Consider the following 57,671-nt stretch of genomic DNA (forward strand, 5'->3'; position numbering starts at 1 on the left):
GATACTGGAGCAGCAATTAGTTTCCCTTTAGGACAAACAACTGTGGCTTCAAAGGTTTTTGATACTGAAAATGCAATCGAAAATGGTGCTAACGAAATTGATTACGTAGTAAATTTAACTAAAGTACGTGACCATGATTGGGACTACATTGAAGACGAAATGAAGCAAATTGTTGCTGCATGCCATGAAAAGAATATTCCGTGCAAAGTAATTTTTGAAACCTGCTTTCTCACCAAAGATGAAATTAAGCAATTAGCTTTAATTGCCAAAAAAGTTGAACCTGACTTTGTTAAGACTTCTACTGGCTTTGGGACTGCTGGTGCTAAAGTTGAAGATGTTAAGTTAATGAAGGAAAATGTTGGCCCTAATGTTAAAGTTAAGGCAGCTGGTGGTATTCGTAACACCGATGACTTTTTAGCGATGATTGCCGCAGGTGCACAGCGAATCGGGACTAGCTCTGGTGTCAAAATCATTGAAACTTTGAAAAAACGCTTTGAAGATGACAACATTACTTCGCTAGATATTTAAAATAAAAATTTTAAGATAAAAAAATCAATGCAAAATACCAACTGGAATTGGTAAGCATTGATTTTTTTGTGTTATAGTAACTTGTAATTACATAAAAAAGGTGGCAATAGTGTGACAAAAGCAGGACAACCTAAATATAAATTAATTGAAGACGATCTACTAAAGAAAATACAAACTGGTGTCTACAAACAAAACACACTGATTCCGCGGGAAGTAGAACTTGCAGAAAACTATCATGTTAGTCGACCGACCGTGCGGCAAGCAATTTCTAAGCTAGTCAACAAAGGCTATTTAGAACGCCGACGCAAGCGCGGAACGATCGTTAGGCAAGCAAAAATCGAGCAGGAATTTACGCACGTAATTGAAAGTTACAGCACAGAAATGAATACAAAAGGTATTTACCCTAAGACAAACCTGCTTTACTTTCAAGTCCAACAAGCTAACTCCGAAGTAAGTGAGAACCTAAGAATCCCATTGAATGCACCAGTTTTTAAGCTGACACGATTACGTTATGCTGATCAGAAGCCAATCGTTTTAGTTACTACTTATGTTCCGGAAGAAAGAGTGCCTGAGTTAATCAACTACGACTTTGTTAAGGATTCTCTTTACAGTACTTTGGAAAAGTACCAATTAAAAGTAACGCATGTTATCAGGAAGTTGGAAGTTTTAGAAGCTGACGAAACTACGGCCAATCTACTTAATATTCCAAATAACAAGCCAATTTTTTATTTTCACACCCAAGGCCTTACTAGTGACGAAAAGCCAATCGAATATTCAATTGCCAAGTATCGCGGCGACCTTAATTCATTCATTATTGATGTTCGCAGATAAGCTGGACTCAAATAAAAATCATGTTCATTAGAAGTTTTAACTGACATTTATTCCTAGCTGATTTTTAAAATAATCATTAATATTATCAAGTGGCTATGCTTTTATTTCCTAGAAAAAACGGCGTAACTGTGCTAATTTAGATAAAGTATAAATTAATCAAAGGAAGGCAAATTATGTCTGAAAAAATTACCGGCTTAAGTCAAGCCGAAGCAGATAAACTTCTTAAAGAAAAAGGGTTAAATGAGGTTCCAGAACCACAATTTAACTTTTTTAAAGAATTTTTATCTAAATTATGGAACCTATCCGCCTGGATTTTGGAAGCAGCCCTGCTTTTGGAATGTATTTTAGGAAAATGGATTCAATCATTATTTGTACTGTTAATGTTACTATTTGCGGCATGGAATGGTGCGACACAAAAGAAGCGTTCGCGGCGGGTGTTAAATAATATTTCCCACAAATTAACGCCAACTGTTTCCGTTCAACGCGACAATAAGTGGCAAAATATCGATTCCAAGTATCTTGTACCTGGCGACCTGATTAATTTGCAGCCGGGAGACGTTCTTGCGGCTGATGTCAAACTTGTTGATGGCCAACTTTCAACTGATGAAAGCTCAATCACCGGTGAAGCAAAAACAGTTCATAAGAAAATTAACGACGCAGCCTTTGCTGGGACAACTGTTGTTGAAGGGTCTGGCTTAGCCATTGTAACTGCAACTGGATCAGACTCTCGTTCAGGTAAGACCATTAACCTAATTAATAATTCTGCAGCTCCGGGACATTTACAACAGCTGTTAACCAAGATTATTTATTATCTTTGCTTACTAGACGGTTTCTTAACTCTAATTATCATCGTTGCTTCCTTCTTTAAGGGTGGCGATATTAAAAATTTGGTCAACATGCTACCGTTTTTAGCTATGATGTTCATTGCTTCAATTCCAGTGGCAATGCCATCAACTTTTGCTTTATCTAACTCATTTGAAGCAACTAGATTGAGCAAGGAAGGTGTTCTGACCGCCGATTTAACTGGTATTCAAGATGCAGCCAATCTGAACTTGATTTTACTGGATAAAACAGGAACAATCACTGAAAACAAGACTGCAGTTGCTCAATGGACTAATTTCAGCCAACTTGACAACAAGTTAGTGCTTGAACTGGCTACTGCTGCAACTGACCAACGAAATAAAAAAATCATCGATGCTGCAATCGATGAGTATGCTGTTGAACAAGGATTAACGGTTAAAACAAGTGATGACTTTACCCCCTTCACTTCTGGTACTGGGTATTCAATGGCTAACGTTGATGGTTATAACGTTAAGTTAGGTTCATTTAAGCAGCTTTCTCTAATTGATAAAACCGCTAATGACAAGGTAAAAGAAATTGACTTTGGTGCGGGACGTTCCTGTGCTCTACTAATCAATGACCAACTTGCTGGTGTCTTCATTTTGCAAGATAAGGTTCGGTCAGATTCTAAGGCTGCCTTAGCCGAATTGAAAAAGCGCGGCGTTCGCCCAATCATGTTAACCGGTGATAATCAAAAGACAGCTTTAGCAGTTGCTAAACAAGTTGATTTAACTGGTGACGTAATTTCAATTCATGATTTTAACGAAAATACCGATATTAATCAGCTAGCCGGCATTGCGGATGTCTTACCAGAAGATAAATTGCGCATGGTTAAGTTCTTCCAAAAGAAGGGCTATATCGTGGGTATGACCGGTGATGGCGTTAATGACTCACCCGCTCTAAAGCAAGCAGAAGTCGGCATTGCTGTATCTAACGCAGCAGACGTTGCTAAACGGTCTGGAAAGATGGTTTTACTAACTGATGGTTTGAGTTCAATTGTTAAGATTTTAGATGCTGGTCACCGTGTTTACCAAAGAATGACCACGTGGTCTTTAACTAAACTAGCAAGAACGGCTCAATTGACAATGCTACTAACATTTGGTTACCTCTTCTTCAATTATATTCCGATGGCGTTAAACGCAATGGTTATCTATACTATTATGAATAACATGGTAACCATGATGATCGGAACCGACCGCACTCATATTACTTATAAGCCAGAAAACTGGAATATCGCTAAGTTAGCTAAAATCGCCTTTTCACTTGCTTTTGGCTGGACAGTAATTGGGATTATCGCAGTTGGCTACCTAAATACCCACGGTTTTAGCCACGGTACAGTTTCAACGATGGTTTATGTTTACCTTGTATTGAGTGCAATGTTCATCCTGCTGATTACCAGAACCAAGCGTTTCTTCTGGCAGGATTATCCATCAAAAGCTGTTGGTTTAACCCAAATAGCGGATGTGATTTTAACAATTATCCTTGCCCTCTTTGGTATTGCAATGACTAAGATTAGTTGGACTAACCTGTTAATCACCTTTGCTATCGCAATCGTGGCAGCTGTGATAGTTGATTTATTCTATCAGCCAATTATGAAAAATAAATAATGACTTTAAAATAGAGCTTTTTAGTTAAAAAGCTCTATTTTTTTGCAAAAAAATACTCCTAAAATTTAGAGATTCTCGAAATTTAAACTCGCAACTTAATTCAATGCATCTTTAATACTCGAATCAGAAGATTTTTCATATTTCAACCCATGAATTGCTACTAAAGGAATATTTGTCCCTCTTTGTCCCATTACTAGTCCTGCCGCACTTGCCAGCAAATCGCATAAGGTTTCAACGGTCTTATTTTCCTTATCAATTCTTAAGCCATTTATACCATATAAACCCACAGCAACTTGGTTAGCTCCCTTTTTATCAATTCTGCCGTCACTGTCTGTAATAATTACGCTAACTCTCACTCCTAGTTGTAAATAAAAAGTATCACTTATATTTTTTGCGGTTTTATCACAATCATTAGGTAGTACAATCGCATATCCATCTTTTCCTTTATCAACCCCTGCACTTGTAAGATATAAACCATTGGGCAGCCAAGCACCAATATAATTATCTTCTACTTCCAAACATCTACCATCAGGACTTTGAGTTTGATTAATAATTACTTGGATTAATCTTGAATCCTTTCTAGGTATCTTCTCATGTATTTTTTTAGCAACTATTGAAGGGGTTATTTCATCCAATTTAACTATATTTCCTTCGGCAATGGAACAAATTTTGGACGCCACGCATATAACATCACCATCATAAATTTCAAACTTTTGTTTTTTTATTGTTTCAACAAAAATTTCTCCTATATTACACGTGTTTTCGATCATCGGGACACCCTGCAAACCATTTATTTCAATCATTGTTATCTTTCTCTCCCCCTGATTTATTACTTAGTCTATCTATTATTTATTTTAAGTCTTCACAATTTAATTAAAATACTTTTGCAAATTAAAAAGAATTACAACCTAATAACAATTGTAATTCTTATAGAAAAATATTTAATTTTTTGCTGCTGTATAGAATGACTGAATCTTTAACGAACTAGTTCATAAACGTACGAGGTTTCATCAGCACGGTAAACACCGTGTAAAGTTCCCACTTGCTTAAAGCCCATTTTATCAATCAAATGTTGCATTGCCTTATTGTCTTCATGCGTATCAATTCTAATTGAATCAACCTCAGGATGATTATCCCGAATATTTTCAATGACAGCTTGCAACAGCTTAGTCGCATAACCATTACCAGCGTGTTTAGAATGAATTGCGACCCGATGAATAACCACATAATTATCTGTTTGTATTAACCAGTCACCATTCAATTTATCGTATGAATGATCGGGCGGTGTAACGATCGAAATTGCACCAACGGTTTCCTCATCATCAGAAACAGCTAGGTATGCCCAACCATTTTCAATATCTTCCTTAATTTGATCAGGTGATGGATACTCACCCTGCCATTGATTGACGCCACTTTCTGCCAATTGGTTAGCGCCATCTTTTAAAATCGCCATAATTTGATCAAAGTCGGTCATTGTTGCTCTTCTTAATTGCAAATCTTTCACTTCTCCTTTTAAAACATACGATCTATTATACCGACGCTAATCAGGTATGTAAAAAGATCTGTTTTTGCAACATTAATAAAAAAACAGTTTTCTTTAATTACAAAAGAAAACTGCTTTGTTATTAAGCACCATGATATTGGACAAGTGAATAAATATCAAGTCCTGGTAACTTTTCCTTACCCTTTAAATCAGGCAATTCAATATAAAATGCGGCACCAACTACGATACCACCTAAATTTTCAATTAACTGCTTGCAGGCACGCAAGGTTCCAGCTGTTGCAAGTAAGTCATCACAGATAACTACTCGTTGACCTGGCTTAATTGCATCCTTATGCATTTCCAAGCTGTTAGAACCATATTCCAAATCATATGAAGCTCTCTCGACTTCTCTTGGCAACTTATGAGGCTTTCTTGCAGGAACAAAGCCTAAACCTAATTCAGTTGCAACAGGACAGCCCACAATAAACCCACGAGCTTCAGGACCGACAATGACATCTGCTTTTCTACTCTTAGCGTATTCTGCAAGCTTATGCGTAGCTGCTCTAAACAATTCGCCATCCTGCAAAATTGGGGTAATATCCCGAAAGACAATCCCTTTATTCGGAAAGTCATTAACACTGGCAATCCGTTCTTCAAAAATGTTTTCCATAAGAAGAAAAACCTCCAAAACTTCATTTGCTTTTCAAAGCACAATTTAACTTACATATTCTAACAGATTTAACCATAAAAAGCACTAAAAATCGTGTATTAGTGCTGTTTTAGCTGCTGATTGACATACATTAATAATTTATTAGTCGGCATTTGTCTTAACTCACTTGCAAAAGTGATTTGAGAAGTTACCGCAGTAAAATATTTAGATGCTGAAAGTGGTTGTTTGGTAGGGTTAGGTACCCCAACAATCTGGTTATTCTGCAACTGAACAAAGTTAAGCTCAAAGAAAACCCGTAAAATAAACAGCAAACTATTATAATCTAATCCTAGAAATGGTGCAACCTGCCGATAATCTGCTGGCGATAAATCTGAATGAGCATAAACATATTTTAAAACGCGCGCAAAATCTGTCTTGGCCGGAATACTTTCAACTGGTAATTGGTCGAGCAAAAAACGCAAATATAACTGCTGATAGTTATTATTAAGGGCCTGATTTAATTCCGTTAAATTATGGGGCACATCAATTAATGCGGCAACCTCGCCATTACCTTCATAATCACGCACTAGCGCAATTTTAGCAGGATTTATTCCTAAGCTATTGATAGCAACCGTCTGGTTTTTTTCATCAAATAACAAATAGCGGTCGGCAAAACCCATCACGTATTTTTCTTGTCGCAAGTCAATTACTGGTGCTGGGACTGCTAACTGTGGAGCTTTAAAGACAATGCCCTCGATGATACCCTGCAGCTTGGTTTGATTACGAAAAGTATTTAGCCCTAACTGGACAAAGATTTGGTCAACAAAGGGTAAAAGATTACGCGTGACGTATTCCTTATTAAAGCCAACAACATCTAATTTGCCCGCATTTTTAACCGCCTGAAAACGGATATGCGTCTTGTCCTTGCCCATAAAATCAAAATTGTTAATCGTTGCGTGCGTAATACTAAAAGTGGGTTTAACATTGTCAGTACCAAACGGCCCAGCAAGATTAATCTCGTTCACCGTATCTGGCGACAACTTAGCCAGTGGCAATTCAAAATCATACTGCTTCACTGCTAAATTTGGCGTGTCCTTAAAGCTGGCTTCAAAAGCATCCCGCAATTCGTCAATTTTATCAACCGTCATCGATAAGCCACAAGCAAAATCATGCCCACCAAATTTGGTCAATAATTTTTCTTTTAAAGGAGACAACGCATCAAATAAGTTAAACCCTGGAATCGAGCGACCTGAACCCTTAATGATTCCAGCTTCGTTTTTAGTCAAAACAATCGTTGGTTTATGAAATTTTTCAACAACTTTATTGGCTACTAGACCAAGCACACCCTCGTGAAATTCAGGATCATAAATTACCAGAGTATTCTTAGTCTGCCAACCATTAACCTTAACTTGCTCAATGCATGATTGATAAACTGCAGCTGTCAATTCCTTGCGCTCATCATTAAGTTCTTCAATTTGGCTCGCTAATTTTTGGGCTTGCTCTTCATCATCAGAAAGCAGCAGCTCCACAGCAAGACTAGCATTATCCAGTCGGCCAACAGCATTTAGTCGTGGTGCAATATTGAAGCCAACGTCAGTTTCATCAATTGCGCCCAGCTTCAAGCCCGCGTTTTTAATTAATGCTCGCAAACCTGGGCGCTGCGTTTGGTTAAGCATTGCTAGACCACGCTTAACAATAATATGACCTTCGCTAGACACCTTGACCATATCGCCAATGGTACCAATCATGGCAAGCTCTAATAGTTCAGACATTGGGTCTTGCATTAATTCACGGCAAATTGTGTACGCAACTCCAGCACCACAATAATCATCAAACGGGTATTGCTGGCCCGGATAATTGCAGTGCACAATTGCATACGCATCAGGCACTTCTTCTTGAAAAGTATGATGATCCGTAATAATTGTATCAACGCCATGTTCTTTTGCATAAGCAACTTCTTTAACGCCAGTTACCCCATTATCAACCGTGATAATGAGCTGAGTGCCATCTTCCACAAGCTTTTGATAAGCCTTTTGATTGGGGCCATAACCATCACGAAAGCGATCAGGAATAAAGTAATGCACATCTGCACCTAGTATTTCCAGTGTCTCCATCATGATTGTTGTTGCCGTAATCCCATCAGCGTCATAATCGCCATAAATGGTTATTTTTTCACCCTGATCGATTGCCTTAGTAATGCGATCAATTGCCTTATCCATGTCATGCATTAAATTAGGCTCAGCCAAGTCTTCCTCGGTCGCATTAAACCAAAAGGCTAACTGTTCATCAGTATTAACTCCACGCAAAGAAAACAACTTAGCCGTTATTGGGCTAAGTTGATATTTTTCAATTAACTCAGAAGGTAACTCCTTAGCGGAACGTTGTTTCCACTCGATCATTCTATTCTAAACCTTTTCTATTAAACCCTGATTCTAATTTTGAATTAGCTTTGGTTGCTTTTCCCAATTCTTAGGAAAACCAATTGAAGATAAAATTTCATTAGAATCTATACTATTTATTTTACTTCCTAAATATTTACATCTTTTTCGAACAGTATTGTTCAAAATACAAAATTCTGTTCTACTTAAAAAACATTGTAAATTTAGAAACACAGAATACACTGACCGTCTTTGATCCTTAACTGCTATATTATAATGGCAACATAATTGTTCAAAGTATTTGCTATCTGCTCTGCATTCATATCCTAATAATCGATTATTATGGGCACAAATATTTCTAATTTCATGAATATTTTTGATAAATGAAACCATTACCTCAGGCTCAAACATATTAACATCCTGATTCAAGTTTTCAGAAATAAAGCTATTCAGATCTTTAGCAATCTTATTTTGCATACTAGTGGGTACTATTTCAATTAATTCACATAAAGTACCAAAATCGATAAAATCAATTAATACCCAAATAGGAACATCATTGTGCCGCTTAACATAAAAATCAATAGCATTATTAGCTGTACTTTTTCTTCTATTTGTTTTTCTCTTGATTAACTGTGAAAGACGTAAAATTATTTTACTTACTTGTACTGAGTTTTTCTCATCATAACTCGTAAAATTTAAATAAGCATATTTTTCATTTTTATGTTTTTCAGCAAACCGATAAGCAAAAATTGATTTCAAATGGTGCTCAGCATTAAGAATTGCATTTAAAAGCGTAATTTTTAATTCTCGATCAAAAAAATACAAGGTAGCTATTTCATCAAATGTTACATCTTTACGATATAAATTACTTTTTTCTTCTTGAAAGAACTTACTGTAACCATTAATAATATTATAGTAATTATTGGTTAACAAATAACGCTTTATGCGTTCTTCATCTCCAAAAGTTAATCCTCTTTGTTGTAATATCACTAATTGTTCAGTAACGGTTTTAAAATCCTTTGTTTTTGCCACAAAAAAACTCCTTCATCACTGATGAAGGAGTTTTCTCGCACTAGTCCCCGTAGAGATACTAGCACTCTCTCTACTTCATCATTCTACTTAAACTTCAAATAATAGTCAAGTGTAACATTACTTCGAATTTAAATCATCATCGTTCATCTTCAAGACGGCCATAAATGCATCTTGTGGCACTTCGACACGGCCAACAGCCTTCATTCGCTTCTTACCGCGCTTCTGCTTTTCCAGCAATTTAGCCCGACGATCGGGATCACCCGTGTGAATTTTCCAGGTAACATCTTTACGATATGGCTTAACAGTTGCTCGCGAAATGATTTTAGCGCCAATTGCTCCTTGAATATCAACCTCAAAGTTTTGCCGTGGAATCAGCTTTTTAAGCATTGATGTCATTTGCCGTGCCCGCTTTTGTGCTTCATCCCTGTGCGCAATAAAGCTCAAGGCATCAATTGCTTGTTTATTGAGTAAAATATCAATTTTAACTAAGTCAGTTGCCCGATAACCCGTAATTTCATAGTCTAGTGAAGCATAGCCTTTAGTTGAGGATTTCAAATCATCGAAAAAGTCATAAATAATTTCAGCCAGTGGCATATCATAAATCACGTTAACGCGATACTTATCCAGATAATCCATCGTGACAAATTCACCACGCTTGCGTTGACATAATTCCATTACTGGACCGACAAAATCGTTCGGCACCATAACTTCGGCTTTAACGTAAGGCTCCTGAACTTCTTTATATTCACCAGCACTTGGCAAATCGGATGGATTATCAATCACCTTCGTTGAGCCATCATTCATAATTGCGTGGTAGTCAACTGATGGTGCGGTCATAATTAAATCAAGGTCAAATTCTTGTTCCAACCGTTCCTGAACAACATCCATGTGAAGCAAGCCCAAAAAGCCACAACGAAAACCAAATCCTAGTGCAGTTGAAGTCTCAGGTTCAAATTCTAAGGCAGCATCATTTAACTGCAACTTTTGCAATGCTTCTTTTAAGTCGTTATATTTGGCGTTTTCAACGGGATACATCCCTGAATAAACCATCGGCGGAATTTGCCGATAACCAGGCAGTGGCTCTGCCGTTGGGTGTTCTGCAGAGGTAATCGTATCACCCACTCGGGTTTCACGAACTGACTTGATATTAGCTGTTAAGTAGCCAACATCCCCAGCAATCAAAATATCTTTCTTAACTGGCTGCGGACTAGTCACACCAACTTCTGTTACCTCATACTTTTTACCAGTATTCATAATTTCAATTTGATCACCAGGCTTGACTGTCCCTTCTTCAACGCGAATGGACAACACAACCCCGCGATAATCGTCATATTTTGAATCAAAAATCAACGCCTTTAGTGGTGCTGTTAAGTCGCCTGCTGGTGCCGGTATCTCCTTAACCACCTTTTCAAGCATATCGGCAATCCCTTGGCCAGTTTTACCAGAAACTTCAGCGGCATCGGAAGCATCAAGACCAAGCATTTCTTCAATTTCTTCCTTAGCTTGCTCTGGATTAGCTGATGGCAAGTCAATCTTATTGATTACTGGCAGAATTTCTAAGTCATCATCAATTGCTAGGTAAGTATTAGCCAAAGTCTGTGCTTGCACACCTTGTGATGCGTCAACAACTAGCAGCGCACCTTCACAAGCAGCAAGTGACCGTGAAACTTCATAAGAAAAGTCGACGTGTCCCGGGGTATCAATCAAGTGGAAAATATAATCTTCGCCATCTTGTGCATGATACTTGATTTCTACTGAGTTCATCTTGATTGTGATTCCACGTTGGCGTTCAAGCGGCATATCATCAAGCATTTGATTCTTTAATTGCCTCTGCGAAACTGTGTCTGTCAATTCCAAAATCCGATCAGCAATAGTCGATTTACCGTGATCAATATGGGCAACAATTGAAAAGTTGCGAATGTGTTTTTGATAATCTTGTAATTTTTTAATATCCATAAATTATTTGCACCCTTTGTTTCTATCTCTCTAATTATAGCAAATTCGCAAGTGCAGTTAAAATTAATTAGAAGTTCTGTAAATTTTTAAAAGAAAAAGAATCCTAACTTTTAGGATTCTTAATCAGATTTTTTACTTCAACTTTTCTTTTAAACGTTCAAAAAAGCCTTTTTCTTGTGGTGTAATTGAACCACCACCTGCTTTAACAAAGTCAACTAATGCTTCTTTTTGCTTTTCATTAATTGACTCTGGGATTTGCACTTGAACAGTTGTTACCTGATCGCCATTACCATTACCGCGCAAATATGGCACACCCTCGCCGCGCAAAGTAAATTTCTTGTTTGGCTGAGTACCAGCAGGAATTTTTAATTTACTCTTGCCGTGAACCGTTTTAATGTCAATTTCGTCCCCTAAAGTTGCTTGAGCAAACGAAATTGGCACTGTGGTATAGATTGTATTGCCATTACGTTCAAAGTCCTTAGATGGCTTAATACGGTAACTAATGTATAAATCACCATAAGGGCCACCGTTTTTACCAGCTTCACCCTGGCCTTCGTAGCGTAATTGTTGACCATTGTCAATTCCGGCAGGAATGTTGATTTCAATGTTATTTTTACCATCAACAGTTCCCTTACCATGACAAGTTTTACATGGGTGCTCAATGATTACACCGCGGCCTTGACACTTATCACAAACTGTCTGGCGGCGAATCATACCCAGCATTGACTTTTGCGTTACAGTCATGTAACCCGAGCCATGACACTTATCACAGGTAATTGGATGCGTGCCCTTTTCGGCACCAGTTCCTTGACAAGTCGAACAAGTTTCACTGCGAGTATAAGAAACCTGCGTCTTTTTACCCGTAATCGCGTCCATAAAATCAATCGTCAATGTATAATCGAGATCTTGACCACGTTGTGGGGCGGTTGGGTTAGCTTGACGTTGACCGCCACCAGCACCACCGCCGAAGAAATCATTGAAAATATCGCTGAAATCACCAAAGCCGCTGAAGTCGCCATAACCTTGGCCACCGCCAAAGCCGCCCTGACCATTGACACCGGCAGAACCAAATTGGTCATATTGAGCCCGCTTTTGCTTATCGTGCAAAACCTCGTAAGCCTCGTTGACTTCCTTGTACTTTTCTTCAGCTCCCGGTTCATGATTCAAATCTGGGTGATATTTCTTAGCTAATTTACGGTAAGCAGAGTTAATTTCTTTATCACTGGCATTGCGATCAACACCTAGCACATTATAATAGTCTTCTTGTGCCATCTATTAAAAGCTCCTCACTTTCCAAAAGAAAAGAACTACTTTTGCGGCAGTTCTTTTCTAATTTATTCAATTATAAACCCTTTATTTGTTCGGGTCTACTTTGTGGAATTCACCGTCAGTTGCAGAACCATCACTTGTATTGCCGCCTTGTGAACCCGGATTCTGTGGACCGGCTTGCGGGCCAGCTTGACCAGCTGCTCCTTGAGCACCACCATTAGCCTGGTACAATTTAACAGCCAAATCTTGAGCAACCTTAGTTAATTCATCCTTCTTGGACTTCATTTCATCTAAGTTATTGTCCTTTTGCGCTTTCTTTAACGCATCAAGAGCATCTTGGACCTTCTTGGTATCATCTGCAGAAACCTTATCGTTATCCTTAACTTCCTTTAGAGTCTTTTCGGTTGAGAAGATTAATTGGTCAACTTCATTACGTAAGTCAACTTCTTCCTTCTTCTTCTTATCCTCTTCAGCGTGTTCTTCGGCTTCTTTTTGCATCTTTTGAATTTCTTCATCAGAAAGACCGGATGAACTCTTAATTGTAATCTTTTGTTCCTTACCAGTACCCATATCCTTAGCAGAAACATTAACGATACCGTTCTTATCAATATCAAATGTAACTTGGATTTGTGGTACACCACGAGGTGCTGCAGGAATGTCAGTTAATTCAAAGCGTCCCAAAGTCTTATCATCTTGAGCCATTGGACGTTCACCTTGTAAAACATGAACGTCAACGGCTGGTTGGTTATCAGCAGCCGTTGAGAAGATTTGACTCTTAGAAGTTGGAATTGTTGTGTTCTTTTCAATTAACTTAGTGAAGACACCACCCATGGTTTCAATACCAAGTGATAATGGTGTAACATCAAGCAAAACAACATCCTTAACGTCACCTGAGATAACCCCACCTTGAATGGCAGCACCCAAAGCAACAGCTTCGTCAGGGTTAATTGAGTGGTCAGGTTCCTTACCAGCCCACTTCTTAACAGCTTCCTGAACGGCAGGAATACGAGTTGAACCACCGTTTAAGATAACCTTGTCAATGTCACTAACTGTCAAGTCAGCATCGTTTAAGGCATTGTCAAAAGCAACCTTAGTGCGATCAACTAAGTCACTAGTTAATTCATCAAATTTAGCACGAGTTAAGTCAGCTTCAAGGTGCAAAGGACCAGATTCACCAGCAGAAATGAACGGTAATGAAATGTGAGTTGAAGATACACCAGACAAGTCCTTCTTAGCTTTTTCTGCGGCATCCTTTAACCGTTGCAAAGCCATCTTGTCTTTAGATAAATCAACGCCATTTTCATCCTTAAAGTTTTGGATGAGCCAATCCATGATCTTGTTGTCAAAGTCGTCACCACCAAGGTGAGTATCACCGTTAGTTGATAATACTTGGAAGACGCCGTCACCTAATTGCAATACGGAAACATCAAAAGTACCACCACCAAGGTCGTAAACTAAGACTTTTTCATCTTCGGCATCTTTATCAAGGCCATATGCCAATGAAGAAGCAGTTGGTTCGTTAATGATCCGCTTAATGTCTAAACCAGCAATCTTACCGGCATCCTTAGTAGCTTGACGTTGAGCATCGTTGAAGTATGCAGGAACAGTGACAACAGCATCAGTAACCTTTTCACCTAGGTAATCTTCAGAGAATTTCTTGATATATTGCAAAATCATTGCGGAAATTTCTTGAGGAGTATAGGACTTATCTCCAACTTTAACTTTATAATCTGCTTCACCCATGTGACGCTTAATTGAAATAACAGTATTCGGGTTAGTGATTGCTTGACGTTTTGCAACCTCACCAACTTGAATTTCACCATCTTTGAAAGCAACTACTGATGGTGTAGTCCGGTTACCTTCAGGGTTAGTAATAATCTTTGGTTCTTTACCTTCAAGAACAGCAACTGCTGAGTTAGTTGTTCCGAGGTCGATTCCGATAACTTTTGACATTGATTAACATCCTTTCATTACTGTGCAACAACAACCATTGCTGGTCTTAATGTACGGTCTTTGTATTGATATCCTTTTTGTAAAACTTGGACAACGTGGTCCTTTTGATCATCGCTGCTGGCTGCAACTGTTTGAACAGCTTGATGCAGTGTCGGATCAAATTTAACACCTTCGGCCTCAATTTCACTAATTCCGTGATCTTTCATGGCCTTAACTAAAGAATCAAGTGTCATTTGCACACCCTTCTTTAGCTGTTGAGATGCTTCATCATCAACCTTTGTACCTAAGGCACGCTCTAAATTATCCATTGCTGGTAGTACGTCCTTAGCTAAAGATTGCGACTCATACTTTATTAGTTGTGCCCGTTCTTTATTATAGCGGTTTTGCATATTCTGCATTTCTGCTTGACTACGCAAATACTTATCTTCAAAATCTTTGCTGGCTGCTTGAGCTTTAGCTAATTCTTCTTGAAGCTTTTGCTCTGGCGTTTTTTCTTTTTTATCAGCTTTTACAGCTTGCTTCTTCGCTTCAGATTTTGTTTCTTTTTCTGACTTTGCGGTAGTCGCTTCTGTTTGATCTAAATCTTTTTCACTAGGAAAATCTTTTTTACTCACGGCTAACCTCCTTATTTAAATCGACCATAATATTCAAGTAATTTCTTTGCCAGCTCATTTCTGAAATATTCAAGTAGGCCAATTACTTGTGAATACGGCATATTCGTTGGTCCTAGCAAGGCAATTACACCTTTGCCGTGGGAGCCAACACTATATTCTGCAGTTAACAAACTGTAATCCTTTAATAATTCGTTTGGTAATTCTGAGCCTAAACTAACCCTAACAGGAAAGCGACCCGAATTAGAAGTTGGCCGGTAGGCCACAAGATTGGCAATCAAATCATCTTGATCAACCAACTCATACAGCGAACGAATGCTTGAAACATCATTTGTTGAAGTATTATTTAACAAATTAATTTGACCATCAACGTATAGCTGCTCGCTAGCAGCATCGTTAATGACATCTTCAACCAAATCAATCAGTTCGCTAGCATGCTTACCACTGATATTTTGACCAACAGCCTTATTAAGCAGTTCCGGCGTGATTTCAGTTAAACTTTTACCGACTAGTTCATCGTTAATCATACGGACGGCTTTTTCAATTTCGTCGCCATGAACATTGTGCGGTAAATTATAAACCTGATTCTGAACACTGCCATCACTAGTAACCAGAATTGCCATCACCTGGCGACCAACTAGCGGTACAATCCGAAATCCCGTTACAGTTACATCCCGGTTCTCTGGTCCTTCCGCAAATGCCGTATAATTAGTTAAATCGGATAAAATTTTAGCAGCTTCCTGAACAATTTCGTTAACTTGATGAAACGGTCGGTCAAGCTGACTAATAATTTTGGTATAAACAGATTCCGGTATTTGCAGTGGCTCGACTAAATTATCAAGATAATAGCGGTAGCCCTCACTGGAAGGCACGCGACCACTAGAAGAATGAGTCTTTTCAATTAAGCCCTTATCTTCTAGGACAACCATCTCATTTCTGATGGTTGCACTCGACACCTTAATCGGCAACTGATTCATCACTGTCTTCGAACCTACTGGATCATGAGTCTGTGTAAAGTCATTAATGATTGTTTTTAAAATAAGTTCTTGACGTTCGGTCAACATAAATATCGCCCTCACTTTTAGCACTCTCATATCTTTTGTGCTAACAATTATTATGATACTAGCATTTAGCAGAATGTCAAGCCGAGTGCTAAAAATATTTACATTTTCTAACAGCAAAAAATTTCCACCTACCGTTTAAGTAGATGGAAGTCTTTATTTGTCAGCAAAGTAAGCCTTGATTTCTGCTTCATCATGCGTCATTTGCTTTTTTAATCCTGCAAGATCAGCAAATTTTATTTCACCTCGGGTATATTTATACCACTTGATAACCATCTTTTCCCCGTATGCTTCTTGGTCGAAGCCAAACAGGTTAGATTCAATAAAAATCTGTTTGCCTTCATTAATCGTCACGTTGTAGCCAACACTAGTCATAGAATCATACCATTTGTCGCCGATGTTTGTTCTGGTTGCATAGACACCAACTTTAGGCAAAACCTTGTTTTCCGACCAAACCAAATTAGCCGTAGGAAAGCCTAACTTATGCCCATTACGTAGACCGTGGCCGACAATGCCAGACATGACATATGGCGAGCCTAACAGCTTGGTTGCTAGCTCCATATTGCCGTCACTAACTGCTTTTCTGATTTCAGTTGAGCCAATTTTCTGACCCTCATAAGTTTGCTTGGGAACATCAATAATATCAAATCTTCCTTTAGCAAATTTAGGGAAGTTTTTCATATTGGCAATGTCTTTTGGCCCGTAAGTATAATCAAAACCGGCAACAACGGTATCTGCTTTTAGTCGCACGATAATCTGGTCGACAAATTCTTGCGCTGTTAATTTGCTAAATTCGTCATTAAAATGAATGACAATCAAGTAATCGACACCCAATTGCGCCATTTTATAAGCCTTCTCATCCAGACTATCAATGTAAACAACCTTAGCATTTTGATAAACTTCTTTTGGATGACGGTCAAACGTCATGACAACAAGTGGCAAGTGCTTTTTAGTTGCTGCTTCACGCGCTAATTCAATCAAGTTCTGATGTCCGCGGTGAACACCATCAAAAAAACCTAACGCTAATACGATTTTACTTGGTATTAAATTTTCTTTAACTGGATAAGTTAAATGGATAATTTGCACAATAAGACCTTCATTTCACCTATTCATTTTGCAAGAGCATCAAATTAGGACGATAGTTTTCCGTATCCTTTTGATAAATTGCCTTAACCTTATTATTGTATCGTAATGCAACCTGATTTGCATCAGTTTCTAAAGCAATCGCTGCCCCATTTTTCACTTTTAGCCATTGACCCATAGTTAAGTCAACTTGCGTGTAATCTTTAAAAAAGGCATCGATTGGCTGAATCAGTTGCTCGGCTTTACTTGGGTCAGCCACAATTTCATGCAAGCTGACTGCCTGACTAATATCAAAGCCAGAGCTAGCTGTTCTGCGCAAATTACTCATTACAGCTGGCACACCTAGCTTATCACCCAAATCATTGACTAATGAACGCACATAAGTCCCCTTACTGCATTCAATTGCAAACGCAAATTCTTCTTGACCTTTTTCTTCGTCAAAAGCTGGTTGTGCAGTTAAGTCATAAGCTAAGACATTAACCTGCCGCTTAGGCCGTTCAACCTCAATCCCTGCACGGGCATATTCGTATAAGTGCTTACCATTAACGCGCACGGCTGAATAAATTGGTGGCACCTGCTCAATCTTGCCGACAAACGACTGCATCCCCTGAGTAATTATATTAGCTGCAAGCGGTTCTGTCATTTTTTTAGTTGCCAAAGTTGTGCCACTAATATCGTAACTATCAGTAGCGTAGCCAAAAATCCCCTTGCCAACATATTTTTTGTTTTGCGTGTGCATTAATTCAATCAGCTTAGTTGCCTGACCAATCGCAATCGGCAAGACACCAGTAACATCGGGATCAAGCGTTCCAGCATGACCGATTTTTTTGATATGTAAGGCTTTGCGGAGATGGTACACAACATCGGCGCTAGTCATCCCCTTAGCCTTATCAACTACTAAAATTCCGTTTAACATTTTTAACCCGTTCCCACTAAAAAAGCGCCACAATGGCGCCTTTTTTAATTGTTACGATCTGCTTCTTGCTTTTTTAAATCAGCAATTAACTTATCGATTTTACTACCATATTTAACAGAGTTGTCCCGCTTAAAAATTAATTCGGGAACTTTATAGACTGTCAAAACTTGCCCAAGCAAGTGACGCATCATCCCCTTGGCTTTTTCTAAGCCAGTAGCAACCTCTTCTTCCTTTTTTGGATCTTCAGAAAGAATACTGTAATAAACAGTTGCATATGATAAATCATTAGTACATTCAACCGCAGTAATCGTAACATCATTGACACGCGGATCACGAATATTTTTCCGCAAAATTTTGGTTAATTCACGGAGGATTTCTCCTTCAACACGACCAATTCTGTGCTTCATACTTTCCTCCTAGCAAAATTACTAATTAGGCTTAACCTCTTGCTTTTCAGTTGCTTCAAGTTGATCGCCAATCTTAATATCGTTGTAGCCTTCAATTGTTAAACCACAATCGAATCCCTGCTTAACCACTTTAGCATCGTCCTTGAACCGCTTAAGTGAAGCAACTTTACCAGTGTAGATTACCACACCATCACGAATTAAGTTAATGGTTGAATCACGAGTAACATAACCAGAATCAACAAAGGAACCAGCAATTGTACCAACCTTCGAAACCTTCCAAGTTTCACGAACAGTTAAGCTACCAACAACTTTATCTTCATAAGTTGGCTCAAGCATCCCTTGCATCGCAGCCTTCACATCATCAATTGCCTTGTAAATAATGCTGTAAAGACGAATATCAACGCCATCAGCTTCAGCTTGTGACTTAGCAGTTGCAGTTGGCCGAACGTTGAATCCAATGATGAAACCGTTAGAAGCACCAGCTAAAGTAACATCTGATTCATTAACGGCACCAACACCCGCGTGAATAATGTTAACGCGAACACCTTCAACTTCAATCTTTTCAAGTGATTGTTGCAGAGCTTCGGCAGAACCTTGAACATCAGCCTTTAAGACAATGTCAACTTCCTTCATGTTTTCTCTCTTCATTGTATCAAAGAGGTTATCTAAAGTAATATGTTGAACATTTTCTCTTGATTGTTGCAAAGCTTGTTGTGCTCTTTGTTCACCAACGCTGCGGGCAGTCTTTTCGTCATCAAAGACAACCAACTTGTCGGCAGATTCAGGCACATCATTCAACCCAGTAATTTCAACTGGCATTGATGGTGTTGCCTTGTCAATTTGCCGACCACGATCGTTAGTCATTACACGTACGCGACCGAAGCGGTTACCGACAACGATTGGATCACCGGTATGCAAAGTACCTTGTTGAACAAGTAAATCGGCAACTGGACCACGTCCACGAGACAGCCGAGCTTCAACAACTGTACCAATTGCTTGCTGCTTAGGATCAGCTTTCAATTCCATCACGTCAGCTTGCAGTAAAATCATTTGTAACAAGTCGTCAACATTTTCACCGGTTTTAGCAGAAATGTTAACAAAGATTGTGTCGCCACCGTAATCTTCTGGAATCAAGTTGTACTTCATCAACTGCTCAGTAACGTGTTGCGGGTTTGCTCCCGGAGCATCCATCTTGTTGATTGCTACGATAATTGGCACCTTGGCACTCTTAGCGTGATCAATGGCTTCAATTGTCTGTGGCATGACACCGTCATCAGCAGCAACAACCAAGACAACAATATCAGTTATTTCAGCACCACGCTCACGCATGTTTGAAAAGGCCGCATGTCCTGGAGTATCCAAGAAGGTAATTAAATGATCACCAACGTGAACTTGGTAAGCACCAATCTTCTGGGTGATACCACCAGCTTCATGAGCAGAAACATGTGTATGACGTAAACGGTCAAGCAAAGTGGTCTTACCGTGATCAACGTGACCCATGATTGTAACAACTGGTGGACGCTTAATCTGATTCTTCGATTCTTTAGATGCTTCCATGCGCTTACTGTAAAGCGTATCAATATCAGAAATATCCTCATGAACCTTTTCTTCTGCATTAATGCCATATTCAGCTGCAATCAATTCAATCGTATCTTTATCCAAAGATTGGTTTTGGTTAGTCATTACGCCCAGCATAAATAACTTCTTAACGATTTCTGCTGGTTCACGGTGTAAAATCTTACCCAAATCTTGAGCATTCATCCCAACTTCGTAAACCAAAGTCTCTGGTAATGGACGCTCTTTTCTTTGAGTTGGTTGCTTCTTAGGTGTTTGGTCAATTTGACGACGCTTGTTCTTACGCTTACGACGTTCTTGACGGTCAGAATGATTGTTACCACCATTATTGCCAAAAGTTTGGTTTCTGCCCTTACGACCAGGTTTACCAGAATTACGTGAGGTATAGCCATTGCCACGGCGCTTTTCTTCCTTAACGGGCTCTGGACCAGCATTATTAACTTCTGGTTGTTGTCTAGCAGCTGGTTCGTTTTGCTTCATTCTTGCTGGCGAAGGCTTAATAATCTTTGGACCAATAACCTTTGTCTCAGTTGTCTTTTCTTTTGCAGGTGCCTTAGGTGCTGCAGCAGTATCTTTAGCTTCTTCAGCTGCCTTAGGATTTTGCAAATGCTCATGATAAGCCTTACGTGCCTTGTCAGCTTGCTTATTCAAGCTGCTTTGTTCAACACGTTGCTTTTGCTTTAATTGCTTAAGCAAATCTTGAGCTGCTGGCTTAGAAGTACGCGCAGTGGAATTAGTATTATTACTTGAACGACGGTCTTGGTTACGCTCTTGCGAGTTATGGTTATTAGGCCGGCGATTGTTTCTGCGGCGATTATTATTTCTATTGCCAGTTTCTTCATCATGCTTCTTCTCATTCTTACGAATAGAAGTAACAGAAACCTTGATTTTGCTGCTCTTTTTAGCAGTCTTCTCTTGCTTTTTAGCGGGAGCGGAGCTATGGAAACTACCCTTTAATTGACTTACTTGTGAATCTTCTAGTGATGACATATGGTTTTTAACATCAAAGCCGAGGTCCTTTGCTTTTTTAACCACAACTTTATTATCGATGCCTAATTCTTTTGCAATTTCGTAAATTCTTTTTTTAGCCATCCAATCACACTCCTTCATTAATCTTTTGTACTAATGCTTTGCAAAAACCAGCGTCAGTTAAGCCCAACACCTTACGTTCTTTACCAATTGCATGCGACATCTCATCGCTGCTAAATTCAGTAATAACCTTAACGTCATTCTGCTTAGCTGCTCTAGTGATCTTCTCACTTGTATCGGCATGGCTGTCATTAGCCAAAATAACTATCTTGATTTGCTTTGCTTTAAGGCCAACTAATACAATTTCAAGCCCAGAAACTAGTTTCCCAGCTCGTTGCGCAAGCCCCAGCAAATTTAATGCTTTTTGTCTATTTTGCAAATTTATTTATCACCAAACAATTCTTTTCTTGCCTTTTGATGATCTACATAAGAGTAAAGATCTTCATAAAACGAGTCCGGCACTTTGGCACCTAAGCTTCGTTCTAAGACACCTTTTTCTTGTGCAAATTTGATCTTACTTGGATCTAGTGATACATATGCACCGCGCCCTGGTTTTTTACCACTAGGATCAACAGCAACATTCTTGTCCTTGTCAATCACAATCCGCACTAATTCCTTTTTGGGCTGCATGGTATCAGTTAATAGATCTTTCCGCATTGGAATTTTTCTTTTTTTCAAAAGAACTCACCCCTAGACTTATTCTTCGTCTGCTTCTTCTTCAGATTCAGCTAGCTCTTCTTGCTCTTCTGCATCATCAGCTTGGGCTTCTAAATCATCATCAGTAGCTTCGACTTCTTCAGCAGCAGTTTCATTTTCAGTGTCAGCAACAGTTTCATCAGTTGTATTTTCCGCTGCTTCTGCAGCTTCTTCATTATCTTCGTTGGCAGCCTTGCTACTTTCATCAACAAATTCAACTTCTGATTCTGGTCTAATATCAATCTTGTAACCAGTTAAGCGAGCAGCTAAACGAACATTTTGACCCTTTTTACCAATTGCTAGCGATAATTGATAATCAGGAACAATTACAAGAGCACTCTTTTCATCTTCATCATCGCCAAATTGAACGGCAATAACTTCAGCTGGATTCAGCGCATTTGCAATAAAGTCTGATGGGTCTTCTTCGTACTTAACAACGTCGATGTTTTCGCCATCAAGTTCATTAACCACATTTTGCACCCGGGCACCACGTTGACCAACACAAGTACCAACAGGATCGATGTTAGGATCATTTGACTTCACCGCAATCTTGGTCCGATCGCCAGCTTCACGGGCAATTGAAACAATTTCAACAGTACCATCAAAGATTTCTGGGACTTCTTGCTCAAACAAGCGCTTGACCATATTTGGTGCAGTCCGAGAAACAGTGATTTGCGCACCCTTAGAATCAGAACCAACATGAGTTACAAGAACACGAATTTGGTCTTGTGGGTTGTAAGTTTCGTTAGGCATTTGGTCATTGTGTGGCATAACGGCTTCAACATTACCAATTTTAACATAAACGAAGCGATTATCACGTCTTTCAACTGTACCAGTAATCAGTTCATCCTCATATTGTGAATACTCGTCAATGATGTGATTACGTTCTGCTTCACGCAAATGCTGCATGATAACTTGTTTAGCAGTTTGCGCAGCAATCCGACCGAAGTCCTTTGGCGCAACTTCAAAACGAATTTCGTCGCCAACTTCATAAGCTTTATTGATGTTTAAGGCATCTTTTAAACTATATTCAAGTCGTTCGTCATGAACCTCATCAACAACAGTCTTAACTGCTAGTAATTTAAAATTACCTTTGCGTTCATCAAATTCAACTTCTACATTTTGTGCTTGATTATAGTTCTTTTTGTAAGCAGCAACAAGAGCTGCCTTAATTGCTTCGACAATAACGTCTTGCTTGATACCTTTTGTCTTCTCTAAAGTAGCAAACGCCTCTAGCATTTCTTTAGACATAAGTTTAATCAGCCTTTCTAAAATTCAATTGCAAAACGGATATTTGCAATCAACTTGCGAGGAATAGTTAATCGTTTCCGTCTCGTCTTAATCTTTATTTCTAACTCGATTTCATCATCATTAAATGACTTGAGCGTACCCTCATAATTTTTTTCACCGTCAAGCTTTTGATAAAGGCCAACATGAATGTAATTATCAAGGGCTTTTTGCCAATCTTTCTTCGTTTTAATTGGTCGCTCAACACCGGGTGAAGATACTTCTAAAACGTAAGGTTCAGGGAACGGATCAGGCTCAATCTCGTCAAGTTTAGTTGAAACCAGTTCACTAAGCCCGACGATTTCATCCATATCAATTCCGTTTTCACGGTCAACATATATTCTTAAATAATTTTGGCCTTTTTCTTTTACGTATTCAATGTCCACCAACTCGTCATTGCGCTCTGCAACTATTGGTTTGATTTCTGTAAGAACAAGATCTGTAACTTTCGCCAAATATTTTCCTCCGTAATAAAAAGAGTGAGCAAAAAATACTGCTCACTCGAATTAATTATCCGAACTTCTTATTTACTATATCATATTTTGACAATAATCACAACGAATAGAACAAAATAGTTAGTGTTACTTCATTAGCTCACTTGACAGATTGAAAATTGCTGTAAAGAAATTTAGAGTAAAAAAATAGAATATCCAAATTCAAAAACGATCAATTAAGCTCACATCAAGCGTTAAGTTTTGATAAAAATCTTATCAATTTATTGTATTAAAATAATATTATAGCAGATTTAGCAATTAACTTTTGCTATAATTAATCTAACATGAGTAGAAGCTAGAAATGCGGTGACTAATTTCTCGACTGGGAGATAATGCGTATGGTGTAAAAAGCTATACCTGCAAAATTTTAAGGAAAGGTTTTAGTCCAGTATCTTTTGGATACTGTTATTGCAATCTTTGCTGGACTTGCGGTGCTTTTATGGCTAGCTAATCGGATTATTAAGCTATTTAATAGTTTGTTAGATAATGCTGCAAAGACACCAAAAAAGTTGAGGCATTGTATTGCGGCTTGGAAAAAATCTAAGCACGAAAAAAACCGCTCTAGTTTGACCGACTAGCGGTTTTCTGTTGAAAATTATTAGTTAAGTCACCGCTTTTAAGCGGAAACTCATGTTAAGAAGCTCTACTACCAATAGGGCTTCTTTTTATTTACAGCATTATTATAGCATGAGCACCAGCGGTATGCAATTTTGTTAGCGTCAGTCTTTTGCAAACAACAGTCTGCACCTGTTGCTATTTGTAATTCTACTTGAAAATATTCATCAATTTAACCCTTAATTAATCTACTCATTGCAGTTTCAACTTCCGCGTACGGCAGATAATTATCCCGAAACTTCTTGGCCTCGCTCATCATTGGCAATTGCTGCTGCCCAATTTCTACTTCTGCCTTATCAGTCGCAATCCCTAATTGGTTAGCGAGATAAAATTGCAGCGGTGCTGAATGAATGTGGTTGTACACGATCTTAAAATCATGGTCAGCTCCATACTTTTCTTGAGCAACCGTCAGCTCATGCAGTAAATGCTCCCGCTGGTTAGGGTACCCCGACTGATTAGCAATATTCTTGCTAGAATAAAGTGAACGCTTAGTGTTTAAACTTACATCGGCATTATTGGGATCAGTAAAATTACTGATAATATCTTGTGCTTGTTTAATAGTTACCATTTCTTGCCTTCAATCAACTAAATAAAATCTTTTACTTATATTATATCTAGATAGGTTGGTAAAAGTGAAACAAAGAATAATTTCTTTTCCTTAAAATTAATCACACAAAAAATCGCTAGTCCAATAACTAACGATTTTCTTATATTAAATATCAAATAATGACAATTGATTTTGGTCGGGCATCCCTTCCAAAACGCCATTATCTTCTAAATAGTCCATAATTGTTTGCGAAACTTTGCCACGCTTAGACAAATCTTCTTTTGACAAGAATTTTTGTTCAGCACGAGCCGCAACAATTTGTTTAGCCGCATTATTACCAAGTCCGGGTACGGCGTTGAATGGCGCTAAAATCGTGTGTTGGTTAAGAATCTTAAAATTAGTTGCTTCTGACTGGTTGATGTCAACCATCTTAATCTTAATTCCTCGCTCCAGACACTCATTAGCAATCTCAAGCACCGTCAATAAACTTTTATCTTTAGCAGAAGCATCGTTACCCTTGTCTTGAATGTCAGCCATTGCCTTTTTGACCGTATTTTTTCCATGACTCATCGCAACTAAGTCGAATAAGTCAGCCCGCACGGAAAAGTAAGCCGTGTAATAAATCTCGGGATAGTAAACCTTGAACCACGCAATTCGCAGCGCCATTAAAATGTAGGCAGTAGCATGCGCCTTCGGGAACATATACTTGATTTTAAGACATGACGGGATATACCAATTTGGAATTTTGTCATTTTTCTTCAAAACAGCCATGTCGTCATCGCTAATTCCGCGACCATGACGCACAGATTCCATTGTCGAAAAGGCGACTTCTGGCTTAACACCCCAGTGAATCAAGTCCATCATGATGTTGTCCCGACAACCAATTACGTTCTTCAGCTTGCAAGTACCGTCATTAATCAGTTCCTCGGCGTTTCCTAGCCACACATCAGTACCGTGTGACAGTCCAGAAATCTGCAATAATTCTGAAAAAGTTGTTGGCTTAGTCTCCTCAAGCATCCCCCGAACAAATCTGGTACCAAATTCTGGTACGCCTAAGGTACCAGTTTCTGATTGAATTTGTTCTGGCTTCACACCCAAAATTTTCGGACTAGAGAACAGCGACATGACACCAGGATCATCAGGTGGAATTGTCAATGGGTCAATTCCTGATAAATCCTGCAACATTCTGATCATCGTCGGGTCATCATGCCCCAGAATATCAAACTTTAAGATATTATCATGAATGGAATGGAAGTCAAAGTGCGTCGTCAACCACGCCGCATTGACATCATCGGCAGGATATTGCACAGGCGTGAAATCATAAATGTCCATATCATCAGGCACAACAACAATTCCCGCGGGGTGCTGTCCAGTTGTTCGTTTAACACCACTGACACCAGCAGCTAATCTGTCAAGCTCGGCACCACGCAAGTTCAGCTCTTGTTCTTCGTCATAATGCTTAGCATAACCATATGCGGTCTTGTCTGCCACCGTGGCAATTGTCCCAGCCCGATAAGAATTATCTGGCCCAAACATAACCCGAATAAAGTTATGTGCTACTGGCTGATAGTCACCCGAAAAGTTCAAATCAATATCGGGAACCTTATCACCGTGGAAGCCCAAGAAAGTGGCAAACGGAATATCTTGCCCATCTTTGACTAGTTCAGCACCACATTTTGGACACTTTTCATCAGGCAAGTCATAGCCTGAACCATATTCACCATTCTCAAAGAACTTAGAATACTTACACTTTGGACAGCGATAATGTGGTGCCAACGGATTAACTTCCGTAATCCCAGACATGGTTGCAACCAAACTTGAACCAACAGATCCCCGCGAGCCAACTAAGTAGCCATCCTTGTTGGACTTGGCAACTAACCGCTGTGAAATCAAGTAAATAACCGCATAACCATTGGAAATGATCGAGTTTAATTCCATTTCTAAACGGTCTTGGACGATTTTTGGCAATGGCTTGCCATAAAGCTCGTAAGCCTTATCGTAAGTCAGCCGCTTCATTTCTTCATCGGCATTATCAATGTGCGGTGGGAACAGGCCATCCTTGATTGGTGCGATTTCTTCAGTTGACGCCGCAATTTTATTCGGATTGGTAATGACAATCTCTTTAGCAGCTTCTTCGCCAAGAAAACTAAAGGCATTAAGCATTTCCTGCGTGGTATAAAAGTGTAAGTCGGGCTGCGTTTTGTTGCGATCAGGATTACTTCGCTGCGCAGAAATTAAAATTGTGCGGTAAATGGCATCATGCTTTTCAACATAATGGGCATCCCCCGTAGCCACAACCGGCTTATTCAATTCCTTACCCAGCTTATAAATATTGGTTAAAATTTCTTCTAACTCTGCCTCATCACTAATCAAATGGTCCACAATCATTTGCGCATAATTTGCAGGTGGTTGGACCTCAAGATAATCATAAAACTTAGCCTTTTTACGAGCCTCGTCATAACCCTTTTGCATCATGGCTACAAAGACGTCGCCTTGCAAACAGCCAGAGCCATACAATAAGCCCTCATGATATTGCGCTAAGTCTGACTTAGGTGTTCGCGGTATCCGATAAAAGTCTTTGGTGCTGGCTATTGAAATTAAACGGTACATGTTTTTAAGTCCCGCCTGATTTTTAGCTAAAATTGTCATGTGCGACGGCCGCGCTCGCTTAAAGACCTGACCATGCGCGGCATAATCATTCATCTTGCCTAGGTCATCTTCATCAAACTTGGCGTTAAACGCATCAAGCAGCTTAAACATCAGATAACCTGTCGCTTCGGCATCCTGATTGGCACGGTGGTGATGTTCCAAGACAACATTGTACTTTTTAGCTAGCGAATCCAGTGTATGCCGTGTTTGCTCTGGGTGCAACAAGCGCGATACTTCCAGTGTATCGACAACTGGTTGCGTAATCTCTTGAAGACCAGCTCTTCTTAGTGCCGCATTAACAAAGCCAACATCGAATTGAACGTTATGCCCACATAAAGGCCGCTCGCCATAAAAATCTTGGAACTGCTTAATAACAACAGCTTCATCGTCAGCCGCCCCAACTTGCTCGTCAGTAATCGAGGTTAAATTAATCGTTTGCTCACTTAATGGGTGGTGTGGATTAATGAACTTATCAAAACGCTCGATGACTTCGCCGTCTTTCATCTTGACAGCACCAATTTCAATAATTGTGTCGTAAACCGATGATAGACCTGTAGTTTCAACGTCAAAAATAACAAATTCGCGGTTTTCATAAGTCATTGGCGCCGGATTTAGTACAAGCAGCGCATGATCGTCAATCATGTTGGCTTCAACGCCATAAACAATTTTAATCCCGTTTTTCTTACCGACATTATAAGCTTCAGGGAATGATTGAACATCGGCGTGGTCAGTGATTGCAATTGCCTTTTGGCCAAACTTTTTAGCAGCAAGAATAAAATCTGTTGCCGTATTAGTGGCATCAAGTTGACTCATATTCGTATGCAAATGCAGCTCAACGCGTTTTTCTTCGCCTTGATATTCTTCCGTTCGGCCAACATGCTCGACAACTTCAAAACTAGAAATATTAAAGACAACATCGTGCTGCCATTGGTCATCAGCAGCTGAGCCCTGCATTTTAGCCCAAGTACCTGGCTTTAATTCTGAAACACTCTTGATTTGTTCTTTATCAGAAACAAATTTTTTAAATGAAATTGAATCGCTATAATCTGTAATTTCACCGGTAAAAATAATTGCGCCGGACTTTAATTCTCGACTCTCAGTATTAAAAATATTACCTTCGATAACGACATTTCTAGTACCATCAACTACATCTTTAATTTGCGTAATTGGCAGACTTTCATCAAGCTTACGGTTGCCATAACGGGTCTTCTTAGTTGGATAAGCTTGCGGTTTTGGTTTTTCTTTAGGCGGCGCTGCATTATAAGCTTCCTGCATGCTCTGCTCATGTTGCTCCTGCAATTGCTGCAGACTAGCTAAATTACTTTGCGTGTTTTGTTCGTCAAGCTGCGTTACAAATTTTAGATTAAAGAAACCAAAGTCACGCATTTCTTCTGCTAATTGATCCAACATTTTTTGTTCAATTAAGCCATCAACCACTAAATTATCAACGGGAATAATCCAACGCCCATCTTCTTTTTTAGGCTTATGGCTGGAAATGAACTCACGAGCAACTGGCTGCAAAAAGTCCGAATTCTGCACAGCATAATGCCAATAATCTGTTAGATAATCATCAGCACCATCTTCAGTCCGAACAAAAAGCCGCGTGTTGACAAAAGAAGCAAAACTCGCGTTAATTGCCTTATTCAAAGCCGCATAAGTTTCAAATTTTAGCGGAGTAGTAAAAAGAACATGGATATCCCACTTATGTTCTTTAGCGTATACATCCACGTTCTCAATTTCACCTTTTTGAAGCAACTCATTATCCGTGAATTGTTCCGGAAAATGAATTTGCTCCAAAAGATGTAAGAAAAGTTTGTTTTTATCAGTCACGAAAAATTATCCTAACTCTTTATTTACAAAACTATCTAATTCAGCAACTGTAATTTCACTAGCCTTGTCATCAGTTGGGCGTTTAACTTCAACGATGCCTTCACTAGCCTTTTTACCAATCGTAATTCGAATTGGTGCACCAACCAAATCGGCATCGGCAAATTTAACACCAGCACGTTCATTACGGTCATCATATAAAACATCGTAATTAGCACTGTACTTTTGCTCTAATTCTTCAGCTAGCTTGGTTTGAGCATCGTCCTTCATCTTCATTTGGACAATGTGCACTGCAAATGGCGCAATTTCTTTAGGCCAAGCAATCCCAAACTTAGTTGCGTGTTGCTCAACAGCTGCTGATAACATTCTAGTGACACCAATTCCGTATGAACCCATGATTACCGGTTGAGTTTTACCATTTTGATCTAAGAAATCAGCACCCATGGTCTCAGTGTAGTATGTACCAAGCTTGAAAATGTGTCCGACTTCAATTGAGGTTGTGAATTTTAATGGTAAATGGTCAACTGGGTCTGGTTCGCCTTCATTAGCAACCCGAATATCACCAAATTGCTCAACTTTAAAGTCACGATCAAGGTTAGCGTTCTTCAATTGGTAACCGGTCTTATTGGCACCAACAACGACATTGTAAAGACCCTTGACTGTATTATCAGCAACGATCTTATCAGCCCAATCAGCCTTAACTGGACCAACGCCGCCTTTAGCAGCACCAGTGATTGCTTGCAATTCTTCGTCAGTTGCCACTCTCAATGAATCAGCATCAAGTAAATGAGTCAATTTGATTTCATTTACTTCCTTATCGCCGCGAATTAAAACTAGCACGTGCTCTTTTTCATCAACAATATAAAGAACACTCTTGACAATTCTAGTAGCTGGTACATTCATAAAGTCAACTAAGTCAGCAATTGTTTCCTGATCAGGAGTTGCAACTTCAGTAAGTGCTTGTAATTCTTCTGGTTCTTGCTTAAATGTGTCGTCACTCACTGCCATTTCAAGGTTAGCTGAATAAGTGCCAGTTTCATTAGTTGCAATCGTATCTTCACCAATTGCAGCTGGTGCTTGAAATTCAGTTGAATTTTTACCACCCATTGTGCCTGAGTCAGCGATTACTGGGTTTACTTGAACGCCACAACGACGATAAATTGCTTCAAAAGCACGTTTTTCATCATCAAATTGTTCATCAAGTTGGTCTCGTGTTGCCGCAAAGCTGTATGCATCAAGCATGATAAACTCACGTCCGCGTAAAAGACCAAATCGTGGTCGGTTTTCATCACGGTACTTAGTTTGAATTTGGTACAGTGCGATTGGCATCTGCTTGTAACTCTTGATATTTTTAGCGACAATCTCAGTAAAAGTTTCCTCGTGAGTTGGCCCCAAAATACTTTCACGACCATGACGATCCTTTAGACGGAACATTTCTGGGCCATACTTTTGCAAACGACCAGATTCTTCCCAGAGTGAAGCCGGCAGAAAATGTGGCATTGACATTTCTGGCACGTTAATCTTGGCCATTTCTTCTTCCATAATGTTTTCAGCCTTACGCAAAACGCGGTAGCCTAGTGGCAAATACGCATAAACTCCAGCTGTAACTTGGCGAATATAACCACCACGCAACATTAACTGATGACTTTTAGCCACAGCATCAGAAGGTGCCTCTTTCAATGTCGGCATAAATAATTTAGATTGACGCATTAATTTTCTCCCAAGAAAAATAAAAATTTTCTATTTAATAAAGTAACGATAAATATCATTACCAGTAACTGCAATAATTAGAACTAACAATAAGCCAAAACCAATCAGTTCAACCATTGCTTCGTGATCCTCAGAAATTGGCTTTCTGCGGATAATTTCAATAATGTTAAGCAAGAATTTACCACCATCAAGGCCGGGGATTGGAATTAGATTGACAATTCCCAAATTGATTGAAATCATTGCTAAAAAGGCAAGAATATAGGAAAAGCCCATTTTTGAAACCTGTGAAGTTTCCGAATAAATACCAACTGGACCAGATAATTTATTTAAACTGAAATGTCTAAATAATCCGCCAACAGCATTAAAAATCAAACCCGTGGTAGAAACAGCAGTATCCCAGCCGCGCTTAAATTTTACATTAGCGCGTTCATCACTACGGGCCAAAATTCCAATTTGGTAACTCGTTTGTCCCTGCTGCTTTACTGCTTTCGGTTTCACCTTGACAGTTTCTTTTTGACCATTTTTAAGTAAAGTAATGGCAATCGTCTTACCTTTACTCTGATCTACTTGTGTTGCAAGATCGTCAAAAGAGGTCGTTTGGTGGCCATTAATCGCAATAAATTTTGAACCTGGCTCAATCTTGGCAATCTGCGCAGGTGATCCCGGTGTAACTTGACCAACAGTAGTAGTCGCTGGACCAGGAACTGTAAATGTCCAGATCAAAAAAACGACAAATCCCAAAATAATATTCATTAACGGTCCAGCAATGTTAGTAGCTAATTTTTGCCAAACATTTGCTTGCTGAAATTGGGTATCACGCGGGGCAATTACTAACTCAGTCTTAGATTGGTCAATTATCGTCGCATCATGGTTAACGCGATACGTAACTTGTTTTTCTTCATCGCCATTTTCGTATCCAGTGATGAACAACTCATCAACTAAGTCAGACTTAGTTACTTGAACGGGAACGCCTTCAAGCGGAATATCAGATTCTGAAGCGTCGATTTTAACAACTTCATTTCGATCATTCAACTGCAAGATAACCGTCATCCCAGGATCTAATTTGGTTTCATCATCTTTACTTGCTAACCGCACATAGCCGCCTAATGGCAACCACCGAATTGTATAAGTAGTCGGATTACGCCGCACTTGAAAAAGCTTCGGTCCCATTCCAATTGAAAATTCTCGCACTAAAATACCGCATTTTTTAGCAACAATAAAGTGCCCAAATTCGTGAACAAAGACAAGAATGCCAAATACGACTAAAAAGATTAGTATGCCCTTCAATAGAATTCTCCTAGTGCATAATTCCTAACAAGGCAGCAACTACTGGTAATACAAATAGCATACTGTCGAACCGGTCCAAGATACCACCATGTCCCGGCAAGATTTTACCAGAATCCTTTACACCGTAGTAGCGTTTATATGCAGATTCCACTAAGTCGCCCATTTGCCCAACAATTGAAAGGAAAAAGGCAATGATAATCATTTGCATTTGTGGGTAACCTACTTGAACGCAGTACACGTAAATTGCTGCGCAAATAACGGCGCAAATTGTGCCCCCAATTGAACCTTCCCAGGTCTTATTAGGACTAATTACTGGCCATAACTTATGCTTACCAATCTGGCGGCCAATCATGTACGCACCAGTATCAGTTAACCACACAACAACAAAGACGTAGCACAAAAGCGCCAAACCGTTATTGCTGTTTCTAATGGCTGCCATATAGTGAAAACCAGTTCCAATATATAATGATGACAAGGTGTAGACACCAACATCATCAAAGGTCGTTTTATTCTTTGATAAAACTGTCCATGTCAGCATTAGCATAATAATAGCAAAGTACATGCCATACTTAGACCAGTGCCAAGGCATCCCCTTAATGAAAGAATCTGGAACTGCCCAAATAATTGTTGCTAATAGTGCCAATAAGAAATTAATCGACACTAAAATTTGTTTCTTCATCAGGAAGATTTCACTGATGCCAACTGCCGCAAAAGCCACAGTCAACCAATCCATCCAAAGACCGCCAACATAAACAATAGGAATAAATAAAATTAAAGCAATAACTGCTGTAATAACACGTTGTTTCATATAAACTACCTAACTATCTGATTCATCAACCTTGCCAAAACGGCGGTGACGATTTTGAAACTCACTTACGAATTTTTGCAGGTCGGCTTCATTGAAGTCAGGCCAATTTTTAGGGCTAAATGCCAATTCAGAATAAGCCAATTGCCAGAGCAAAAAATTAGAAATTCGTTGCTCACCTGAAGTCCTAATTAGTAAATCAGGATCACGAAAAGCACCGAATTTTGCCGTCATTAACCGCTCTGAAATCATTTCTTCATCAATTTGCTCGCTAGAAATCGCGCCACTTTCAATCATGCCGCCCAATTCCTTAACAGCTGAAGTAATTTCGCTGCGTGAGCCGTAATTAAACGCAAAGTTCAAGATTAAGCCAGTATTATTGGCGGTTTCTGCCATTGCTCGCTGAACAACATTATAAGTTTTAGGTGGCAATTCATCTAAATAACCCATGATGTTCACTTTAACATTATTCGCCATTAACGTCGGCATAAATTTGTCAAAAAAGCGAACTGGCAAATTCATCAAATAAGCAACTTCTTCTTTTGGTCGGGCCCAATTTTCAGTTGAAAATGCGTAAAGCGACAAAATTTTAATCCCTAGCTTATCGGCAGCTAACGTAATTCGCTCAACATTATTCATCCCCTCATGATGACCAGCAACACGTGGCTTGCCTTGGCGACGTGCCCAGCGACCGTTACCATCCATGATAATTGCAAGATGATTTAATTGATTTTTTTCTGCCATTCTGCCATTAACCTTTAGTAATTTCAGTCCGCTTTTTGTCAGCTACTTCATCAATCTTCTTGGTTGCATTATCAGTGGCTTTTTGAACTTGCTTTTCTAAATTACGTTGCTCGTCTTCGGTAATTTCATCGTCTTTTTGTTGCTTTTTGAGGCTATTCATTGCATCCCGGCGAACATTTCTAACCGCAATTTTAGCTTCTTCAGCTAACTTATTAACTTGCTTAGCAATTTCTTGACGTCTTTCACCAGTTAATTGTGGAATGACTAATCTAATCACCTTACCGTCATTGGCTGGAGTTAGACCTAAGTTGGAAGCAAGCAAAGCATGCTCAATATTATCTAAACTGCTTTGGTCATATGGTGTAATTAACAAAACGCGTGGTTCTGGGATAGTTACACTCGACATTTGTGTCAGCGGAGTTGGTGCACCATAATAGTCAACCTTAACATTTTCTAAAATTGCAGCGTTAGCAACACCAGCTCGAATTGAACCAAGATTTTTTTGGAAAACCGTAATTGATTTGTCCATATTTTCTTGGGCTTTTTTGATTGTTTCGTTATTCATTATTTACCACCTTCAATAACAGTACCAATTGGTTCACCCATGACTGCCTTCTTAATATTACCTTCAGTATTAACGTTAAACACAATAAGCGGTATGTTCGTATCCATTGAAAGCGAGCTTGCTGTCCGATCCATTACTTTTAAATCTTTGGCAATTAAATCAAGCTGCGTTAATTCCTGATACTTCTTAGCATTAGGGTCAAGCTTTGGATCAGCAGAGTAAACTCCGTCAACACCATTTTTAGCCATTAAAATAACGTCAGCATTGATTTCAGCAGCACGCAATGCAGCTGTTGTATCAGTTGAAAAGTATGGGTTACCTGTTCCACCACCCATAATTACAACCCGGCCTTTTTCCAAGTGCCGAATTGCCTTTCTTCTGATATACGGCTCAGCAATTTGCCGCATTTCAATTGAGGTCTGTAATCTGGTTGGCACGCCAACATGTTCTAAACCATCTTGAAGAGCTAAACCATTCATAATGGTTGCAAGCATTCCCATATAATCAGCTTGTGAACGTTCCATGCCTAGTTTTTCACCAGTTTCACCGCGCCACATATTACCGCCACCGCAGACAATACCAATATCAACGCCTAAATCGTGAACTGATTTGATTTCTTGAGCCAAATGACCGATAACTGTAGGGTCAATTCCTGTCCCCTTATCACCAGCGAGAGCTTCACCGGAAATTTTCAAAATAACACGCTTATATTTAACTTTAGTCATAGTGACCTCCTCATCATCTAAATATTTTACCATATTAAGCATTAAATTGTCCGACCACAAAATAAAAGACAACGATTTTATCCAGAAAAAAAGAGAAGGTTGTTACCCTCTCTTTTTAATTAACAAATAAATTACTTCATTTGTTCTTTTACTTCAGCAGCAAAGTCTTCTTGCTTCTTTTCAATACCTTCGCCAACTTCGTAACGGGTATAACCAACAACTTCACAGCCTTCTGACTTAGCATATTCAGCAACAGTCTTATCAGAATCCTTAACGTATGGTTGGTCAACTAAACAAATTTCACTTAAGTACTTGTTTACACGACCTTCAACGATCTTAGGAATAATCTTAGCAGGCTTGCCTTCATTTTCAGTTTCCTTAGTGAAGACATCTTTTTGCCGGTCAAAATCAGCCTTTGGTACAGAATCCTTGTTTAAGTATTCTGGATTAATTGCAGCTACGTGCATTGCAATGTTCTTAGCTGCTTCTTCGCTGTCACCCTTTAAGGTAACAAGAGCAACAATTGAACCACCGTTATGCTTGTAAGCACCAAATACTTCATCATCGTTCTTAGTTACTAAGTCGAATCTTCTCAAAGTAATCTTTTCACCGATAACAGCAGTCAAGTTGGTGATTTCTTCACCAATTGTTGAGTCACCCATTGGAGCCTTTAATGCTTCTTCAACATTAGCAGGCTTAGCAGCAAGAATTGCTTTAGTAACATCGTCAACTAATTTAACGAACTTGTCATTTGAAGAAACAAAGTCAGTTTCTGAATTGATTTCAACTAAAGCAGCAGTGTTGTCGTTAAATGCATATTCAGCTAAACCTTCAGCAGCAATTCTGCCGGACTTCTTAGCAGCCTTAGCAACACCGTTTTCTCTTAAAATATCGATTGCCTTTTCAATGTCTCCATCAGCCTTTACTAAAGCCTTCTTGGAGTCCATCATACCAGCACCGGTACGATCACGTAATTCTTTAACTTGCTTAGCAGTAATATTTGCCATTGATGTGTCCTCCTAGTTAGAAACAGTAATTATTCGTTGTCTGAATCTTCTTCAGTAGTTTCTGCTTCTTCAACACTTTCATCGTCAGCAGCACCATTAGCCATTTCAACTTCAACGCTTTCGTCGTCATCGTCTTGACCTTGCTTACCTTCGATAACTGCGTCAGCCATTGCACCTGAGATAAGGCGAATAGCACGGATAGCATCATCGTTTGAAGGAATTACAACGTCAACTGGAGTTGGGTCAGTATTAGTGTCAACCATTGCGACAACTGGAATACCTAAAATGTTAGCTTCGTGAACGGCAATCTTTTCCTTCTTAGGATCAACTACGAACAAAACATCTGGGATTCTAGGCATATCTTCGATACCACCTAAGAATCTTTCAAGCTTGTCCATTTCCTTAGTCAAAAGTGAAGCTTCCTTCTTTGGCAGTACTTCAAAAGTACCGTCTTCTGACATCTTCTTTAAGTCCTTTAATCTTTGTACTCGGCTTTGGATAGTCTTCCAGTTAGTCAAAGTACCACCTAACCAACGTTGGTTAACGAAGTATTGACCAGCACGAGTTGCTTCTTCAGCAATAGAATCTTGAGCTTGCTTCTTAGTACCCACAAAAAGAATAACGCCACCATCTTGAGCAACGGCTCTAACAAAAGCGTAAGCATCGTCTAACATCTTGATTGTCTTTTGCAAGTCAATGATGTAGATACCATTTCTTTGAGTAAAAATGTAAGGAGCCATCTTTGGATCCCATCTTCTAGTTTGGTGACCGAAGTGGACACCAGCTTCAAGTAATTGTTTCATTGAAACTACTGACATAATAAATTCCTCCTATGGTTTTTAATCCTCTCAAGCGGTCATTTCAATATTTCGCCAAGTGTTTGGCACCAAAATATTGATCGCTCTTGATGTGTTTTACCTGCGTGCCATATTTAGCACACCATAATAGAATACTAGATTTCAGCTTAAGATGCAAGACTAAAAATCAACTGCATGTTCATGCAAAAACTTTTCTTTCCATTGTCTTGGATGGTGCTTGAACCAATATTCTCTCTTCAGTGCTAAATTCTTATCAGCGAATTTTTCGTGATAAATCATTTTAACTGGTCGTCTTGCCTTGGTATACTTGGCACCCTTGCCTGAGTTATGAGCAGCTAGGCGCTTTTTCAAATCATCCGTAAAGCCGCCATAAAAGCTACCATCGCTGCATAATAAAACGTAAAAGAAATAATCCTTACTTTTTTGCCGCTTAGCTCGATCTTCTGGAGTTTCGCGGATAATACGCTGAATTACCGGCAAAAATTCCCCATTTTGATCATGAACCTCAATTGCATCCCTTAAGACCAAACCATCGCTAGCCGTGTGTTTAACGGCCTCAATGATGATTAAATTACTGTCGTCCCCGCGATGCGAAACAAAGGGCTGCACAAACTTAATGCTCAAGTCATGCTTCATACAGAAGTAGGCAATCTCATTCAGCCTCTCGGGCCGATGCACCATAAACATCTTCCCCTTCATCTTCAATAAGCCGCTTGCAGCCTCAATTATTTCTTCAAGATTGATTAAAATTTCATGCCGCGCAATTGCCTTTTTAGGATCAGGATTAATTTCATGACCCTCGGGCACCTTAAAATATGGTGGGTTAACAACTACGACATCATAGGAATCCTTACGTAAGAATTTGGCCACATCCTTAACATTTTTTTGAAAAACGGTTATCCTGTTTTCCATTTGGTTAAGCTCAATCGAACGTCGAGCTTGCGAGGCCGCTTCCTCCTGAATTTCCACTGCATCGTATTTTGCCCGGTTAAAATACGCCATATACATGCTGGCGGCACAGTTGCCAGCACATAAGTCGGCAACTTTTGACCGATCCCGAACTGCCTCTTTAGCTAGTGATGCCAAAAGCAAAGTATCTAATGAAAAACTAAACGCGGTTTTATCCTGAATAATCCTCAAATCATCACTATACATATAATCAATCCGTTCGCTATCTGCCAATTTCACCATAAAATTTTGTCCTTTCCCTGAGCTTTGCTATAATATTTTACAACAATTGGAGGAGTTTAATCATGTTTTATCATTTTGCTCGCGCAGCTGCGCGATTTATCGTTTGGATCCTTAACGGTCATTTACATGTTTATCACAAAGAACGCATCCCTGAAGGTAACTATATCTTAGCTGCACCACATCGGACTTGGTGGGAGCCAATTTTATTTGCACTAGCTGCTAGTCCCAAAGAATTTATGTTCATGGCCAAAATCGAATTATTTAAAAATCCAATTTTACGGTTCATCATGACTCACGCACATGCTTTTGCTGTTGACCGCAAAAATCCTGGCCCTTCAGCGCTTAAAATTCCAATTAAGGGCTTAAGAAAAGGTAACTTTTCCTTAATTATTTTTCCATCAGGGACAAGACACTCCACTGAGCTTAAGGCCGGAACGTTGGCAATTGCTAAATTATCGGGTAAGCCAATTGTCCCCGTCGTTTACCAAGGGCCACTCACCTTCGGTAATTTATTAAAGCGCCAACCACTTGATGTGTGCTTCGGTAATCCAATTCAAGTTGATCGGAAAATGAAATTAACCCATGAAAACGAAGCTGCATTTGATAAGCAGTTGCAAAAGGTTTGGGACCAAATTGATACCGAGCACAATCCAGATTTTCATTACGTTGCCAAATAAAAAAGATTGAATTCATTAAGAGTTCAATCTTTTTTGTTAGTGTTAAGATAAATATATTTGAATGAATGGAGGAATTTTAAGTTGTTAGAGAAAACTTTTTACAAAATGATGCTCAGTAAGTCGTTCCCGTTTCCGATTAAGGTTACCTATTGGGACGGCAAGAGTGAAATTTACGGTAATGGTAATCCAGACATTGAAATTATTTTTAATGAAAAAGTTCCAGTTACGGCAATTTCGCGCAATGCTTCTTTGGCATTAGGCGAAGCATACATGGATAAGAAAATCGAAGTCAAGGGCAGCTTGCAAAAATTAATTTGTGGTGCTTATGAAAGCTCGGATAGCTTTTTGCGGTCAAGTAAATTTCGCAAATTTCTACCAGAGCAAAAACACACCGAGGAACAAAGTGAAAAAGACGTTCAAAGCCATTACGACATCGGCAATGACTTCTACGAATTATGGCTTGACCCCACATTAACATATTCTTGCGCCTACTTTGCTGGGGACAATTACGATAATCTTGAACAGGCACAAATTGCTAAGATTCACCATATTTTAAATAAATTACATCCTGAAAAAGGCAAAACGTTGTTAGACATCGGTTGCGGCTGGGGCACGTTAATGCTGACGGCTGCTAAAGAATATGGCTTAAAGGTAACTGGTGTGACGCTTAGTGAAGAGCAATACAAACTGGTACAGAAGAAAATCTTCGATCAGAATTTGCAAGATGTGGCCGAGGTTAAGCTGGAAGATTACCGCGAACTTGGCGACAAGCAGTGGGATTACATTACTTCTGTCGGAATGTTTGAGCATGTGGGCAAGGAAAATCTGGCCCAGTACTTTAGTGATGTTGCCAAATATCTGAAAAAAGATGGTGTTGCCCTAATTCACGGAATTACCCGCCAGCAAGGTGGTGCTACTAATGCATGGCTTAATAAGTACATTTTCCCGGGTGGTTATGTTCCCGGTTTAAACGAAAACATCGAGCACATCATTGCCAGCGACATGCAAATTGATGACATTGAAATGCTTAGACGCCATTACCAAAGAACGCTAGAAATATGGGATAAGAACTTTAACCAACACCGTGACCAAATTCAAAAGTTGATGGGTGAACGGTTTACTCGAATGTGGGACCTATACTTGCAAGCCTGTGCTGCCTCATTTGAATCTGGTAACATTGACGTCATTCAATATCTGATCACCAAGGGCCCATCTGGTAAAAATCTCCCCTTAACTCGTGATTACATGTTAAATAAATAGACTAAAAAAACTAGCAATCCAAATTGAATTGGACTGCTAGTTTTTTAGTTTTATTAATTACATTTTGAAAATTTTACCTGGATTCAAAACATCATTTGGATCAAACAAAGTCTTAATCTTACGCAATAATTCGGTGTAATCATGACCATAGAAGTCTTCGAAGTAACCAGCACGAGCGTAGCCAATACCATGTTCACCAGACATATTACCGTCAAGTTCTTTAGCGGTCTTGTACAACTCACTAATTACCTTTTCACTTGTTTTGGCATATTCTTCATCGTTCATCTCATCTGAGCAAAGGTAAATGTGCAAATTGCCGTCGCCTGCGTGACCAAAGTTTGGAATTCGAATGTGCAATTCGGTTTCTAATTCTTCAATTCTATTCAGAACATCTGGAATGTGATTAATTGGAACACAAACATCGATTTCATCCATCTTTGGCGTTGACTTTTGAATTGCCAACAGCAATGCTTCACGACATGCCCAAATCTTCTTAGCTTCAGCAGAATCAGCACTTAAAACAACTGCTTCTTCAGCCTTAAAGTCTTTGACAGTAGCCAAAGTTTGTTCCAATTCAGCCTTCAATTCTTCATCAGTGAATGCATCAAGGCCAACGATAATGAAGCCATCACCATGCTTAATTGGGAATTGATCACCAGCATACTTTTCCCATAAGTTGATTACCTTACGGCCCATAAATTCAACGGTTGTTGGAACAACACCTGATTTTAAGATTGCAGGTACAGATTTAATAGCATCATTTAAAGTCGGGAATGGAATAATTGCATTGATTGACTTGTGCGGCTTTGGATAAAGACGCACAGTTACCTCAGTAACAACACCTAATGTACCTTCTGCACCAATAATTAAATCTTTAAGTGAATAGCCAGAAGCTGACTTAACTGCCTTAGAACCAAACTTGTAAAGCTTGCCATCAGTTAGAACCACCTTTAATTCACGGATATGTTCTCTAGTAACGCCGTATTTAATTGCCTTTAAACCACCAGCGTTAGTTGAGGTATTACCACCAATTGTTGCCCAGTGCATTGCGGGTGCAGGCATGTACGTAAATGGCTTGTCTGCCAAGTATTCCTCGATGTCCTTCAATCTGATTCCGGCTTGAACAGTCATCGTTAAACTTTCAGGATCATATTCAATTACCTGGTTCATTTTAACCATGTCAAGAGAAATACCACCATCAACACTTAAGTTGGCACCCATCAAACCAGTTGAATTACCGCGTGGAACGATCGGAATGTTGTGATCACTGGCATATTTAACCACATTCTTAACTTCATCGTTAGTTACGGGTTGAATTACCAATTCTGGCATTGCTCTGACAGTCTTAAACTGGTCGTGGTCCCAGTGTTCAGTTGGTTTAGTAATGAACCGTTCAGGTTCAGAAATAAATTTACTTAAATTTTCACGATCAGTTTGATCTATTTTATGATATTCCATTGCAATTTCCTTTCTCACTATAAAATTACAGATGTAATAAAATCATCATCTTCTAATTTACGCCACAATGTAATCGCTGTCAATATTTTGATAAAAAAGCGTGGCATGACCGCTACGTCAATCACCACGCTAATTTTAGTTCTGGTTTTGTAAAGTATACAAATTGTAGTAATAACCTTTTTGTGCGAGCAATTCTTGATGCGTACCATGTTCAATAATCCTACCTTGATTAAGAACAATGATCTGATCGGCATCAACAATCGTTGATAAGCGGTGGGCAATCGCTAATGTTGTTCGTCCTTGACGCAAACGCCTTAGTCCTGCTTGAATCAAAGTTTCTGTTTCCGTATCCACATTTGCCGTTGCCTCATCCAAAACCAAAATTTTGGGATCAGTTACTAGTGTGCGAGCAAATGAAATCAGCTGCCGTTGACCTTGACTAAATTCACTACCGCCCTCACCAACTTCAGCATGATACTTGCCCGGCAGCTTTTCAATAAAGTCAGCAGCTTGAACGGTTTTCGCAGCCTGCTTAATCTGCTCATCAGTAATGTCTTGATTATACAGACGAATATTAGAGCTAATATCGCCATAAAACATGAAGGGATCTTGCAAAACTAGTCCGAGCTTCTTACGCAACTCTGCCTTAGGATATTTTTTAATATCAACACCATCAATTAGGACTTGCCCCTGATAAAATTCGTAAAAACGCATCATAACGTTGATAATCGAGCTCTTTCCAGAACCAGTATGACCCACAATTCCCAAGGTTTCACCGGGATTAACGGTGAACGAAATATCGTGCAAAATTTCGTTTTTACCGTCATACGAAAAACTAACGTGCTTAAATTCAATTTTGCCTTGCGAAACGGTCAGCCCCTGCTGTTCATCTTGTTGCGGCTCATAATTAGTATCATCTAAAATGCGAAAGATTCGCTTGCCTGCAACAATCCCATCCTGGAAGAAGGTCATTTGATCCATTAAATTTGAAATTGGGTTAAAAAATTGTGAAATATACTGCGAAAAGGCGTATACCACCCCGGCAGGCACAAAAGTTTGCCGTAATGGAAAGCCAAAATACATTAAGGTTAACGCTAAAGCCAGGGAATAAAGTAGACTCGTCAATGGCGACAGCAGCAAGGAATTGAGGTTAATCATGTTAAAACGCGTTTTCATTAACGCCGCATTCTCATGCTCAAAGTTACCAGTCATGCGCTTTTCTTGCTTGAATTGTTGAATTAGGGAAACACCCTCAATTGATTCATTCAAGTTGGTGTTAATTCGACTTAGCCGCTCACGATAATTACGGTAAAGTTTGGAACTGCGCTTGGAATATTGCCAAATAACGATTAGAGACAGCGGCAAAAAGGCGAGCACAATCAGGCCAGCGAGCACATTAGTTGAGAACATGGCAACTAACGCCGAAATAATGGAAAACAATGACAAGACAACGCTGGACAACACCGTCAAAAAGTTGCTCAATGTCATGGTATCGTTAGTCACGCGCGAAACAATGGAACCAGCCGGTGTTTGGTCAAAGTAACGCATCCCTAATGTATGCAATTTTTTATATAATTCTGCCCGTAAACCTTCCAGAGATTTTTCAGAGCCTAGAGCAAAAAAGTATTCGTACGTAAACTGCAAAATCCCCTTAATGACTGATCCACCAGCATATAATGATCCGGCAAAAATAATCACTTGGGTGGTCACATCAGCTTTAACTAAATAATTGTCAAGAAAGAACTGTAAGCCATACGGCAACAGCATATTGATGATACTAACAAGCAGCGCGCCAACTCCGGCAATAATCATTTCGTTTTTAAATTGCAGTACAAACCGGACAAGCCGTTTGAAAATATCGAGTTGCTCTCTAACCGGAATTTCTTTAGACCAAACTGATTCGTTTCGTTCATCCATCTTATTCACCTACCTTTTCTTCTAATTCCTGTCGCCGCCACATCTCCGCATACCAGCCATCTGCAGCCAATAATTGCTCGTGAGTGCCACGTTCAACAATCTCGCCATCCTTCAATACCAAAATCAAATTGGCATTCATGACCGATGTTAACCGGTGCGTCGCAATCATGGTCGTCTTGCCCGCGCGTTCTTTACGCAGTGATTGCAGAATTGCCATTTCGGTCCGTGCGTCAACTGCTGACAGAGCGTCATCTAATACCAGAATTTTACTTTGCTTAAGTAGTGCTCGGGCAATTGACATCCGCTGCTTTTGACCACCGGATAATGAAACGCCGTTTTCACCAACTAAAGTCTTGTAGCCAGCTGGCATTTCCAAAATATCGTTGTGCAAGTCACTCTTTTTAGCCGCACTAATAATTGCTTCTTCAGATGCATCAGCTTGCGAAAAAGCAATATTCTTTTGTATTGACGTTGAAAAAAGATAATTATTTTGTGGAACGTAAGATATTTGCTGCAATAATACATCAAGCGGTATTGTCCGAATATCATGACCATTCAATGTTATCAGGCCATCATACTTGTCAAACTCACGCAAAAGCAGCTGAATAATTGTTGTTTTCCCAGAACCGACCTTACCCACAAGACCCAAGGTTTGGCCTTTTTTCAGTGTGAAATCAATTTGCTGCAAAACTGGCAGTTGTGGTTCATCAGGATATGCAAATGAGTTGATGTGATAATTCAAGTCACCACTTAAATCATCGGCAGTGATACTTTGATCTGCATGCTCATCCGTAATTTGTGGCTTTTCATCAAGCAACTTTTCAACCCGATCGTAACTGGCGCTTCCCCGCTCCAAAATATTGAAGAGATAACCAATCGCAAACATCGGCCAGACCATGTTACCAATGTAAGCAATAAAGGAAACTAGTTGACCAATTGTTAAGGTCTTGTTAGCAACCATTATGCCACCGTAAATAATCGTAATCGTGTATGTTAGACCAATAATAATTGTTCCTAGCGGGTCAAACAATGCATCCCATTTGAAGACTTTTTTATTAATCTTGATCGTGTCATCAACCATCTGGTCAAACGCAGCCGTATCTTCAGCTCCTTGACCGAAAGTTTTGATAACTTTAATCCCAGAAACTGATTCTTGCGTCTTATTATTTAACCGTGAGAACGCGGCCTGTGACTTATCAAAGGCATCATGCAGCTGGTTACCCAACTGCCATGCACCCCATGCCAAAACCGGCAACGGCAATAACGCCAAAATCGTTAACCGCCAGTCAACGAAAATAATCATCGCAATCATGGTTGAGACACTCATAATTAGCGAATCGACCAAAGTCAAAACGCCCGCGCCAGCAACATCTTGAATTGCCGAGACATCATTTGTTGCGTGCGCCATCAAGTCACCGGTTCGGTGACGCTGATAAAACGTCCGGTCCATTTCCATGAAGTGGTTAAATAATTTTGAACGTAATTGCCGCTCTAACTCGGCTGCGCCACCCCAAATTTGTTTGCGCCAAAAATAACGGAAGCCATATAACAATAGCGCTGCCGCAATGATCGCTAAAATTAGGACACCATATTGTGCCCAACTAATATGTCCTTGGTCAAGCTGATCCGCCATCAAGCCCAATATCCGCGGTGGTACTAAATTAACTACCGAAGTTAGTGCTAAAAATGTAATGCCGACTAAATAGCGTTTCTTTTCCTTTTTAAAAAACCAACCTAATTTAAAAAATATTCCCATTTTTATTCCTATCTGACCCAACACCAAACCAAAAAAGGCGGGGAACAATCCCCGTCTTTGCTAGTCAATCTCAAGATTAATTATTTTGATGCTTCATCATGTTCATCACTTGGTTAACCTTCTTGGCAGATGGTTTTTGTCCCATTTGTGACATCATCGCAACAATCATATCTTCACTGATTGGTGGATTTTCCTTAAAATACTTTTTCATATATGATCTTGCACCGTAAAAGCCACCAACAAGGCCGACTAACAATGCAACAATGATTAAAACAATTGCTAATGCCAAATTCATAAAAATTAACTCCTCAAAATATCCAATAGTTATATCTTACCTAAACTTGCCTAAAATTTAAAGGTTAAAATTAATCTTTTCTTAAACCTTTGCGCCTTTGTGCTTGTTTTGCCTTTTCAGACGTGATTTCTTTACCATTTTTATCAATGATTACCATATCTTCAATATTTTGTTTAAAACTAGCGCGGAAGTTTTTCAAAAATTCTTGATGTAATTTTTTACGTTCTTCTTCCTCTTCTTTAGTTAAATTGCCAGCCTTTTTTTTACGATATAATTCATTAATGCGATCGATTGATTTCTTTTCTTCATCTTTAGTCATTTTTACACCTCTATTAAAAAAGTCTACCCTATTTATCCCAAGAAAAAAAGTTTAAGTTCTTAGAACATTTGTTTGTATTTAGCAAAACTTTTTGGTAAACTTACCTTATAGAAATTTTATCTTATAGTAATGGGGAGCAATTATGCCTGTTAATCATGATTCCAAACAATTAGAAATATTACGCTATATTTATGAAACCGTGGCAGACCGTGGTTTTCCCCCTACTGTGCGTGAAATCTGTGCCGCAGTTAATTTATCTTCGACCTCAACAGTTCACGGGCACCTATCTCGTTTAGAGCGCAAAGGTTTACTAATTAAAGACGCCACTAAGCCGCGAGCTTTGGAAATTACAACAGAAGGCAAACGGGCATTAGGAATTAAGCCGAGCGAAATCCCAGTTGTCGGTGTTGTTACTGCTGGGCAACCAATTTTAGCCGTTGAAGATATTGAAGACTACTTCCCCCTTCCACCAGACTTAGCTAATGACGCTGGTGACCTATTTATGTTAAAAGTGCACGGCGAAAGCATGATTAATGCTGGTATCTTAAACGGTGACAACGTTATCGTACGTAAGCAAAGTTCCGCAATTAATGGTGAAATTGTTGTCGCAATGACCGAAGAAAACGAGGCAACAGTCAAGCGCTTTTATAAAGAAAAGACCCATTACCGCTTGCAACCAGAAAATGACACAATGGCACCGATTATTCTTGACCGCGTGCAAATCTTAGGTAAGGTAGTTGGCCTTTACCGCAATAATATTAATTAACCTCAAAAAGACTAGGATTTTCATTCTAGTCTTTTTGATTATCTAAATATGGCTTCAGTGCGAGCCAATCCTCTTTAATAGTTTCCGTCAATTTCCGATTATAAAAAACCGCTGCCGGATGATATTCCATTATCACCGTATATTTTTCCGTTGACCACTCATAGCCATCTTCAGCAGCATTCAACTGCAAAATTGGCGTTTGCGCAATTACTTGCCCGTGTTCTTGCGAAATGCTGTGGCCAGGGCCAAGTAAGCGTTCGATTGCGGTGCCGCCAACAGTAACGATAATTTTAGGCTGAACATGCGCAATTTCATAATCAAAAAATGGTGCATGAGCCAAAACTTCCTTCTTAGTTGGCTTGCGATTTGGCTGCTTAATGACCTCTTTATTTTCTTTCTTACTGAAAACCGTTTTAGTAGCATATGGCCGACTACGAACGACGCTAGTGATATAAACATCGTCGCGCGTTAAACCAATTAATGCCAAAGACTTCATTAATTCCTTACCCGAACTACCATGAAACGGAACGTGCGAGACAATTTCATCACGTCCTGGAGCTTCGCCAACAATCATTAAGGCCGGATTTTCTGGTCCTGCACCCTCATTTAATCCTTCTAATTTCATTCCCTGTGCTCTTTTTTGCACTTTTGTAATTAACCATTCTGGATATTTCATCACGTATTATCGCTTTCATTTCAAGACATTTGAGACTTTCCACATTCACTTGCTGTTTAGGCTTCACAAAGTTTCAGGGTTAAATTATCTATAATCACTATTATATCAGCTTTTGCTTTTGTAGATTGTGAAATCTATGTAGTTTCACGCTGGTTTCACATTAACATATTTCACAAGCGTTATTCTAGATTTTTGCCAAAATTTGTGCTGCTAATTGTAAGGCTAACTCGTGGGCATCCCTACCCCAGCCACGATCCTCATGCTTTTCTAAATTACTTAAAGAGTCGGCCGTAAACAAGATTTGCGCAAAATCAACGTGGCGAAAGTTTGCGCACGCTGCCATTGCTGCACATTCCATTTCAACGCAGGAAGCACCCAGCTGTTTAAACTGACTCACCTTGTCTTTTGTTTCGCGGAAAAAGCCATCGGTCGTCCAAGTAATGACTTCTTTAATCTTGTAGTCATTTTCTGCCATCAATTGTTCTACTCGCGATAAATAATCCGAATGCAAATCAATCATGTTGCTAGGAGCCAGATAATGAAATGATGTGCCCTCATCCCTGATTGCTTTCACAGGAACTAAAAAATAGTTTTCGGGTAAATCAACCAAGCTTCCAGCTGAGCCAATTGCTAAAACCTGCTTGACACCATAACTAATCAGCCAATCAAGTAGTTCGACAGCAGCTGAGGCACCGATTTTAGCTTGACAGAAAGTAACTTTTTCATTACCGAAAGCAACTTCATAGATTGGCGTCTCACCGTCAAAGCAATCATAATGACCCAGCTTGCGATGCGGATATTGAGACAAAAAATCAGCAATTGCCTCAGAAGTAATAAATGCAAACAACAATTTTTTAGGAAAATGATAATTCAGCTTATCGCGTTCATGATCGGGATCAAGTACAGCATGTGGATTAGCATCAAATTGCATTAGAAACGGTTCACTCATATTATCATCCTCCAATTATCGCAACATATTTTTATAGTACCACAAGAAATAAAAAAAGAACCATCTTCTTTAAAAGATGGTTCTTTTTGAATGGTAAAGCGTGAATTAACGACGCTTTTCTGCGATTCTTGCAGACTTACCATGACGTTCACGTAAGTAGTAAAGCTTAGCACGACGTACACGACCGTGACGTAATACATCAACCTTAGCAACACGTGGGTCGTTAACTGGGAAAGTACGTTCAACACCAACACCAGAAGCAATCTTACGAACAGTGTAAGTTGCAGCAATGCCAGCACCCTTTCTCTTAATTACGACACCTTCGAACATCTGGATACGTTCATGAGTACCTTCAACAACGCGAACGTGAACACGAACAGTGTCACCAGCGCGGAAGTCAGGAATATCATCACGTAATTGTTCTTTAGTCAATTCTTGAATTAATGGATCCATAGTTTTCTCCTCTTTCGGCATTCATTAACGCTACCTGCGTCAGCGGAACACCCATAACTCTTAGTGCAGCTAAATGCTTACACCTTTAATATCTTAGCAAATTAGCCACATTAACGCAAGCTTAATCCTCTTCTTTAAATTCGGCAAGCCAATCTTGTTCTTCTTGACTCAATTCATAATTTTCCAGCATATCTGGACGAGCTAAATAGGTTGCCCTTAGTGCCTCTTTATGACGCCATTCGGCGATTTTCTGGTGATTACCGGAGGTCAGGACTTCGGGTACCTTCAAGCCTTCGAAGTTCTCCGGTCGTGTATATTGCGGATATTCTAAAAGCCCATGAGAGAAGCTTTCTTCAACTGGAGAGGCAGCATTACCCAAAATGCCCGGAAGCAGCCGCACTGTCGCATCAATCATGCTCATCGTTGGCAATTCGCCACCAGTTAACACATAATCACCAATCGAAACAGTCTCATCAGCCAAATCATAAATTCGTTGGTCAAAGCCCTCATAATGACCACAAATGAAAGTCAAATTTTCCTCATTAGACCAGCGCTGCGCCATCTTCTGATTAAAGGTCTGCCCTTGCGGTGCGGTAATAATTACCTTGCCCTTGTTAGTCAGTGAATCTAGCGCCTTTTTAATTGGCATGATTTGCAAGACCATGCCGGCGCCACCACCATATGGCGTATCGTCGACATGGTGGTGGACGTCACTAGTAAAATCGCGAAAATTAACCAGATTAAGATCCCATTTACCGTCCTCTAAGCCGCGCCCCAGCATTGAAGTCTGCAAGGGGGTAAACATATCTGGAAAAAGTGTTAGCACGTTAATCTTCATCGCGCAAGCCCTCCATTAATTCAACATAAACTTTTTTGGTAGCAATATCGACCTTTTTAACAACATCATCAATGTAAGGAATTAAGTATTCCTTGCCGGATTCTTCAGTTACTTGCCAAACATCATTGGCCCCAGGAGACATAATATCCGTAATCTTACCTAAGACCGCCCCAGATTGATTGTCTAAAACCGTGCAACCAAGAATATCACGATAATAATAGACACCATCAGGCAAGTCATGTTGTGCATCTTCACTCACAACCAAAGTTTTGCCCTTTAATTTTTCAGCCTGATCAATATCCGTGATCTCCGCAAACTGCACAAGCCATGATTGCTTAAATGGCCGGCCATTTGTTACCGTTAAAACACGGTCATGATTATCTTTGAGAGTTAATTTACTGCCAGCAGAAAAGCGTTCTTCAGGAAAGTCGGTTACTAAATTCACCTTTAATTCACCCTTTAGTCCGTGCGTGGTCACAATCTGCGCTACATCATAAAATTGCATTTGCCCTCCTAAATTCAAGTAAGAAAAAAGTTTGAAGCATCTAACTTCAAACTTTCTACCTTTGCAAATAAATTATTTGCTTTGCTTTGATTCGTGCAACTTCTTCATTAAGCCGGCACCTGAAAGAAGTGATCTAACAGTGTCTGAAGGTTGTGCACCCTTCTTAAGCCATTCAAAAATCTTGTCTTCATCAAGCTTTAATTGCTTTGGTTCTGCAACTGGGTTGTAGAAACCTACTTCTTCGATGAAACGACCATCGCGTGGCATTCTTGAGTCTGCAACAACGATTCTGTAGAAAGGCTTTCTTTTAGCACCCATCCGGCGCATACGAATTTTTACTGACATAAATTTATATCCTCCTAAAACTTAACGATTATTAATATAGCACTTTTTCAAACAGGTGTAAAGTGTTTTTACTTAACAGGTAATTATGAGTGATAACGCTTGATCTTCATGCGCTTTTTCTTGTTCTTCTTGAACTTTTTACCCATCCGGCGCATTGCCATCTTGGCCATTGGCGAATCCATCCCTGGCAAATTGCCCATGCCCTTGAAATTACCTTTAGTAATCTTACTCATCATGTCGCGAGCCTGTTTAAATTGCTTAATCATGCGGTTAACTTCAACCACTGGGCGTCCAGACCCAGTTGCAATTCTTCTGCGCCGACTAGGATTAAGCAGCTCAGGATCCTCACGTTCTGCAGGCGTCATTGATGACACGATGGCCTTAACGTGCAAGATTTGCTTTTTATCAATATTGAGATTTTTCAGTTGCGGATTGTTAGCCATTCCCGGAATCATCTTCATGACTTGATCAAGTGGCCCCATCTTCTCAACTTGGTCGAGTTGATCAACAAAGTCGTTAAAGTCGAAGGTATTTTCCTTCATCTTTTCGGCAACTTGCTCGGCCTTCTTGGCGTCATAGTCTTGCTGGGCCTTTTCAATCAAGGTCAGCATGTCACCCATGCCCAAAATCCGCGATGCCATCCGGTCTGGGTGGAACTGCTCAAGGTCAGTTAATTTTTCACCTTGACCAGTAAAGATAATTGGCTTACCTGTAACTGCTCTAATGGATAATGCCGCACCACCACGAGTATCACCATCGAGTTTAGTTAAAATAATCCCGGTAATATCTAAGCGACTGTCAAAGCCCTTGGCAACGTCAGTTGCAGCCTGACCAGTCATTGCGTCAACGACTAACAGAATATTGTCAGGTTCAGCAACCTTCTTAACCTGCTCGAGCTCTTCCATCAGGGGTTCATCAATTTCCAAACGACCAGCCGTATCGATAATTACGTAGTCATTTTTATTGGTTTCAGCTTGTTTTAACCCGTTTTGCACGATTTGCGCAACATTTGACTGTTCTCTTTCACTATAAACCGGCACCTTTAATTCAGCACCGATTTGTTCAAGCTGATCAATTGCGGCTGGACGATAAATATCGCCGGCAATCAACAACGGTCGCGCTTTTTCCTTTTGCATTAAGCGGTTAGCAAGCTTACCAACAGTTGTCGTCTTACCAGTACCTTGCAGACCGACCATCATGATGATTGTTGGGATATGCTTGGACTTGTTCAGCCCCACAGCACTCTCACCCATCATCTTAGTTAATTCATCATTAACAATTTTAATAACTTGTTGGCCCGGATTTAAACTTTCCTGGACTTCCTTGCCTAAGGCCTCTTCCTTGATTTTTTTAATAAAATCTTTAACGACCTTAAAGTTAACGTCGGCCTCAAGCAATGCTAACCGAATTTCACGGCTGGCATTATTGATATCTTCTTCAGAAATTTTGCCCTTGCCAGTTAAATTCCGCAACGCTTTTTGAATTCGTTCACTTAAATTTTCAAAAGCCATTGAGTCATTCTCCCCTCATTGTTCCTAATAATTGCTTAATTTTAAGTAATGCTTCTTCATGCTTATCTTGAGCGACTGCATCAGCAATCACTGTCAATTTTTGTTCTATTTCATTATAGTCTCTCTGCATGTGCAATTTTGCTTCATAATTGGTTAAAAGTTTCCGGCAGCGCCGCAAATTATCATAAACTGCCTGCCGCGACACGTTGTGATTGGCGGCAATTTCACCCAAAGACAGGTCATTATAATAATAATCCTCAAAATAACTTTGTTGGCCCTTAGTTAAGAGCTGACCATAATACGCGTATAAATCGCCTAATATTTCATTTTTAACGAGTTCGTCCATTACTTTTCACCTTAAATTAGTATAGCAAAAAAGCACCAGTTTGACGATTGCGAACCGCAACTCTTAGCAAATTTTCTTGTTTTAATAGAAAAATCATTTGCAATTAATTACTGGTTTTCTTACGATAATTAAACTTGCACAGCTTGCCATAGTTGTGTAAGCTTCTTTATATTGACATAAGAATTTCAAGGAGAATAAAACGTGAATTTATGGAAAAAAATTAATCGTAAAGAAGATCCGCGGGTCTATGAACAAAAGGACGGCCAATTAGTTCGATCGCTCACTGTGAAGGACTTTTTAGCGTTAGGGGTTGGAACAATCGTTTCCACCTCAATCTTCACGCTGCCAGGCGAAGTAGCCGCCCTGCACACGGGACCAGCTGTCGCCATTTCATGTATCTTAGCCGCCGTCGTTGCCGGCATTGTTTCTTTTGCCTATGCCGAAATGGCTGGGGCAATGCCATTTGCCGGGTCGGCGTATTCTTGGATTAATGTTGTTTTCGGCGAAGTCTGGGGTTGGATTGCTGGCTGGGCACTGTTAGCCGAGTATTTTATTGCCATGTCGTTTATCGGTTCTGGGATTTCAGCTAATTTGCGTGCTTTAATTGCTCCTCTGGGCTTGAAATTGCCGGCTGCTTTGTCTAACCCTTTTGGCGTTCAAGGCGGCGTAGTCGACCTCATTTCAATTGTCTCAATCTTTTTAGTTTCCTTATTAATTAGTCACGGCGTGTCTGAGGCATCCCGCGTTGAGAACGCCCTAGTTGCACTCAAGGTAATTGCAATCTTATTGTTCATTATTGTTGGTATGACTGCAATTAAGAAGGCTAACTTCATGCCATTTATTCCGCAATATCGTGCAACTAGTAGCGGTCCTTTTGGTGGCTGGCAAGGAATTTATGCCGGCGTTTCCATGATTTTCGTATCATATCTAGGCTTTGATGCAATTGCTGCCAATTCGGCAGAAGCTAAAAATCCAGAAAAAACCATGCCGCGCGGGATTGTCGGCTCGTTATTAATCGCCGTTGTCTTATTTGTCGCTGTCAGCTTGGTATTAATCGGTGTTATTCCTTACCAAAAATACCTAGGTTCTGCAGAGCCTGTTGGCCTTGCCTTGCGTTCAATCGGTCATGGCACCATTGCCATAGTTGTTCAAACAATTGCTGTTTTTGGAATGTTCACCGCGTTAATTGGGCTATGCATGTCAAGTTCAAGACTAGTCTATTCCTTTGGGCGCGATGGTATGCTGCCGAAAAAGTTAGGCAAATTAACGGTCGATAAAAAGCCCAACAATGCCCTCTGGACAATTACCATTGTGGCCATCTTAATCAGTGCATTCTTACCCTTCTCATTCTTAACGCAATTAGTTTCTGCTGGGACTTTAATTGCTTTCATGTTTGTTTCATTAGGGATTTATCGCTTGCGCCCACGTGAAGGTGTTGATATTGCTGAGCCCGCATTTAAAATGCCCTTTTATCCTGTACTGCCATTCTTAGCCTTTCTGGGTTCGCTTGTTGTCTTTATGGGACTTGATGCCCATGCCAAAATTTATGCAGTTATTTGGTTTATCATTGGGTTAGTCATCTATTTCTGTTACGGTTTAGCACACTCAACAATGAACAAGCAAGATGAAGCTTAATAATTTCAATTACGCAAAAACGCAGTTAGTCATAACCGCGTTTTTTATTTTGCCAAATAAAAAGTTAAATTTGACGATTAAAATATTTTGCATTAATATTAATTATTATTTAATTTAATTATTAAAAAATAATCTTATCCTATGGAGGTAGTTTAGTTGAAGTTATGGCAAACAATGAATCGAAAGGAAAATCCTAATATTTATCAAGAAAAAGATGGCCATCTTGTACGCACCTTAAAGGTACGCGACTTTTTGGCTCTTGGTGTTGGGACAATCGTTTCCACCTCGATTTTCACGCTGCCGGGAGAAGTTGCAGCGCTGCACACAGGACCAGCGGTTGCCATTTCCTGTGTTGTTGCCTCAATTGTTGCTGGACTTGTGGCCTTTGCTTATGCCGAAATGGCAGCAGCAATGCCATTCGCTGGCTCTGTTTATTCTTGGATTAATGTCGTTTTTGGCGAATTTTGGGGCTGGATTTCTGGTTGGGCACTGCTGGCCGAATATTTAATTGGAATGGCCTTTGTCAGTTCTGGTTTATCAGCCAATCTGCGAGCACTAATAGCGCCGTTAGGTTGGAACTTGCCAGCATTTTTGGCCAACCCAATTGGCGTTAATGGCGGGTTAGTCGACCTTGTAGCTCTGATTGCCATCATGCTTGCAGCGATTTTAGTTAGTTTCGGAGTGTCGAAGGCATCACGAGTTGAAAACATTTTAGTTGTTGTTAAAGTTTTAGCCATCTTACTTTTTGTTGTTGTCGGCTTAACAGCAATTAAAGCAGCTAACTTCGTGCCGTTCATCCCCCACTATCGTGCTACCGCACACGGACCATTCGGCGGCTGGCAAGGAATTTATGCTGGTGTCTCGATGATTTATATTTCCTTCTTAGGTTTTGATACCATTGCTTCCAATTCAGCCGAAGCTATTAACCCACAAAAGACCATGCCGCGCGGCATTATTGGTTCATTATTAATTGCTGTTGTGTTGTTTGTGGCAGTTAGCTTAGTACTTGTTGGTATGGTGCCTTACCAACAATATTTAAACTCGGCCGAACCAGTCGGTTACGCCCTGCGTCAGACTGGCCACGGCGGTGTCGCAATCATTGTTCAATCAGTAGCCGTTTTGGGCATGTTTACTGCTTTAATTGGTCTATGTATGGCAAGCTCGCGGCTAGTCTACTCGTTTGGTCGTGATGGCATGTTACCCAAGAAATTAGGTAAACTTAATCAGGACCGCAGACCAGCAACAGCTTTATGGACAGTTGCAATTGTTTCCGTTGTTATCTCGGCTTTCATTCCTTTCGCCTTTTTAACACAATTGGTTTCTGCTGGGACATTAATTGCCTTTATGTTTGTCTCAATTGGTATTTATCGTCTGCGCCCACGCGAAGGTCATGATATTGCCGATCCAGCATTCAAAATGCCCCTCTATCCCGTTTTACCATTTCTCGCATTCTTAGGTTCATTCGCCGTCTTCTTAGGCCTAGACAATCAAGCCAAAAAGTACATGCTGGTCTGGTCAATAGTCGGCATCATCATTTATTACCTCTATGGCATGCACCATTCGGCAATGAACAAGCAATAACTTTTAACCACGCAAAAAGCCTTAACCATCACGGTTAAGGCTTTTTTATTTACTATAGATTTTCATCCATATTGAAGGTCAACTTCGACATGTTAATTGAGTCAATCATCATCTGACCCCACAACTTTTCTGATTGTTTGCGAGTATAAGCAACCGTTTCTTGGTTTGCTTTAGTCAAATAAGCTGTCAATTCGCTGCCACTCTTACCGTCAGCACCAGCAATAACATCTTCGACACGACGGCGGAAGTATTGGTTTAAGTCCTTCAAGTAGTCGGTATCCAGCTGAACAAATTGTGGATAGTGACTTTCAACGATTGTTGCCAAAGACTTGTAATACCACCAAGCATCCTTCATGTTGTAATCCATTGAAGTATTGTTATATGACGGATCGGTATCATTCATATTGGCAAAGAACGGTACAAACGGGGTAAAGGTTGGCCCGCCGATACATAACCACATGATTGCAGCCTTATCCTGGTCAACATCACTTCTAATTTGCAAAATATGCGCGTTTTGGGTTCTATTTAAGCCAATTGGCCGGAAACGGTGCTTTTCTTCTTCTGTTCCCTTGCCAAATGGATCATAAGGCGTGTCTTGATAATGACTACCGAGCACAAATTCAATATCTTCGCGCGTAATCTTCTTTGCTGCGCGACGGATAAATGGCAAGTCACCATCAGTTGGGTCTTGTTCAACTTCGGGATTAAAGTACTTCTGACCATACCAAACACGATTAGTATTGTAATGACGGTCCTGTTCAGTATAAGTACCAAAGATATGGCGGAAATTCCAACCCTCATGGTCTGTGTTTAAATGATGCGCGGTCACAAATTCTTGAATGCCGTCGCTCCACATAAAGTTATCTGGGTCGCTAAAATCAACTTGTTCAATTGAAACTCGGTTAGCTGCAATCGCATAAGCATCATCAGGGATTCTTTGGGCAACCCAGTGGTGACCAGTCACAATTTCCATATACCAAATTTCATCTTGGTCACTAAACAAAACCGAGTTACCAGCAGGTGAACCATACTTAGCAATTAATTTACCTAAATACTCAACCCCGTTTTTAGCTGAATGGATGTATGGCAAAACAACTGATTGCATGCAGTCCTCATCCAAACCGTCTTTAACTAATGGATCAAAGGCTAAGGCACGTTCATTACCATAGGTTGATTCTGTACAAGACATGGCAACATTTTCCTGGTTAATACCACTTTCGTCATAATAACCACGGTGTTGATAATCAACGTTAGGAACGGCGGGCACAGCTTGCGCATCCTCAGGCAGATCCATCGTAAACTTATTCAGCCACGACTTAATCTTGCGTCCCTTTTCGCCCTTAGCAGCTGGGCGAATAATAAACTTTTGTGGCGTAATTGGCCGAAAAGTGTCATCGTTGCGGGCGATCATTGTTGAACCGTCAATTGAAGCATTTTTACCAACCAAAATGGTGGTACATGCACTGTATTCTTTCATAATTTTCTCCTTTTGCACTAATTATACCAAATCATGGAAAAGTCCAACAGCATAATTTGCTGCGTCGAAGTCAGCCAAGTCTTCAGGCTTTTCACCTAAACCAACTAGCTTCACCGGCAATTTCATTTCGTTTCTAATTGCCAGCACAACCCCACCTTTGGAAGAGCCGTCTAATTTGGTTAAGACCAAACCAGTTAACTTAGTGGTCTTATCAAAGTCCTTTGCTTGCAACAAGGCATTTTGTCCAGTCGAACCATCTAAAACTAACAGGGTTTCTGTTGGTTCATCAGGTGCCTGCTTTTTAATGATACGCTCAATCTTTTCGAGTTCGCTCATTAAGTTCTTCTTATTTTGCAAGCGGCCGGCTGTATCAACCAATAAGTAATCAACGTGCTCCTTGATTGCTCTTGCTGTTGCGTCGTAAACAACTGAAGCAGGGTCAGCCTGCTCCTTGCCTGTTACGACAGGGACATCAACGCGCTTGCCCCATTCAACTAGTTGCTCAACTGCTCCGGCTCTAAAAGTATCGGCAGCTGCTAGCAGCACTGACTTGCCCTGATCTTTGAACCGTTTTGCTAATTTACCAATTGTAGTGGTCTTGCCAGCACCATTAACCCCGACAAAAAGATAAATATTGGGTTGACCATCATCATGAGAACGCAGTTTTTCATTTTCGGCATCCCCGTTCTTGTCGTAGAGATCCACCAACTTTTCAACGATTAATTTCTTTAA

At 39.8% G+C, this 57,671-nt stretch carries 52 protein-coding genes (2 of these 52 cut by a window edge); 8 read left to right on the forward strand and 44 right to left on the reverse strand.

The genetic code is table 11. The features are described 5' to 3' along the window. The 3 genes from deoC to OZX63_RS05480 form a co-directional block, all read left to right on the forward strand. Window positions 1-528: the 3' portion of a deoxyribose-phosphate aldolase gene (gene deoC / locus OZX63_RS05470; protein WP_277142194.1), read on the forward strand. Its footprint begins 180 nt before the window's first position; only the last 528 of its 708 coding nucleotides appear in the window; its start codon lies off the left edge, out of view; the stop codon is at window positions 526-528. A 111-nt stretch (window positions 529-639) separates the two neighbouring features. Beyond that, window positions 640-1,359: a GntR family transcriptional regulator gene (locus OZX63_RS05475; protein ID WP_277142196.1), complete on the forward strand. Its 720-nt coding sequence runs from the start codon at window positions 640-642 to the stop codon at window positions 1,357-1,359. 173 nt (window positions 1,360-1,532) lie between these two features. Further along, a complete protein-coding gene (locus OZX63_RS05480; protein WP_277142198.1) occupies window positions 1,533-3,806 on the forward strand; it encodes an HAD-IC family P-type ATPase in 2,274 nt (757 codons plus the stop codon). A gap of 95 nt (window positions 3,807-3,901) precedes the next feature. On the opposite strand, the gene OZX63_RS05485 is transcribed toward OZX63_RS05480, so the two are convergent. From OZX63_RS05485 to OZX63_RS05625, 29 genes are all read right to left on the reverse strand, one after another. Further along, window positions 3,902-4,609: a coenzyme F420-0:L-glutamate ligase gene (locus OZX63_RS05485; RefSeq protein WP_277142200.1), complete on the reverse strand. Its 708-nt coding sequence runs from the start codon at window positions 4,607-4,609 to the stop codon at window positions 3,902-3,904. A 173-nt stretch (window positions 4,610-4,782) separates the two neighbouring features. After that, on the reverse strand, window positions 4,783-5,301 hold the full coding sequence (locus OZX63_RS05490; RefSeq protein WP_277142202.1) for a GNAT family N-acetyltransferase: 519 nt from the start codon (window positions 5,299-5,301) through the stop codon (window positions 4,783-4,785). A gap of 130 nt (window positions 5,302-5,431) precedes the next feature. Next, window positions 5,432-5,959: an adenine phosphoribosyltransferase gene (locus OZX63_RS05495; protein WP_277142204.1), complete on the reverse strand. Its 528-nt coding sequence runs from the start codon at window positions 5,957-5,959 to the stop codon at window positions 5,432-5,434. A 98-nt stretch (window positions 5,960-6,057) separates the two neighbouring features. After that, window positions 6,058-8,334, reverse strand: coding sequence for a single-stranded-DNA-specific exonuclease RecJ (gene recJ / locus OZX63_RS05500; protein WP_277145104.1), 2,277 nt, complete (start codon window positions 8,332-8,334; stop codon window positions 6,058-6,060). A 36-nt stretch (window positions 8,335-8,370) separates the two neighbouring features. Then, a complete protein-coding gene (locus OZX63_RS05505) occupies window positions 8,371-9,348 on the reverse strand; it encodes an Abi family protein (RefSeq protein ID WP_277142206.1) in 978 nt (325 codons plus the stop codon). A 117-nt stretch (window positions 9,349-9,465) separates the two neighbouring features. Further along, window positions 9,466-11,304: a translation elongation factor 4 gene (gene lepA / locus OZX63_RS05510; RefSeq protein ID WP_277142207.1), complete on the reverse strand. Its 1,839-nt coding sequence runs from the start codon at window positions 11,302-11,304 to the stop codon at window positions 9,466-9,468. A 132-nt stretch (window positions 11,305-11,436) separates the two neighbouring features. Then, window positions 11,437-12,576, reverse strand: coding sequence for a molecular chaperone DnaJ (dnaJ, locus tag OZX63_RS05515; protein WP_277142209.1), 1,140 nt, complete (start codon window positions 12,574-12,576; stop codon window positions 11,437-11,439). 81 nt (window positions 12,577-12,657) lie between these two features. After that, entirely contained in the window at window positions 12,658-14,526 is a 1,869-nt protein-coding gene (dnaK, locus tag OZX63_RS05520) for a molecular chaperone DnaK (protein WP_277142211.1), read from the reverse strand. Between the two features lie 17 nt (window positions 14,527-14,543). After that, window positions 14,544-15,140: a nucleotide exchange factor GrpE gene (grpE, locus tag OZX63_RS05525; protein ID WP_277142214.1), complete on the reverse strand. Its 597-nt coding sequence runs from the start codon at window positions 15,138-15,140 to the stop codon at window positions 14,544-14,546. Between the two features lie 11 nt (window positions 15,141-15,151). Beyond that, window positions 15,152-16,201, reverse strand: coding sequence for a heat-inducible transcriptional repressor HrcA (hrcA, locus tag OZX63_RS05530; protein ID WP_277142216.1), 1,050 nt, complete (start codon window positions 16,199-16,201; stop codon window positions 15,152-15,154). Between the two features lie 153 nt (window positions 16,202-16,354). After that, the gene (gene ribF / locus OZX63_RS05535; protein ID WP_277142219.1) at window positions 16,355-17,284 is read right to left on the reverse strand and encodes a riboflavin biosynthesis protein RibF; all 930 of its coding nucleotides are present in this window, start codon (window positions 17,282-17,284) and stop codon (window positions 16,355-16,357) included. A gap of 19 nt (window positions 17,285-17,303) precedes the next feature. Beyond that, entirely contained in the window at window positions 17,304-18,197 is an 894-nt protein-coding gene (gene truB / locus OZX63_RS05540; protein ID WP_277142221.1) for a tRNA pseudouridine(55) synthase TruB, read from the reverse strand. 44 nt (window positions 18,198-18,241) lie between these two features. Next, a complete protein-coding gene (locus OZX63_RS05545; protein WP_277133676.1) occupies window positions 18,242-18,604 on the reverse strand; it encodes a ribosome-binding factor A in 363 nt (120 codons plus the stop codon). A gap of 21 nt (window positions 18,605-18,625) precedes the next feature. Next, window positions 18,626-21,271 carry a translation initiation factor IF-2 gene (gene infB / locus OZX63_RS05550; protein WP_277142223.1) on the reverse strand — a complete coding sequence of 882 codons (2,646 nt, stop codon included), beginning with the start codon at window positions 21,269-21,271 and terminating at the stop codon, window positions 18,626-18,628. A 4-nt stretch (window positions 21,272-21,275) separates the two neighbouring features. Beyond that, window positions 21,276-21,587, reverse strand: a complete 312-nt coding sequence (locus OZX63_RS05555) for a ribosomal L7Ae/L30e/S12e/Gadd45 family protein (protein ID WP_277142225.1) — start codon at window positions 21,585-21,587, stop codon at window positions 21,276-21,278. A 2-nt stretch (window positions 21,588-21,589) separates the two neighbouring features. Then, window positions 21,590-21,886 carry a YlxR family protein gene (locus OZX63_RS05560; protein WP_277142227.1) on the reverse strand — a complete coding sequence of 99 codons (297 nt, stop codon included), beginning with the start codon at window positions 21,884-21,886 and terminating at the stop codon, window positions 21,590-21,592. An 18-nt stretch (window positions 21,887-21,904) separates the two neighbouring features. Then, complete coding sequence (nusA, locus tag OZX63_RS05565; protein WP_277142228.1) at window positions 21,905-23,155, reverse strand: transcription termination factor NusA; 1,251 nt, start codon at window positions 23,153-23,155, stop codon at window positions 21,905-21,907. Window positions 23,156-23,172: 17 nt separating this feature from the next. Then, window positions 23,173-23,646 carry a ribosome maturation factor RimP gene (gene rimP / locus OZX63_RS05570; RefSeq protein ID WP_277142230.1) on the reverse strand — a complete coding sequence of 158 codons (474 nt, stop codon included), beginning with the start codon at window positions 23,644-23,646 and terminating at the stop codon, window positions 23,173-23,175. 826 nt (window positions 23,647-24,472) lie between these two features. After that, window positions 24,473-24,868, reverse strand: coding sequence for a hypothetical protein (locus OZX63_RS05575; protein ID WP_277142232.1), 396 nt, complete (start codon window positions 24,866-24,868; stop codon window positions 24,473-24,475). A gap of 144 nt (window positions 24,869-25,012) precedes the next feature. Then, window positions 25,013-29,326, reverse strand: a complete 4,314-nt coding sequence (locus OZX63_RS05580; protein ID WP_277142234.1) for a PolC-type DNA polymerase III — start codon at window positions 29,324-29,326, stop codon at window positions 25,013-25,015. Between the two features lie 6 nt (window positions 29,327-29,332). After that, the gene (locus OZX63_RS05585) at window positions 29,333-31,033 is read right to left on the reverse strand and encodes a proline--tRNA ligase (RefSeq protein WP_277142235.1); all 1,701 of its coding nucleotides are present in this window, start codon (window positions 31,031-31,033) and stop codon (window positions 29,333-29,335) included. A gap of 30 nt (window positions 31,034-31,063) precedes the next feature. Next, window positions 31,064-32,320: an RIP metalloprotease RseP gene (gene rseP, locus OZX63_RS05590; protein ID WP_277142237.1), complete on the reverse strand. Its 1,257-nt coding sequence runs from the start codon at window positions 32,318-32,320 to the stop codon at window positions 31,064-31,066. Between the two features lie 10 nt (window positions 32,321-32,330). Then, window positions 32,331-33,128, reverse strand: a complete 798-nt coding sequence (locus OZX63_RS05595) for a phosphatidate cytidylyltransferase (RefSeq protein ID WP_277133660.1) — start codon at window positions 33,126-33,128, stop codon at window positions 32,331-32,333. A gap of 9 nt (window positions 33,129-33,137) precedes the next feature. Further along, window positions 33,138-33,869: an isoprenyl transferase gene (locus OZX63_RS05600; protein ID WP_277133658.1), complete on the reverse strand. Its 732-nt coding sequence runs from the start codon at window positions 33,867-33,869 to the stop codon at window positions 33,138-33,140. Window positions 33,870-33,876: 7 nt separating this feature from the next. Then, complete coding sequence (gene frr / locus OZX63_RS05605; protein WP_277142239.1) at window positions 33,877-34,434, reverse strand: ribosome recycling factor; 558 nt, start codon at window positions 34,432-34,434, stop codon at window positions 33,877-33,879. Next, window positions 34,434-35,159, reverse strand: coding sequence for a UMP kinase (gene pyrH, locus OZX63_RS05610; RefSeq protein ID WP_277142241.1), 726 nt, complete (start codon window positions 35,157-35,159; stop codon window positions 34,434-34,436). Before pyrH ends, frr begins: the two co-directional genes overlap by 1 nt. Before the next feature lie 131 nt (window positions 35,160-35,290). Then, window positions 35,291-36,166: a translation elongation factor Ts gene (gene tsf / locus OZX63_RS05615; RefSeq protein ID WP_277142243.1), complete on the reverse strand. Its 876-nt coding sequence runs from the start codon at window positions 36,164-36,166 to the stop codon at window positions 35,291-35,293. Window positions 36,167-36,195: 29 nt separating this feature from the next. Further along, window positions 36,196-36,984 carry a 30S ribosomal protein S2 gene (gene rpsB, locus OZX63_RS05620; protein ID WP_277133652.1) on the reverse strand — a complete coding sequence of 263 codons (789 nt, stop codon included), beginning with the start codon at window positions 36,982-36,984 and terminating at the stop codon, window positions 36,196-36,198. Between the two features lie 159 nt (window positions 36,985-37,143). After that, entirely contained in the window at window positions 37,144-38,175 is a 1,032-nt protein-coding gene (locus OZX63_RS05625) for a GIY-YIG nuclease family protein (protein WP_277142246.1), read from the reverse strand. A 62-nt stretch (window positions 38,176-38,237) separates the two neighbouring features. Here OZX63_RS05625 and OZX63_RS05630 point away from each other — a divergent pair, with 62 nt between their 5' ends. Both OZX63_RS05630 and OZX63_RS05635 read left to right on the forward strand, forming a co-directional pair. Further along, entirely contained in the window at window positions 38,238-38,852 is a 615-nt protein-coding gene (locus OZX63_RS05630; protein WP_277142248.1) for a 1-acyl-sn-glycerol-3-phosphate acyltransferase, read from the forward strand. Window positions 38,853-38,933: 81 nt separating this feature from the next. Beyond that, entirely contained in the window at window positions 38,934-40,112 is a 1,179-nt protein-coding gene (locus OZX63_RS05635) for a cyclopropane-fatty-acyl-phospholipid synthase family protein (RefSeq protein WP_277142250.1), read from the forward strand. Between the two features lie 57 nt (window positions 40,113-40,169). On the opposite strand, the gene OZX63_RS05640 is transcribed toward OZX63_RS05635, so the two are convergent. The 5 genes from OZX63_RS05640 to OZX63_RS05660 form a co-directional block, all read right to left on the reverse strand. Then, a complete protein-coding gene (locus tag OZX63_RS05640; RefSeq protein WP_277142252.1) occupies window positions 40,170-41,570 on the reverse strand; it encodes an FAD-binding oxidoreductase in 1,401 nt (466 codons plus the stop codon). A gap of 135 nt (window positions 41,571-41,705) precedes the next feature. Then, the gene (locus OZX63_RS05645) at window positions 41,706-43,487 is read right to left on the reverse strand and encodes an ABC transporter ATP-binding protein (protein ID WP_277142254.1); all 1,782 of its coding nucleotides are present in this window, start codon (window positions 43,485-43,487) and stop codon (window positions 41,706-41,708) included. A 1-nt stretch (window position 43,488) separates the two neighbouring features. Continuing rightward, window positions 43,489-45,243, reverse strand: a complete 1,755-nt coding sequence (locus OZX63_RS05650) for an ABC transporter transmembrane domain-containing protein (RefSeq protein ID WP_277142257.1) — start codon at window positions 45,241-45,243, stop codon at window positions 43,489-43,491. 76 nt (window positions 45,244-45,319) lie between these two features. Then, window positions 45,320-45,538, reverse strand: coding sequence for a YneF family protein (locus OZX63_RS05655; RefSeq protein WP_277142259.1), 219 nt, complete (start codon window positions 45,536-45,538; stop codon window positions 45,320-45,322). A gap of 70 nt (window positions 45,539-45,608) precedes the next feature. Next, on the reverse strand, window positions 45,609-45,857 hold the full coding sequence (locus OZX63_RS05660; RefSeq protein WP_277142261.1) for a DUF896 domain-containing protein: 249 nt from the start codon (window positions 45,855-45,857) through the stop codon (window positions 45,609-45,611). Between the two features lie 142 nt (window positions 45,858-45,999). On the opposite strand from OZX63_RS05660, the gene lexA reads away from it, so the two are divergent. Next, window positions 46,000-46,623, forward strand: coding sequence for a transcriptional repressor LexA (gene lexA / locus OZX63_RS05665; protein WP_277142263.1), 624 nt, complete (start codon window positions 46,000-46,002; stop codon window positions 46,621-46,623). 25 nt (window positions 46,624-46,648) lie between these two features. On the opposite strand, the gene OZX63_RS05670 is transcribed toward lexA, so the two are convergent. From OZX63_RS05670 to ylxM, 8 genes are all read right to left on the reverse strand, one after another. Continuing rightward, complete coding sequence (locus tag OZX63_RS05670; protein ID WP_277142265.1) at window positions 46,649-47,299, reverse strand: uracil-DNA glycosylase; 651 nt, start codon at window positions 47,297-47,299, stop codon at window positions 46,649-46,651. A gap of 184 nt (window positions 47,300-47,483) precedes the next feature. Continuing rightward, on the reverse strand, window positions 47,484-48,248 hold the full coding sequence (locus OZX63_RS05675; RefSeq protein ID WP_277142267.1) for a nucleoside phosphorylase: 765 nt from the start codon (window positions 48,246-48,248) through the stop codon (window positions 47,484-47,486). A gap of 105 nt (window positions 48,249-48,353) precedes the next feature. Beyond that, window positions 48,354-48,701: a 50S ribosomal protein L19 gene (gene rplS / locus OZX63_RS05680; protein WP_277133631.1), complete on the reverse strand. Its 348-nt coding sequence runs from the start codon at window positions 48,699-48,701 to the stop codon at window positions 48,354-48,356. A 121-nt stretch (window positions 48,702-48,822) separates the two neighbouring features. Beyond that, window positions 48,823-49,539, reverse strand: a complete 717-nt coding sequence (trmD, locus tag OZX63_RS05685; RefSeq protein WP_277142269.1) for a tRNA (guanosine(37)-N1)-methyltransferase TrmD — start codon at window positions 49,537-49,539, stop codon at window positions 48,823-48,825. Next, on the reverse strand, window positions 49,529-50,044 hold the full coding sequence (rimM, locus tag OZX63_RS05690; protein WP_277142271.1) for a ribosome maturation factor RimM: 516 nt from the start codon (window positions 50,042-50,044) through the stop codon (window positions 49,529-49,531). The genes trmD and rimM overlap by 11 nt, the downstream gene beginning before the upstream one ends. A 72-nt stretch (window positions 50,045-50,116) precedes the next feature. Beyond that, window positions 50,117-50,389, reverse strand: a complete 273-nt coding sequence (gene rpsP, locus OZX63_RS05695; protein WP_277129498.1) for a 30S ribosomal protein S16 — start codon at window positions 50,387-50,389, stop codon at window positions 50,117-50,119. Between the two features lie 83 nt (window positions 50,390-50,472). After that, window positions 50,473-51,900 carry a signal recognition particle protein gene (ffh, locus tag OZX63_RS05700; RefSeq protein WP_277142273.1) on the reverse strand — a complete coding sequence of 476 codons (1,428 nt, stop codon included), beginning with the start codon at window positions 51,898-51,900 and terminating at the stop codon, window positions 50,473-50,475. 4 nt (window positions 51,901-51,904) lie between these two features. Then, a complete protein-coding gene (gene ylxM, locus OZX63_RS05705; protein WP_277133623.1) occupies window positions 51,905-52,246 on the reverse strand; it encodes a YlxM family DNA-binding protein in 342 nt (113 codons plus the stop codon). Between the two features lie 201 nt (window positions 52,247-52,447). On the opposite strand from ylxM, the gene OZX63_RS05710 reads away from it, so the two are divergent. Together OZX63_RS05710 and OZX63_RS05715 are read left to right on the forward strand one after the other, a co-directional pair. Continuing rightward, entirely contained in the window at window positions 52,448-53,881 is a 1,434-nt protein-coding gene (locus tag OZX63_RS05710) for an amino acid permease (protein ID WP_277142274.1), read from the forward strand. Window positions 53,882-54,037: 156 nt separating this feature from the next. Then, the gene (locus OZX63_RS05715; RefSeq protein WP_277142277.1) at window positions 54,038-55,462 is read left to right on the forward strand and encodes an amino acid permease; all 1,425 of its coding nucleotides are present in this window, start codon (window positions 54,038-54,040) and stop codon (window positions 55,460-55,462) included. A 52-nt stretch (window positions 55,463-55,514) separates the two neighbouring features. Here the strand turns inward: OZX63_RS05715 and OZX63_RS05720 are convergent, their stop codons facing one another. Further along, window positions 55,515-56,939 (reverse strand): C69 family dipeptidase, encoded by a 1,425-nt coding sequence (locus OZX63_RS05720; protein WP_277142279.1) that lies wholly within the window; start codon window positions 56,937-56,939, stop codon window positions 55,515-55,517. A 21-nt stretch (window positions 56,940-56,960) separates the two neighbouring features. Further along, window positions 56,961-57,671: the 3' portion of a signal recognition particle-docking protein FtsY gene (ftsY, locus tag OZX63_RS05725; RefSeq protein ID WP_277142281.1), read on the reverse strand. 588 nt of this gene lie beyond the right edge of the window; 711 of the gene's 1,299 nt are visible here — the last part of the coding sequence; its start codon lies off the right edge, out of view; the stop codon is at window positions 56,961-56,963.

Source organism: Lactobacillus sp. ESL0700, from assembly GCF_029392095.1.
Lineage (GTDB): Bacteria > Bacillota > Bacilli > Lactobacillales > Lactobacillaceae > Lactobacillus.

Bases quoted from the DNA above. Each gene is read 5' to 3' on its own strand.
- OZX63_RS05480 (WP_277142198.1), top strand. From the start codon at position 1,533: ATGTCTGAAAAAATTACCGGCTTAAGTCAAGCCGAAGCAGATAAACTT.
- OZX63_RS05485 (WP_277142200.1), bottom strand. From the start codon at position 4,609: ATGATTGAAATAAATGGTTTGCAGGGTGTCCCGATGATCGAAAACACG.
- OZX63_RS05495 (WP_277142204.1), bottom strand. From the start codon at position 5,959: ATGGAAAACATTTTTGAAGAACGGATTGCCAGTGTTAATGACTTTCCG.
- lepA (WP_277142207.1), bottom strand. From the start codon at position 11,304: ATGGATATTAAAAAATTACAAGATTATCAAAAACACATTCGCAACTTT.
- dnaJ (WP_277142209.1), bottom strand. From the start codon at position 12,576: ATGGCACAAGAAGACTATTATAATGTGCTAGGTGTTGATCGCAATGCC.
- dnaK (WP_277142211.1), bottom strand. From the start codon at position 14,526: ATGTCAAAAGTTATCGGAATCGACCTCGGAACAACTAACTCAGCAGTT.
- hrcA (WP_277142216.1), bottom strand. From the start codon at position 16,201: ATGTTGACCGAACGTCAAGAACTTATTTTAAAAACAATCATTAATGAC.
- truB (WP_277142221.1), bottom strand. From the start codon at position 18,197: ATGTTAAACGGAATTTTAGTAGTTGATAAGGCTAAGGGGATGACTAGC.
- OZX63_RS05545 (WP_277133676.1), bottom strand. From the start codon at position 18,604: ATGAAGCACAGAATTGGTCGTGTTGAAGGAGAAATCCTCCGTGAATTA.
- infB (WP_277142223.1), bottom strand. From the start codon at position 21,271: ATGGCTAAAAAAAGAATTTACGAAATTGCAAAAGAATTAGGCATCGAT.
- nusA (WP_277142228.1), bottom strand. From the start codon at position 23,155: ATGTCTAAAGAAATGCTAGAGGCGTTTGCTACTTTAGAGAAGACAAAA.
- OZX63_RS05575 (WP_277142232.1), bottom strand. From the start codon at position 24,868: ATGGTAACTATTAAACAAGCACAAGATATTATCAGTAATTTTACTGAT.
- OZX63_RS05585 (WP_277142235.1), bottom strand. From the start codon at position 31,033: ATGCGTCAATCTAAATTATTTATGCCGACATTGAAAGAGGCACCTTCT.
- OZX63_RS05595 (WP_277133660.1), bottom strand. From the start codon at position 33,128: ATGAAACAACGTGTTATTACAGCAGTTATTGCTTTAATTTTATTTATT.
- OZX63_RS05600 (WP_277133658.1), bottom strand. From the start codon at position 33,869: ATGGCAGAAAAAAATCAATTAAATCATCTTGCAATTATCATGGATGGT.
- frr (WP_277142239.1), bottom strand. From the start codon at position 34,434: ATGAATAACGAAACAATCAAAAAAGCCCAAGAAAATATGGACAAATCA.
- pyrH (WP_277142241.1), bottom strand. From the start codon at position 35,159: ATGACTAAAGTTAAATATAAGCGTGTTATTTTGAAAATTTCCGGTGAA.
- tsf (WP_277142243.1), bottom strand. From the start codon at position 36,166: ATGGCAAATATTACTGCTAAGCAAGTTAAAGAATTACGTGATCGTACC.
- rpsB (WP_277133652.1), bottom strand. From the start codon at position 36,984: ATGTCAGTAGTTTCAATGAAACAATTACTTGAAGCTGGTGTCCACTTC.
- OZX63_RS05625 (WP_277142246.1), bottom strand. From the start codon at position 38,175: ATGGTGAAATTGGCAGATAGCGAACGGATTGATTATATGTATAGTGAT.
- OZX63_RS05630 (WP_277142248.1), top strand. From the start codon at position 38,238: ATGTTTTATCATTTTGCTCGCGCAGCTGCGCGATTTATCGTTTGGATC.
- OZX63_RS05640 (WP_277142252.1), bottom strand. From the start codon at position 41,570: ATGGAATATCATAAAATAGATCAAACTGATCGTGAAAATTTAAGTAAA.
- OZX63_RS05645 (WP_277142254.1), bottom strand. From the start codon at position 43,487: ATGGATGAACGAAACGAATCAGTTTGGTCTAAAGAAATTCCGGTTAGA.
- OZX63_RS05650 (WP_277142257.1), bottom strand. From the start codon at position 45,243: ATGGGAATATTTTTTAAATTAGGTTGGTTTTTTAAAAAGGAAAAGAAA.
- OZX63_RS05655 (WP_277142259.1), bottom strand. From the start codon at position 45,538: ATGAATTTGGCATTAGCAATTGTTTTAATCATTGTTGCATTGTTAGTC.
- OZX63_RS05660 (WP_277142261.1), bottom strand. From the start codon at position 45,857: ATGACTAAAGATGAAGAAAAGAAATCAATCGATCGCATTAATGAATTA.
- lexA (WP_277142263.1), top strand. From the start codon at position 46,000: ATGCCTGTTAATCATGATTCCAAACAATTAGAAATATTACGCTATATT.
- OZX63_RS05670 (WP_277142265.1), bottom strand. From the start codon at position 47,299: ATGAAATATCCAGAATGGTTAATTACAAAAGTGCAAAAAAGAGCACAG.
- OZX63_RS05675 (WP_277142267.1), bottom strand. From the start codon at position 48,248: ATGAGTGAACCGTTTCTAATGCAATTTGATGCTAATCCACATGCTGTA.
- rplS (WP_277133631.1), bottom strand. From the start codon at position 48,701: ATGGATCCATTAATTCAAGAATTGACTAAAGAACAATTACGTGATGAT.
- trmD (WP_277142269.1), bottom strand. From the start codon at position 49,539: ATGAAGATTAACGTGCTAACACTTTTTCCAGATATGTTTACCCCCTTG.
- rimM (WP_277142271.1), bottom strand. From the start codon at position 50,044: ATGCAATTTTATGATGTAGCGCAGATTGTGACCACGCACGGACTAAAG.
- rpsP (WP_277129498.1), bottom strand. From the start codon at position 50,389: ATGTCAGTAAAAATTCGTATGCGCCGGATGGGTGCTAAAAGAAAGCCT.
- ffh (WP_277142273.1), bottom strand. From the start codon at position 51,900: ATGGCTTTTGAAAATTTAAGTGAACGAATTCAAAAAGCGTTGCGGAAT.
- ylxM (WP_277133623.1), bottom strand. From the start codon at position 52,246: ATGGACGAACTCGTTAAAAATGAAATATTAGGCGATTTATACGCGTAT.
- OZX63_RS05720 (WP_277142279.1), bottom strand. From the start codon at position 56,939: ATGAAAGAATACAGTGCATGTACCACCATTTTGGTTGGTAAAAATGCT.